At 39.1% G+C, this 57,671-nt stretch carries 55 protein-coding genes and 1 other RNA gene (2 of these 56 running past the window's edge); 25 read left to right on the forward strand and 31 right to left on the reverse strand.

Going from position 1 to position 57,671, the window contains the following annotated elements; all coding sequences use genetic code 11:
- The 9 genes from GQR47_RS04915 to GQR47_RS04955 all read right to left on the reverse strand — a co-directional run.
- Positions 1 to 154, reverse strand: the start of a protein-coding gene (locus GQR47_RS04915) for an Hsp20 family protein (protein ID WP_024595972.1). The gene continues 293 nt to the left of window position 1, outside the view; only the first 154 of its 447 coding nucleotides appear in the window; the start codon lies at positions 152 to 154; its stop codon lies off the left edge, out of view.
- 235 nt (positions 155 to 389) lie between these two features.
- Entirely contained in the window at positions 390 to 920 is a 531-nt protein-coding gene (locus GQR47_RS04920) for a peroxiredoxin-like family protein (RefSeq protein WP_024595973.1), read from the reverse strand.
- Between the two features lie 113 nt (positions 921 to 1,033).
- Complete coding sequence (locus GQR47_RS04925; protein WP_084324654.1) at positions 1,034 to 2,431, reverse strand: sigma-54 dependent transcriptional regulator; 1,398 nt, start codon at positions 2,429 to 2,431, stop codon at positions 1,034 to 1,036.
- 9 nt (positions 2,432 to 2,440) lie between these two features.
- On the reverse strand, positions 2,441 to 2,815 hold the full coding sequence (locus GQR47_RS04930) for an Hpt domain-containing protein (RefSeq protein ID WP_024595975.1): 375 nt from the start codon (positions 2,813 to 2,815) through the stop codon (positions 2,441 to 2,443).
- 108 nt (positions 2,816 to 2,923) lie between these two features.
- Entirely contained in the window at positions 2,924 to 3,664 is a 741-nt protein-coding gene (locus GQR47_RS04935; protein WP_024595976.1) for an EAL domain-containing protein, read from the reverse strand.
- A gap of 500 nt (positions 3,665 to 4,164) precedes the next feature.
- Positions 4,165 to 4,455: a hypothetical protein gene (locus GQR47_RS04940; RefSeq protein WP_024595977.1), complete on the reverse strand. Its 291-nt coding sequence runs from the start codon at positions 4,453 to 4,455 to the stop codon at positions 4,165 to 4,167.
- Positions 4,456 to 5,142: 687 nt separating this feature from the next.
- Positions 5,143 to 7,953: a PAS domain-containing hybrid sensor histidine kinase/response regulator gene (locus GQR47_RS04945; protein ID WP_024595978.1), complete on the reverse strand. Its 2,811-nt coding sequence runs from the start codon at positions 7,951 to 7,953 to the stop codon at positions 5,143 to 5,145.
- A complete protein-coding gene (locus tag GQR47_RS04950) occupies positions 7,946 to 8,560 on the reverse strand; it encodes an isochorismatase family cysteine hydrolase (protein WP_240915863.1) in 615 nt (204 codons plus the stop codon). Before GQR47_RS04950 ends, GQR47_RS04945 begins: the two co-directional genes overlap by 8 nt.
- A 19-nt stretch (positions 8,561 to 8,579) precedes the next feature.
- Complete coding sequence (locus GQR47_RS04955) at positions 8,580 to 9,617, reverse strand: response regulator (RefSeq protein ID WP_024595980.1); 1,038 nt, start codon at positions 9,615 to 9,617, stop codon at positions 8,580 to 8,582.
- Between the two features lie 258 nt (positions 9,618 to 9,875).
- On the opposite strand from GQR47_RS04955, the gene GQR47_RS04960 reads away from it, so the two are divergent.
- From GQR47_RS04960 to GQR47_RS20455, 3 genes are all read left to right on the forward strand, one after another.
- On the forward strand, positions 9,876 to 10,139 hold the full coding sequence (locus tag GQR47_RS04960; RefSeq protein ID WP_024595981.1) for a GrxA family glutaredoxin: 264 nt from the start codon (positions 9,876 to 9,878) through the stop codon (positions 10,137 to 10,139).
- A gap of 160 nt (positions 10,140 to 10,299) precedes the next feature.
- Positions 10,300 to 12,144, forward strand: coding sequence for a DEAD/DEAH box helicase (locus tag GQR47_RS04965; RefSeq protein ID WP_024606656.1), 1,845 nt, complete (start codon positions 10,300 to 10,302; stop codon positions 12,142 to 12,144).
- A gap of 511 nt (positions 12,145 to 12,655) precedes the next feature.
- Complete coding sequence (locus GQR47_RS20455) at positions 12,656 to 12,970, forward strand: hypothetical protein (RefSeq protein ID WP_240915864.1); 315 nt, start codon at positions 12,656 to 12,658, stop codon at positions 12,968 to 12,970.
- Between the two features lie 76 nt (positions 12,971 to 13,046).
- Here GQR47_RS20455 and GQR47_RS04975 read toward each other — a convergent pair whose 3' ends face one another.
- From GQR47_RS04975 to prmB, 9 genes are all read right to left on the reverse strand, one after another.
- Positions 13,047 to 14,600: an AbgT family transporter gene (locus tag GQR47_RS04975; protein WP_024596510.1), complete on the reverse strand. Its 1,554-nt coding sequence runs from the start codon at positions 14,598 to 14,600 to the stop codon at positions 13,047 to 13,049.
- Between the two features lie 142 nt (positions 14,601 to 14,742).
- The gene (locus GQR47_RS04980) at positions 14,743 to 15,018 is read right to left on the reverse strand and encodes a YfcL family protein (protein WP_024596509.1); all 276 of its coding nucleotides are present in this window, start codon (positions 15,016 to 15,018) and stop codon (positions 14,743 to 14,745) included.
- Complete coding sequence (locus GQR47_RS04985) at positions 15,015 to 16,178, reverse strand: ATP-NAD kinase family protein (protein ID WP_154903375.1); 1,164 nt, start codon at positions 16,176 to 16,178, stop codon at positions 15,015 to 15,017. The genes GQR47_RS04980 and GQR47_RS04985 overlap by 4 nt, the downstream gene beginning before the upstream one ends.
- Positions 16,168 to 16,722, reverse strand: a complete 555-nt coding sequence (locus GQR47_RS04990) for an elongation factor P hydroxylase (RefSeq protein WP_024596732.1) — start codon at positions 16,720 to 16,722, stop codon at positions 16,168 to 16,170. Before GQR47_RS04990 ends, GQR47_RS04985 begins: the two co-directional genes overlap by 11 nt.
- Positions 16,723 to 16,840: 118 nt before the next feature.
- Entirely contained in the window at positions 16,841 to 17,302 is a 462-nt protein-coding gene (locus GQR47_RS04995; protein ID WP_029753288.1) for a zinc-ribbon domain containing protein, read from the reverse strand.
- Positions 17,303 to 17,363: 61 nt separating this feature from the next.
- Positions 17,364 to 18,011 (reverse strand): glutathione S-transferase family protein, encoded by a 648-nt coding sequence (locus GQR47_RS05000; RefSeq protein WP_024596733.1) that lies wholly within the window; start codon positions 18,009 to 18,011, stop codon positions 17,364 to 17,366.
- A gap of 106 nt (positions 18,012 to 18,117) precedes the next feature.
- Positions 18,118 to 18,495, reverse strand: a complete 378-nt coding sequence (locus GQR47_RS05005) for a DUF4112 domain-containing protein (protein WP_024591638.1) — start codon at positions 18,493 to 18,495, stop codon at positions 18,118 to 18,120.
- A gap of 118 nt (positions 18,496 to 18,613) precedes the next feature.
- A complete protein-coding gene (gene aroC / locus GQR47_RS05010) occupies positions 18,614 to 19,711 on the reverse strand; it encodes a chorismate synthase (protein ID WP_007377744.1) in 1,098 nt (365 codons plus the stop codon).
- 64 nt (positions 19,712 to 19,775) lie between these two features.
- A complete protein-coding gene (prmB, locus tag GQR47_RS05015) occupies positions 19,776 to 20,711 on the reverse strand; it encodes a 50S ribosomal protein L3 N(5)-glutamine methyltransferase (RefSeq protein ID WP_007377743.1) in 936 nt (311 codons plus the stop codon).
- A 152-nt stretch (positions 20,712 to 20,863) separates the two neighbouring features.
- Here prmB and smrB point away from each other — a divergent pair, with 152 nt between their 5' ends.
- Positions 20,864 to 21,421, forward strand: coding sequence for an endonuclease SmrB (smrB, locus tag GQR47_RS05020; RefSeq protein ID WP_024604478.1), 558 nt, complete (start codon positions 20,864 to 20,866; stop codon positions 21,419 to 21,421).
- 27 nt (positions 21,422 to 21,448) lie between these two features.
- Positions 21,449 to 22,390 (forward strand): AEC family transporter, encoded by a 942-nt coding sequence (locus GQR47_RS05025; RefSeq protein ID WP_024604477.1) that lies wholly within the window; start codon positions 21,449 to 21,451, stop codon positions 22,388 to 22,390.
- Positions 22,391 to 22,442: 52 nt separating this feature from the next.
- On the opposite strand, the gene GQR47_RS05030 is transcribed toward GQR47_RS05025, so the two are convergent.
- Positions 22,443 to 22,793, reverse strand: a complete 351-nt coding sequence (locus GQR47_RS05030) for a RidA family protein (protein ID WP_024604476.1) — start codon at positions 22,791 to 22,793, stop codon at positions 22,443 to 22,445.
- Positions 22,794 to 22,816: 23 nt separating this feature from the next.
- Positions 22,817 to 23,287 carry a phosphohistidine phosphatase SixA gene (gene sixA, locus GQR47_RS05035; protein WP_024593905.1) on the reverse strand — a complete coding sequence of 157 codons (471 nt, stop codon included), beginning with the start codon at positions 23,285 to 23,287 and terminating at the stop codon, positions 22,817 to 22,819.
- A gap of 191 nt (positions 23,288 to 23,478) precedes the next feature.
- Between sixA and GQR47_RS05040 the strand changes: the two genes are divergently transcribed.
- Both GQR47_RS05040 and GQR47_RS05045 read left to right on the forward strand, forming a co-directional pair.
- A complete protein-coding gene (locus GQR47_RS05040; protein WP_165723593.1) occupies positions 23,479 to 26,199 on the forward strand; it encodes an insulinase family protein in 2,721 nt (906 codons plus the stop codon).
- 54 nt (positions 26,200 to 26,253) lie between these two features.
- Entirely contained in the window at positions 26,254 to 28,506 is a 2,253-nt protein-coding gene (locus tag GQR47_RS05045; protein WP_165723594.1) for an EAL domain-containing protein, read from the forward strand.
- Here the strand turns inward: GQR47_RS05045 and GQR47_RS05050 are convergent.
- A complete protein-coding gene (locus tag GQR47_RS05050) occupies positions 28,503 to 28,697 on the reverse strand; it encodes a hypothetical protein (RefSeq protein WP_165723585.1) in 195 nt (64 codons plus the stop codon). The two genes, GQR47_RS05045 and GQR47_RS05050, sit on opposite strands and share 4 nt — an antisense overlap.
- A gap of 140 nt (positions 28,698 to 28,837) precedes the next feature.
- A complete protein-coding gene (yeiP, locus tag GQR47_RS05055) occupies positions 28,838 to 29,410 on the reverse strand; it encodes an elongation factor P-like protein YeiP (protein WP_002962153.1) in 573 nt (190 codons plus the stop codon).
- A 194-nt stretch (positions 29,411 to 29,604) separates the two neighbouring features.
- Here yeiP and GQR47_RS05060 point away from each other — a divergent pair, with 194 nt between their 5' ends.
- Positions 29,605 to 29,991, forward strand: a complete 387-nt coding sequence (locus tag GQR47_RS05060) for an MmcQ/YjbR family DNA-binding protein (RefSeq protein ID WP_024596739.1) — start codon at positions 29,605 to 29,607, stop codon at positions 29,989 to 29,991.
- 35 nt (positions 29,992 to 30,026) lie between these two features.
- Here GQR47_RS05060 and GQR47_RS05065 read toward each other — a convergent pair whose 3' ends face one another.
- From GQR47_RS05065 to fadI, 3 genes are all read right to left on the reverse strand, one after another.
- Positions 30,027 to 30,536 (reverse strand): GNAT family N-acetyltransferase, encoded by a 510-nt coding sequence (locus GQR47_RS05065; protein WP_165723595.1) that lies wholly within the window; start codon positions 30,534 to 30,536, stop codon positions 30,027 to 30,029.
- Between the two features lie 74 nt (positions 30,537 to 30,610).
- Positions 30,611 to 32,818, reverse strand: coding sequence for a fatty acid oxidation complex subunit alpha FadJ (gene fadJ / locus GQR47_RS05070; protein WP_165723596.1), 2,208 nt, complete (start codon positions 32,816 to 32,818; stop codon positions 30,611 to 30,613).
- On the reverse strand, positions 32,818 to 34,128 hold the full coding sequence (fadI, locus tag GQR47_RS05075; RefSeq protein WP_004335629.1) for an acetyl-CoA C-acyltransferase FadI: 1,311 nt from the start codon (positions 34,126 to 34,128) through the stop codon (positions 32,818 to 32,820). Before fadI ends, fadJ begins: the two co-directional genes overlap by 1 nt.
- A gap of 306 nt (positions 34,129 to 34,434) precedes the next feature.
- Between fadI and GQR47_RS05080 the strand changes: the two genes are divergently transcribed.
- From GQR47_RS05080 to GQR47_RS05120, 9 genes are all read left to right on the forward strand, one after another.
- Positions 34,435 to 35,391, forward strand: coding sequence for a MoxR family ATPase (locus tag GQR47_RS05080; protein ID WP_007377762.1), 957 nt, complete (start codon positions 34,435 to 34,437; stop codon positions 35,389 to 35,391).
- Between the two features lie 3 nt (positions 35,392 to 35,394).
- Positions 35,395 to 36,339, forward strand: a complete 945-nt coding sequence (locus tag GQR47_RS05085; protein ID WP_165723597.1) for a DUF58 domain-containing protein — start codon at positions 35,395 to 35,397, stop codon at positions 36,337 to 36,339.
- Between the two features lie 2 nt (positions 36,340 to 36,341).
- Positions 36,342 to 36,776, forward strand: a complete 435-nt coding sequence (locus tag GQR47_RS05090; protein ID WP_165723598.1) for a DUF4381 domain-containing protein — start codon at positions 36,342 to 36,344, stop codon at positions 36,774 to 36,776.
- Complete coding sequence (locus GQR47_RS05095; RefSeq protein ID WP_165723599.1) at positions 36,769 to 37,755, forward strand: VWA domain-containing protein; 987 nt, start codon at positions 36,769 to 36,771, stop codon at positions 37,753 to 37,755. Before GQR47_RS05090 ends, GQR47_RS05095 begins: the two co-directional genes overlap by 8 nt.
- Entirely contained in the window at positions 37,755 to 39,686 is a 1,932-nt protein-coding gene (locus GQR47_RS05100; RefSeq protein ID WP_165723600.1) for a VWA domain-containing protein, read from the forward strand. Before GQR47_RS05095 ends, GQR47_RS05100 begins: the two co-directional genes overlap by 1 nt.
- Entirely contained in the window at positions 39,680 to 41,338 is a 1,659-nt protein-coding gene (locus GQR47_RS05105) for a BatD family protein (RefSeq protein WP_165723601.1), read from the forward strand. Before GQR47_RS05100 ends, GQR47_RS05105 begins: the two co-directional genes overlap by 7 nt.
- A 61-nt stretch (positions 41,339 to 41,399) precedes the next feature.
- Positions 41,400 to 41,957, forward strand: coding sequence for a sigma-70 family RNA polymerase sigma factor (locus GQR47_RS05110; protein WP_033011540.1), 558 nt, complete (start codon positions 41,400 to 41,402; stop codon positions 41,955 to 41,957).
- Entirely contained in the window at positions 41,957 to 42,709 is a 753-nt protein-coding gene (locus GQR47_RS05115; protein ID WP_165723602.1) for a DUF3379 family protein, read from the forward strand. The genes GQR47_RS05110 and GQR47_RS05115 overlap by 1 nt, the downstream gene beginning before the upstream one ends.
- Positions 42,710 to 42,873: 164 nt before the next feature.
- Positions 42,874 to 43,740, forward strand: coding sequence for a Tim44-like domain-containing protein (locus GQR47_RS05120; protein WP_165723603.1), 867 nt, complete (start codon positions 42,874 to 42,876; stop codon positions 43,738 to 43,740).
- A gap of 48 nt (positions 43,741 to 43,788) precedes the next feature.
- On the opposite strand, the gene ggt is transcribed toward GQR47_RS05120, so the two are convergent.
- Both ggt and GQR47_RS05130 read right to left on the reverse strand, forming a co-directional pair.
- Positions 43,789 to 45,462 (reverse strand): gamma-glutamyltransferase, encoded by a 1,674-nt coding sequence (gene ggt / locus GQR47_RS05125; protein ID WP_165723604.1) that lies wholly within the window; start codon positions 45,460 to 45,462, stop codon positions 43,789 to 43,791.
- Positions 45,463 to 45,560: 98 nt separating this feature from the next.
- Positions 45,561 to 46,103: a GNAT family N-acetyltransferase gene (locus GQR47_RS05130; RefSeq protein WP_024596749.1), complete on the reverse strand. Its 543-nt coding sequence runs from the start codon at positions 46,101 to 46,103 to the stop codon at positions 45,561 to 45,563.
- 51 nt (positions 46,104 to 46,154) lie between these two features.
- Here GQR47_RS05130 and GQR47_RS05135 point away from each other — a divergent pair, with 51 nt between their 5' ends.
- Complete coding sequence (locus tag GQR47_RS05135; protein WP_024596750.1) at positions 46,155 to 46,520, forward strand: hypothetical protein; 366 nt, start codon at positions 46,155 to 46,157, stop codon at positions 46,518 to 46,520.
- 101 nt (positions 46,521 to 46,621) lie between these two features.
- Here GQR47_RS05135 and fabB read toward each other — a convergent pair whose 3' ends face one another.
- Positions 46,622 to 47,833 carry a beta-ketoacyl-ACP synthase I gene (fabB, locus tag GQR47_RS05140; protein WP_004335606.1) on the reverse strand — a complete coding sequence of 404 codons (1,212 nt, stop codon included), beginning with the start codon at positions 47,831 to 47,833 and terminating at the stop codon, positions 46,622 to 46,624.
- A gap of 179 nt (positions 47,834 to 48,012) precedes the next feature.
- On the opposite strand from fabB, the gene mnmC reads away from it, so the two are divergent.
- The 3 genes from mnmC (at position 48,013) to GQR47_RS05155 (ending at position 51,231) form a co-directional block, all read left to right on the forward strand.
- The gene (gene mnmC / locus GQR47_RS05145) at positions 48,013 to 50,022 is read left to right on the forward strand and encodes a bifunctional tRNA (5-methylaminomethyl-2-thiouridine)(34)-methyltransferase MnmD/FAD-dependent 5-carboxymethylaminomethyl-2-thiouridine(34) oxidoreductase MnmC (RefSeq protein WP_165723605.1); all 2,010 of its coding nucleotides are present in this window, start codon (positions 48,013 to 48,015) and stop codon (positions 50,020 to 50,022) included.
- Positions 50,023 to 50,089: 67 nt separating this feature from the next.
- On the forward strand, positions 50,090 to 50,413 hold the full coding sequence (locus tag GQR47_RS05150; RefSeq protein WP_004335602.1) for a hypothetical protein: 324 nt from the start codon (positions 50,090 to 50,092) through the stop codon (positions 50,411 to 50,413).
- Positions 50,414 to 50,595: 182 nt separating this feature from the next.
- A complete protein-coding gene (locus GQR47_RS05155) occupies positions 50,596 to 51,231 on the forward strand; it encodes an NAD(P)-binding oxidoreductase (protein WP_138489435.1) in 636 nt (211 codons plus the stop codon).
- 176 nt (positions 51,232 to 51,407) lie between these two features.
- Here the strand turns inward: GQR47_RS05155 and GQR47_RS05160 are convergent, their stop codons facing one another.
- Positions 51,408 to 52,166, reverse strand: a complete 759-nt coding sequence (locus tag GQR47_RS05160; protein ID WP_165723606.1) for a sulfite exporter TauE/SafE family protein — start codon at positions 52,164 to 52,166, stop codon at positions 51,408 to 51,410.
- Between the two features lie 186 nt (positions 52,167 to 52,352).
- Between GQR47_RS05160 and GQR47_RS05165 the strand changes: the two genes are divergently transcribed.
- The 3 genes from GQR47_RS05165 to GQR47_RS05175 all read left to right on the forward strand — a co-directional run bounded on the left by GQR47_RS05165 (position 52,353) and on the right by GQR47_RS05175 (position 54,958).
- The gene (locus GQR47_RS05165) at positions 52,353 to 53,357 is read left to right on the forward strand and encodes a YHYH protein (protein ID WP_165723607.1); all 1,005 of its coding nucleotides are present in this window, start codon (positions 52,353 to 52,355) and stop codon (positions 53,355 to 53,357) included.
- Positions 53,358 to 53,392: 35 nt separating this feature from the next.
- Complete coding sequence (locus tag GQR47_RS05170; protein WP_165723608.1) at positions 53,393 to 53,689, forward strand: hypothetical protein; 297 nt, start codon at positions 53,393 to 53,395, stop codon at positions 53,687 to 53,689.
- A gap of 162 nt (positions 53,690 to 53,851) precedes the next feature.
- On the forward strand, positions 53,852 to 54,958 hold the full coding sequence (locus GQR47_RS05175; RefSeq protein WP_279167425.1) for a hypothetical protein: 1,107 nt from the start codon (positions 53,852 to 53,854) through the stop codon (positions 54,956 to 54,958).
- A 98-nt stretch (positions 54,959 to 55,056) separates the two neighbouring features.
- Here the strand turns inward: GQR47_RS05175 and ssrA are convergent.
- Positions 55,057 to 55,413: a transfer-messenger RNA gene (ssrA, locus tag GQR47_RS05180) on the reverse strand.
- A 263-nt stretch (positions 55,414 to 55,676) separates the two neighbouring features.
- Between ssrA and GQR47_RS05185 the strand changes: the two genes are divergently transcribed.
- Positions 55,677 to 57,302: a FapA family protein gene (locus GQR47_RS05185; RefSeq protein WP_165723610.1), complete on the forward strand. Its 1,626-nt coding sequence runs from the start codon at positions 55,677 to 55,679 to the stop codon at positions 57,300 to 57,302.
- Here the strand turns inward: GQR47_RS05185 and rnt are convergent.
- Positions 57,286 to 57,671, reverse strand: the 3' portion of a protein-coding gene (gene rnt, locus GQR47_RS05190) for a ribonuclease T (RefSeq protein ID WP_024595664.1). It continues 319 nt past the right edge of the window; the window shows 386 of its 705 coding nt (coding positions 320–705); its start codon lies off the right edge, out of view; its stop codon occupies positions 57,286 to 57,288. The genes GQR47_RS05185 and rnt overlap by 17 nt on opposite strands.

Genomic DNA, 57,671 nt, shown 5'->3' on the forward strand with positions numbered 1-57,671 from the left:
TAGTGATTCTGTATTTGTCTTTATCGAGTGCTTCTATGTTGTAAGGAGGAAAACTTGGCTGCTTATCTGTATTAGCTGCCGCATCCATAAGTGATGCTAAATGTTCGAAGCCGATAAATGAACGATAAAGTGGTGATAAGTCTACTGTACGCATAATAATATCCTCATATTTAAGCGATATTTTGCATGTGCTCTTCTATTGAACAAGCTCAAGCAAAGTTTAATTAATAGTATAAATTTCAATTGTTTAAGTTTAATTAAGGACCCATCAGGCGTCCTACTTAACTATATATGGACGGTAAAATTGTTTTCAAGAGATTAATTTAAAAAAATTAAAAATAAATAAAAAAAGCACTAAAAAGTGCCTTTTGAAACCATGAAAATGAATGTTATTTAATAAATGTGCCTCGGATTGGATAGTCGTTTTCTCTAGAAAACTTAATTCCACCTAGCAGTTGCTCTAAATCAGGACGAACAAATGGGCTGTTTGATATATCGACCATTTGAAGCTGATTTTTTTCATTAAGTACAAAAATGCCTGGCTCAGCAAATGGATGATCAGTTTCTGCATCACTGCGAGGCTCGCTAATATGTAGCCCTAAATCGGTCATTTGTTCGATTGTTAAACCATAGTAAATTGGGAAGTTAATATCTATTTTTTCAAGATGTTTATTAAGCTGCTCATGGCTATCACCACTTACTGCAACCACTTCAACACCAGCATCTTTAAAGTCTTTATGAACTTTAGCAAGCTCGTTAAGTTGCGCAGTACATTTAGGGCAGTGCTGGCCTCGATAAACAACAATCATTTTCCAGGGAGAGTCACTTACTCTATCAACTAAATCTACCTTATTCTCATCAACATCTCTCACTACTAGTGATGGCATAATATCCGCAGGTTTTAAACTAGTGTTACTCATTGCGATCTCCTTTTACTGTTTCAGATTAAAAATTAATTTGCTCTTACCCATAGAGCTTAGGGTAACTTTTATTAATTCAACCTGAAAAGTGTAATTAAAAATCGATTATAACTTTAAGACCATCCCTTTATTTTTCTATAAATAGTAGATGCACTAACCCCTAGATAAGCAGCAGCAAGAGGAATATTGTCTTCACAACTTTTAATTGCATTTTCAATCGCCCTTTTTTCAACTTGCCACAAAGGTTCTATATCGTGAACAGACATAGGCGATAATTGAACACTCTGCTCGTTTGTATTGTGAACTGACTTAGCGGATATCGAGTGCTTCACAGCCCCTAATCCAAATGAGCTTGGTAGCATGTCTTTTTCAATTACATCGCCATCATTAATAACAACGGTGTTTTCAATTACATTTTGTAGTTCGCGAATATTTCCTGGCCAATCGTAATTACAAAAAAGCGCCTTAACTTCATCAGAAAAACCAGTAAAATGCTTTGCATTATTATCGCTTTTTTGTTTCAAAATATACTCAGCAAGCAGTAATATATCGCCTCCGCGTTCTCTTAAAGGGGGGAGCTTTACGGGGATAACATTTAAACGGTAATATAAATCTTCTCTAAAACGCCCTTCTGCAACCTCTATGATAGGGTTTCTGTTTGTTGCACAGACTAAACGAACATCGCTGTGTAATACTTCACTACTACCCACCTTACTAAAAATGCCTGTTTGTAAAAAGCGTAATAACTTTGCTTGTAAGTTAAGTTCCATTTCACATAATTCATCTAAAAATAAGGTACCGCCGTTGGCCACTTCAACAGCCCCTTTTCGATCGCTTAATGCCCCACTAAACGCACCTTTAACATGACCAAAAAATTCTGATTCAAATAGCTCAGCAGGGATAGCTGCACAGTTTATGGCAATAAATGGTCCTGTATTTCTCGGGCTTGTATCATGAAGGGTTTGTGCGCAAACTTCTTTACCGGTTCCACTTTCACCTGTGATAAATACACACGCTTTACTTCTAGCTGCACTATCAAGTAATCTAAAAACGGTTTTCATTGCCAGTGATTCACCAACAAAATCTTGATTTTTATCTCTGTTTTTAACCAATGGTTGAACTTTAACTTGCTCTTTTGGCGTCAAGGCACTTTCTACTGAACTAATGAGTCGTTGACTTGTGAAAGGTTTTTCTAAAAAATCAAAACCGCCTAAACGCATTGCTTCCACTGCAATATCAATAGAGCTGTTTGAGGTGATCATGACTACATTAGCAGGATTTTTCTGCTTATTTACAAATTGTAATACCTCAAGCCCACTTATATCTGGCAAGCATACGTCTTGTACTATGACCGCTGGCATTTTTTCTTTAATACCTACTAAAGCAGAGTACCCATCTGTAAAGTGTTTGCATTGGAAACCAGCCTGTTCAAGCTGACTTGCATATAAAGCACCACTGGCAATGCTATCTTCAACTATATAAACAAGACCTTTATCGATTATATCTGACACGGCTTTCTCCTAGATAGCTATACTATTACTCATTATTTGATACGCATCTCGGGTTTTATCCAAGTTGTGTTTAATAACAAGCGCTGCGTGCAAGTTTTCTTGTGTAGTTGACGGTGGCGAATCGTGTAATTGTGTTGCTAACGCAGCTAAAGCAGATGCACCATATAAAGCTGCTGAATTTTTTAAGACATGCATTACTTCTTTAATTTTTATAGTATCTTCACTACTAATTGCCGTATCTAATTGGTTAGCCATAGTAACTAATTCATCAATAAATAATTTAATTAAACGAGCTAACACAGTTGTCCAAACATCCTTTTCGAGTTGAGTTAATACATTTAGCTCGGTAATACTTTTATCGACAAACTGCTCTGATATGGGCATAGATAACCTTTGTGTAAGTTAAAACTTCGTACACTAATAATATGTAAGAGTTGTAGTTTAAGAGTAATTTGTTTTTTGCATTTTGCAAATCAAAATGAATATAAACATTTACAAAGCCCAAGTATCAATACTTTTAGTTAACGTTTGCGGCTTATCTAGCAGGTACCCCTGAGCTATATCGCAACCAAGTTGTTCTAATATTTGTAATTGCTCATTCTCTTCAATACCTTCTGCTACCGTTTGTAAACCCAATCGTTGAGCCATCGCAATAATTGCGCTACATAACGTAAAGTCTTCATTATTAGTTGCAATACCACTTACAAAACTGCGATCAATTTTTAAACCATCAATATCAAATTGACGAAGTAAACCTAAAGAGGCATACCCAGTGCCAAAATCATCAATCCACACCTTTACGCCTTCTTTATGGAAGTTTTCAAACGCCTTAGCTATTTTATCAGGACTATGAATGAGCGCTGTTTCCGTTAATTCGACTTTAATAGCCTGTGGTGGTATTTGGTGCTTTTCTAGCAAAGACATTACTTTTGCAAACACATCACCATCTAAGATTTGTACCGGTGAAATATTTAATGAAACAGCAATATCTGTCATACCAAACTGCCGCATATGTTTTAAATCAGACAAACATTGCTCAAAAATCCAGTCACCTAATTCTAAAATCATTCCCGATTGCTCTACATGAGGGATAAACTCATCAGGGCCAACAATGCCAAAGCGCGGTGATTGGCACCTTACTAGCGACTCAAAGCCGACCAGCTTTCCAGATCCCAATGATACAAGCGGTTGATAAACCATTTTAAAATAATTATTTTGCATTGAATCAGACATGATCCTCTCTAACTCATGCCATCTTGCTAGATTGACTGGTTTTTCCGATTCTAGGTATTTAAACGCACTCATGATTTTGCTCCGGTTTCACTCTTAGTGACTTATTATATTAAAGAGCAATTTACAGGCCATTTTAAATACAAAAAAACAGAAATAAAAACCAATATATTCAGGTAGTTAAATTAGAATATTAAATGGATTTACTTCTCCCATTTCATTCGCATTTTGCAATTCAGTTTGCAATGCAGCTACATTGGCAATGTGAGCGCTTAATCGAGCTTATAAAACACAGATAAGCCAGTTAATAGATATTGACCAAAGCTAATATTAGCAATTGTATATGAGAAAAGAGAAAGCTTTGATAAAACCCTGTTTAGGTTAAGCACCATCTAAATTTAAGAGAAAATAAATAATTTTATGGGGAGGGATAAAAAATTAAATTGGTGGTAGGAACATAAAAAAACGCAGGCAACTATAAATAGTTACCTGCGCAAAAGTCTCTAGTTTGAAAGAATGTCGTTATTTTCGTTTTTAGAAGAAGTTACATGTTGTGCATAGTTGGTATTTTGCGAGTCAAACGTATTACTCATCAACTGAGCGTTTTCAACATCAGCTTGTGTAAAAGTAATTGGCTGAATATCTGCCAGCGGTTCAATCGAATCGCTACCTCGTAAAACTGTTATACCTATTACTAAAGTGGCAACAAGCAAAATTGACAAAACCATAATTTCAGGTGTTAGTACCCAATTGTTACCTTTAGGCTTTTGTTTGGCTTTTGTGTTTGTTTGCATATTGCACCCCTTAAAAATTTAACTAAATTCGTCTTGATTTGATATTTAATATATTGCGAAAGTCGTGCCAACCAGATAACAACTTTACAAAAAAGTAAAAACCTTACAAAATCATGTCGTTAAAATAAATTAAAGGTATGATTGAGTATTTAAATAAAGTTCATAACATTTTATTTTTATTTTGAATTGCAATTTGCGAATCAAATTAAAAAAAACACACTAAAAACACTCATTAATTACTAAAAAATAAATTTAACTTACCCCTAAAATACTAGGTTAATTTCTCCGTTTATCAAGTTTTATGCAACACAAACCCACTTTTTATATTGTCTGTTGATCTTTGCGGATTAAAATTCGTTCAAACTACAGGCGGTTTAATCGCGGCGCGAGGTCTATAACCTAGCGGGATCGGTAACTGCTCCTGCGTTACCCTACTGACTTACATCGATGTAAGACCGAGCAAAGCTTCCGCGTTCTGCTCACGCCCCTTACCTACATCCATGTTGGCAACAAAGAGTAAATAGCCCTTAGGAAGAAACCTTTGGGCAGCGCCTGTTTGGCATTAATGCTACGTTATCGCCCATTTATGGAAAATAACCACACTGCATAGGCTCAACTTTGCCTATATACCAAACACACTGCTACAAACTTAACCCTAAACGTTTAACAAACCCTAGCCTTCATTGCTCAACTCAGCTTTTCCCACACTTGCGCTAAACGAGAGAGCTTTAAATGTTTAGATTCAATAACCTGCTCTGGGGCATATTTATCAAGTAATAAATAAAGTGTCTCACTTACAATTGGCTTAGCTAAATAGTCATTCATCCCCGCGTCTATAAATCGCTCTTTATCACCATGAATCGCATTTGCAGTGAGTGCTATTATGGGGGTGGTTATACCTAACTTTCTGATTGCTTTAGTTGCAGAAATCCCATCGAGTATTGGCATTTGGATATCCATAAAAATAATATCAATTTCATCGTTTTGCGCCTTTATTATTGCCTCTTGACCATCACTAACAATATGTACACGGCAACCTTTTTGTTCTAAAAACTGCCGAATTACAATTTGATTATTCGTATTATCTTCAGCAACTAATACCTTGGTTCCGCTTAACTGAGTTAACCCTAAGGGGCTTTCTAAAGTTTCTTTTTGCTCACGATTGGTAAATATAATATCCAAATGAAACAACTGCTCTTCTAATAAACTAATTGCCCGTAGTACATGGGATACTTTATAAGGGCCATTTAACCTAAGCTCTCTGTCGTTAATATTTTGCGGTAATAAGCTTTTACCTAGCAAATCTAGGATGAGTAAACACGGTGAATTAAGGGAGTTGTATGTATTTATACGCTCGCGTGTTTGGGCTAACATTTGAGGATCAGTTAGTACAATTGCATCAGGAAAACTATCGTACTTGGGTATATCTGGGCATACTTCGTAGTGTTCAAAAGTGATAGAAAACCGAGTGAGCGTATGCTCCAAGGCTGTTTTTAGAATTTCGTGACTTCCTACTATCCATACTTTTGGCTTTTTACTTCGTGCTGCAAACCCTTCTCTTAAAATTGAGTCAGTTGTGTCTATTTGCAGCGGGTAATTAACTATAAACTCGCTTCCTTTATTAAACTCAGAACTAACCGAAATATCTCCACCTACCACATCACAAATTTGCCTACATATCGCAAGCCCTAAGCCACTGCCACCATGCTTTCGAGTAATTGAATTATCGGATTGAATAAAAGGCATAAACATACTGTCAATTTTATTTTTTGCAATTCCCATACCCGTGTCTTTTACAGATATATAAAGGTTTAAATTATTACCTTCAATATGAGTGCACTTAACAGTAACCGTTATTACACCATGTTGAGTGAACTTAATCGCATTGGCTAATAAATTTATGACTATTTGTCTTATACGGGCATGATCACCAATTACTTGAGCTGGTACATCAGGATAAAAATCAAAAATAACCTCAAGCCCTTTTTGTAAAGCACTTTGGGAAATTATATCTATTGCTTCTTCAATACACGTATCAATACTAAATGGCTGATTATTGAGTGTTATGGCTTGTGCTTCAAAACGTGAGTACGTTAATACATCGTCCAATACACTTAATAGCGCGTCAGAACTTGTTTTAATCATTTGTGTATAGCGCATTTGTTCAGAAGTTAAACCGGTATGATGCAAAATATCTGCAGATCCAATCACAGCATTTAATGGCGTGCGAATTTCATGGCTAATATTTGCCATGAATCGGCTTTTTGACTCCGCTAGGGTTTCTGCCTGATGTTTAGCTTCAAGTAATATTTGCTCGCTTTCAATACGCTCTTGTATATCCACAAGTGTCGCAGCAATTGATGATAAATCACTTTCGTAGCCACCAACAATTGGAGTAAGTGTAATTTCGACCCAGTTATTTATACCTTGTGCATTAATTAAACGTATATCAAAGCGACGAATGTCACGCTTACCTTGTTTATAATCAAGTAAAGTGCTACTAATTTTTTCTACATCTTCTTTTGCTATAAACTTAATTATAGGTAAGCCAAGGCTCTCATCTACCTTGCTGTGTAGAACTCGCTGCCATGCTTGATTTATAAATAATAGATTGCCAAATGTATCAAGGCGTAAAACAATATCAGGGATATTATCAACGACAGAGTGATAATTATATTCTATCTCTGCCATTGCTTGTTCGGCTTTAACTCGCTGCGTAATATTAGTTTCTATAGCGATAAAGTGCTTTACTTGGCCTTCATCATCTCGCACTGGGTTTGCATCAATAGCAACCCAATAAATATTACCGTTTTTATCGTAATTTGTAGTTTCAACTTGAAAAGGAAGTCCATTTTTTACGGCATGAGACATGACCTTACGGCTTTTTTCACATGTTTTTGGCCCTTGCAGTAAATGACCAGGACTGGTGCCTATAACCTCATCACAGGTGTAACCTGTAAGTACTTCAAAACTATTGTTAACCCACTCAATTACGCCAAATTTATCTGTAATTATCACTAAGTTATTTGTATGGCTCGCAACAAGCGATAAGCGTTTTACATATTTTTGCTGTTGTGTAAGCAAAAGTTGTGAGTCTTTATGACGTTGAATGTCATAGAGTGAACCTATAAAACCGCTTTTTTCATCATAAACTAGCCTCAACTCAAACCAGTTTAAGAGTCCGTGACTATTTTTTATTTGTATTTCTACACTAGGAGTCTGCTTTCCTTCAAGCAAACAACAACTGTATGCAACAAAATGCATAATATCATCGCAATTCATTAACTTAGTAATATTAGAACCAATTAATGAATCGCTTGAGTAACCTAGTTTCTTCTCCCATGCTTCGTTAATATAGGTAAGATTTAAATGTTTATCACACTCAAAAATACATTCATCTAAAATAGCTAATAGCTTTGCTTGACGTCGATTACTATTGGAGAGCTTTTCGACCAATGCATATTGGATTTGCACTTGTAGTTCATCGTTGTTATCCATGCTCTCTCCAATGCTTAATAAAAGTTTTACTATCACAAACTCGCGCATAAAGAGGAAAAACCTCTTCACAGTAAAAAGTTTGTTCAAAAGGAGTGCGACTCGATGTACAGTCACTTAAAATAGTGACGTTAAAACCAAGTTCAACAGCCGTTCGCGCAGTTGAGTCAATACAAATAGAAGTCACCGTACCGGCTAAAATTACATTAGTGACACCATGTTCTTTGAGCTTTTGCGCTAGAGCAGTATGTGTAAAAGCATTTAAACCTCTTTTCCCAGGCACCACTTCTATAACATTGCTAAAAAAATCTAGCTGCTCAATGGTTTGAGCGCCGTACGAACCTGCTTTAAATGCGCCCACATCTGCAATAGCTTTTAATATGCCAATCGGATTTTTAAGCTCACTGTAGTTTTGTGTAAAATGAATGGGTGTATTAACAACTAGCGCAAAATGCTCTGCACAGGCGGTCAATAAAGAGAGTGTATTTTCTACCACGCCAGTAATTCTTGACGACTCTTCAACTACGTCATACAAAATACCTTTTGGTGAAAAGTAATCATTTTGAAAACCAATCAAAATAAGCGCTGTTTTAGAAAAGTCATGCATCATTGCCACCTTATTAACCAATTTAAGACGCTAATTGCCAAGGTTTAATAAACTTTTCAAGCACTGCTTTGGTCACTGGTTTTTGTAAATAGTGCGTAATACCTTTTTCAAATAACTCAGCTATCTGCTCATCCCCTGTTAGCCCAGTTAAAATAACTTTGGGTGTATCATTATTAGGGGTATTTTGACGCACCAATTGCTGTGCTACGTCACTGCCAAACATTCCTGGCATGCGCTCATCTAAGAGCAGTAAATCAAATGGTTCATTTTGAGCAAGCGTTAAGGCACTAGCGCCATTTTCTGCACATGTTACTAAGCAGCCCAGCATTTCGAGCATCACTTTTGTTGCAATTTGACTTGGTAAGCTATCATCCGCCACTAATACAGATAAACGTGTTTGCGTATGAAATGTTGTTAAAATGGTAATTAGGTCAGTATCAAAAAATGGCCAACCTAATATTTTTTTAGATAGTTTGTTCTCTTGGCTCAACTCACTAATGTCGCTAATAGTGCATAACTTTATGTGTCTATTTATGCTGTCACCATTTAGTTTATCAGTTAGCGCATCACCACTAAGGTGACGTAAATCCTCAATCTGTACCGTTTCCTTAAAAGTGCTATTGAATAATTTAAAATTTAAGCCAAAGCGCTCATGGGTATTATCCGATGTTATTAAACAACTTTTAAATAACGCCTCACAATCAGTTAGAACGTCTATATTTTGGCTAATATCAAGTGCCAAACTAACAGACTCTTTTGTTGCTAAAAGCCCATGAAAATCCAGCGTGCTTACTTGCTCAGAATCATCAATCTGGTAATGAAGGCTAACCCCTTGTATATTTGCTTCTAGGTTAAGTAAAAAGCTCTGCTTTACAGATGCTAGCGCTGGAATCAGAAATTCCTCGCATTGCGCAATCATTTGCTCAAGAGGGATTTGCAAACAAACGTAGTTACATTGCAACTTGTTAATTAAAGTAACTGAAAAATTTCGATTTTGGGTTTTACAATATTTACCGATTACCCCTTGGATAATTTCTAAAACGTGACTATTAATATTCATAAAGTATTCTCGTTAACCCAATGTATACCTCTTAATCATCAAGTTATGTGCCACAAATTAGTTCTTGTAAACACACTTGCATTCATATACTTAAGTATTAGACAGACAGCGCTTTAGTTTCTCATTCGCATTTTGCAAATCATATTGATATGCAATATATGATTTATAGTTTTTATTAGAATGGTGTAATCGATTTTTTTTGCTTTAAATAATTTTTCAATCATTTAAACTGATTTTAATCAAATTGAGGAGAAAGCTATGTTAACTGTAATTTTTGGCCGTGAAGGTTGTCCATATTGTGTTCGTGCAAAAGATGTTGCGGAGCAACTATCAAATGAACGTGATGACTTTAAATTTCGCTACATCGATATAATTAAAGAAGGCATTAGTAAAGCCGACCTTGAAAAGTCAGCTGGTAAACCTTGCCCTACCGTTCCACAAATTTTTGTGGATCAAAATCACATCGGTGGATTTACAGAATTTGAAGCTTACGCAAAAGAAAACCTAGGCTTGTACAAATAAGCGTTGTATTAAATATGTTAACCAGTTTAATAAACCCCAAATCAAACTGGTTAAATTTCGACCAACATCAAACACATAGAAATTAGTTTCAATTTATACAAGCATTTGCCTCGCGAATCCTATATAATGCGCGCCTCTTTAAATTCGTTGAGGCGTATTAATGTCAGAACCAGTCACGTTTGAATCTCTAAATCTTTCTCCTGCAATTTTGAAGGCAGTTGAAGAGTTGGGTTACAAGACACCATCTGAAATCCAAGCTCAATGTATACCGTTATTGCTAGAAAGAAAGGACGTACTGGGACTAGCTCAAACGGGTACAGGTAAAACCGCAGCATTTGCACTGCCATTACTAAATAATATTGACCCGTCTGTGAAACAGCCACAGATCCTTGTACTCACACCAACACGTGAGCTTGCGATCCAAGTTGCTGAGGCATTCGAACAATATGCTAAACATGTTCGTGGTATTGAAGTATTGGCACTCTATGGTGGCCAAAGCTACAGTATCCAATTAAGCGCACTTCGTCGTGGCGCTCAGGTTATTGTTGCAACTCCAGGTCGTTTAATCGATCACATTAACCGTGGCACTATCAAGTTTGATGCTCTACAAGCACTTGTACTTGATGAAGCCGATGAAATGTTACGTATGGGCTTTATCGATGATGTAGAAAGCATCATGGAAAAAACACCGCGCGAAAAGCAAACATGTCTTTTCTCTGCGACTATGCCTAAGCAAATTCAAAACATCAGCAGCAAGTATATGAATAACCCTGAACAGGTTCATATTTCTGCGCGTAACTCTACAGTATCATCTGTTGAGCAAGTGTTTTGGAATGCAAGCGTACATAAAAATAAAGCAATTGTTCGCTTCTTAGAAGCTGAGCAATATGAAGGTGCTATTGTTTTCGTACGTACGCGTAACGATACAGTACAACTTGCTGAGTTATTAGAGCGCGAAGGTTTCTCTGCTGCTCCACTTAACGGTGACATGAACCAGCAAGCACGTGAACGCACTGTAGATCGCTTAAAAAGTGGCATGCTAAACATTGTTATTGCAACAGATGTAGCGGCACGTGGTCTTGATGTTGACCGTTTAAGCTTAGTTATCAACTACGATATCCCACAAGATTCTGAAGCCTACGTTCACCGTATCGGCCGTACAGGTCGTGCTGGTCGTACTGGTAAAGCAATCTTATTCGTAAAACATAACGAACGTTATTTACTTAAAAATATCATTCGTCATACGAAGTCTGAAATTGCTCAAGTTGAATTACCTACAGCAAAAATTGTTGAAGAAAAACGTATCGAAGCGTTACAAGCAAAATTAACTATTGCGCTTGAAAACAAAGACATCACGTTCTTCAATGAAGTAGCTACTAACATGGCTGAAAAACTTGATCTTCCTCTTGAAAGCTTAGCGGGTGCGTTACTGTGTTTAGCACAGCAACAATCGCCAATTAAAGTTGAAGAAGTTAAGATTCAACCTCGTGAACGTAACGAGCGTAACGACCGCAATTCACGCAACGATCGTGGTGACCGTGGACGTCGTAACGAACGTGGCGGCGAACGTGGTGGTGAACGCGCTGAGCGTAAACCTCGCGAACGTAACAGCCGTGATGCAGGTCCTATGGATACGTACCGTATCGAAGTAGGTCGTGAACATGGTGTTCAGGTTAAAAATATTGTTGGCGCTATCGCTAACGAAGCTGACATCTCAAGCAAGTTTATTGGTGATATTCGTCTACACGACAATCACAGCACGGTTCAATTACCGCAAAACATGCCTAAAGATGTACTTGATCACTTCCAAAAAGTGTTTATTTGTAAACGCCCTATGGGCTTAACAATTACAACTGATCAAGGTCCTGCTGAACCACGTGGCGAACGCTCTGAGCGTCCAGCTGGTGATAAGAAACGCAGCTTTAATAAAGATGACGGCGCACGCGGTGATAAGCGCAGCGGTCCTCGTAAAGAACGTCGCCCTGTAAGCTTCACAGCTAAATAAGCAACGACTCTTTAATAAAAAAACCTTGCCACGAAAGTGACAAGGTTTTTTGTTTTTAGGCTGCTGCTACAGTGAAAACAAAGTAAACTTTCGCGTCAATTCAATAGCGGCTTGAGATAGTTTTTTTAGCCTGAGTTCGGGTTGCTTAATGCCTATAAATACATTTCTCTGATTTTTAAAATAACAAAAATTCTGTAAACTAGACAAAGGCTATAGTTCACGGACGAATTAAAAATTGAAAAAGATTTACGACAACTTGCTCTTTGTAGCAATAGTACTCCCCATTTTATTATGCATCACTATACCTATTTTAATGGACTTTACAGATCCACCATTCATCTCAAATGAACTATACGACGCTGTTTTCTTTATAACCCTCCCTATTATCTGTTGTGCACTATTTATCTATTTAAATATACTTATATTCAATAAATATAAACGCTGCAGTAAATATAGAGAATCACTTAAATACAATTTCTCAGATACTAAAATAAAATTAGCATCCATTTTCATGTACCCATTATCCCCTTTATTAATCTTTGGAATACTCTATGTTTTTATCTCTGATCCTATTAAATTATGGGCTTACTACACACAAGGCGACTATTGGTATAAAGAATACATCCTGACCGATGTACAAGAGTGTGGCACTGAGTATGAAGATAGCTGTACTCGTTTATACTTCAAAGACCCTAAAACGAATAAGATTCATGATTTTAGGTGGTATGACGATAAGTCTACAATAATGAACAACAAAAATGATTATGTGTATATTGTTGGAGAGGCCAGCTTATTTGGCTATATAGTGAGAGATTTAGAAAGATAACTTAGACTTACTTTTACATTACAGGACTTTTATTTAAAAACCTCACTCAAGTGAGTGAGGTTCATAAAGGTTTAGGCTAAGGCAATGCTGGATAAATGTAGCTTGCATCTAAACCTAAAGGAATACCAAGTGCCCAATAACCTAATAAAAAGATACTCCAGCCAATCATAAAGGCAATTGAGTACGGCAGCATAATAGCAATTAAAGTGCCTATACCGGTGCCTTTGACATACTTTTGACAGTACACCACCACTAATGGGAAGTATGGCATTAACGGTGTAATAATATTAGAGCTTGAGTCACCTACACGATAAGCGGCTTGAGTTAAGTCTGGCGAAATGCCAAGTTGCATTAACATCGGTACAAAAATGGGGCCAAGTAACGCCCATTTTGCTGAACTTGAACCTACAAACAAGTTAACAAAGCCAGTTAAAAAGATAATGCCTACAACCGTTACTGCACTTGGCAATTCCATCGCCTTTAATAACTGCGCACCTTCAATTGCGAGCAGTGCACCTAAATTTGATTTACTAAATGCAGCAATAAATAGCGAACAGAAAAACGCCATGACGATATAATATGCCATGCCGCTCATCGCTTTACTCATAGCATCAATCATATCTTTTGAAGTATTAAAGGTACCTACCGTAAAACCATATACAGTGCCTGGGATCCAAAAAAGTAAAAATATTAGTGGTACAATTGATTGCATTAAAGGAGAGCTAAAATTAGTAAGGGATCCGTCACTACTGCGCATTGCAGAATCGTCTGGAGCAGAGACAAATGCTAATAACGCAAGTCCAGCAATCATCACGGTACTGGCTATATAAAAGGCACGTTTTTCATCACTACGTGCATCTTCAAATACAGGTAAATCCTCTTTAGCACCATCAACTGCTGTTTTTTGTAAACGTGGTTCAATAATTTTATCGGTAATGTACCAGCCTAATGCCACAATAAATAAGCTAGATGCTGAAGCAAATGCCCAGTTATTTAACGGGTTAATTGTTATTGCAGGATTAATTATTTGCGCCGCACTTTGGGTAAAGCTTTGTAGCAATGGGTCGATACCCGATGGAATAAAGTTAGCCCCAAAACCACCACTGACTCCTGCAAATGCAGCTGCAATACCCGCAAGCGGATGGCGTCCTGCTGCATAAAATATAACACCGGCAAGTGGAATAACTAATACATAACCTGCATCAGTAGCGGTATGGCTCACAATGGCCACTAAAATGATTGAAGGCGTTAATAGCTTTTTAGGAGTAACTTTAAGCATTAACTTAAGGCCGGTATTAATAAATCCCGAATGCTCTGCAACACCGACACCTAACATAGCTACTAAAACGACACCTAAGGGAGCAAAGCCAGTAAAGGTTTTTACCATAGAGGATAAAAAAGTAGCGAGCGAATCACTTGCCAGCATATTATTAATAATAATCGCTTCACCGGTACGTGGGTCTATTGCATCAAAGCTCACGCCTGAAAACCACCACGACAAAAACCAAATTAATAACATTGCAAATAGAAATATTACGGCTGGATCTGGAAGCTTATTTCCTACTAGCTCAACAAAATTTAAAAAACGCGCTACAACCCCTGAAGGTAAAGCGTCTTGATTATTATTCATTTTTATTGTTCCTAAAATTTATTTTAGTAACAATATCGCATAAAAACAAAACAGTAAATTAACATGGGAATGTGCTTTAAAAGTTTTGGGCACAAAAAAACACGATAGTGATAAACAAATCGTGTTTTTTTGCCACTTAGGGTTAAGCGAGGGCTTTAACTTCATCCCACAAGCGTGCAACTAATGCCTTGTCTTCTTCGTTAAGCTCGCCGTTGCGATATGCTTTAACTAAGCTTTGCTCTACAGTTTCATTTAGCTCATCTATACTGATTGTCAGCTTTTCTACTTCGGCATAACCAACTGCAAGATCAAAATGACCTCGTAAATAGCCGCCAGCAAATAACTCATCGTCAGTTGCTTTTATTACTAAATCATCGAAGTACTGCTGGGCTGCATCGATATAGTTCACTAAACTCATTTATTAATCTCCTGGTTTTGCAAAGCACCTGTATTTTCAAGGTTTTGGTGCCCTACTGCATACATAATATGGTCGTTAAATCCGGTGGTTACTTTAATATAACCGGTTAATTCATCATCTAATTCGCCATCGCCTGTATCACAAATAAGGGGGCGACCATTAAGCGCTAGTAGTTTTGTTTTTGTTGCTACTACAATAATATTTTCTTTGCCAATTGCGCGTATAAGCAAAGGACTCAATTGCTGGTTACCACGGCCAAATATATGCCCTTGCCCGCCAATGAGCGTAATGACTAACTTAGTACTTTGATCATGTGTAAGCTCAAGCAATTGCTTAGCCGTTAAATCTTGGGCAACTAAGGTTTGATCTTTTATTAAATCAACACCAAGTAACGTATTTTCAAGCCCCATTTCTTCCATTATGGCTTCAACCGTTGAGCCGCTACCCATAATATAAAATGTATCTTCATCCATTTGCGATACAACATGCGCTGCAATGTCGGCAAGTACGAGTTCGTCGGTTTCTTTACCGCCATTTTTAACCGCTTGCATATAGCGTACTTCGCTAGGTGTTTGCATTTCGCCGTAGCGTTTGGCTTTTACTGTGCCTTGCCTGAAAGCATCTTCATCTATATCCATTACATCTGCATCGGCTAAGGTAACTAACTCCCCCTTAACCAGCATTTCGACTACGCGCCCTGCAGCCTTTGGCGTGATAGCGTAAACACCAGAATGAATTTTACAACCTGCGGGAATACCAAGTACGGGAATGGTATCCTCTATTGCATGGCAAATGTTACGTGCTGTACCGTCGCCTCCGGCAAATAAGACTAAATCAACACCAGAGTTTTTAAGTATTTTTGCGGCTTGTTCTGTGTCATCTGGGGTTGTTATTGCAGAAGTGTTATATACAACCTCTACATTAAAGCCCAAAGCTTTTGCTGTTTGCTCACCCATGTCACCGTTAACAGTGTAAATGGTTAAGCGTTCTTTATAAGGTAATAGCACCTCAAGCGCTGCTTTTGTTCGGCTATTTGCTTTTGGCTCTGCGCCTAACTCTATTGCTTTTGCCGCTGTGTGCGCGCCATCACTGCCTTTTAAAGCGACTGTGCCACCTAAACCTGCTACAGGGTTTACAATTAAGCCTAATTTAAACGCCATTACAAAGCTCCTTTGGATGTTGCCTCTTAAATTGCTGCGCTGTTAAGGGCCACGGTGTATTGTAAAAATCACACACTGCTTTTAAAAGTGACTCTGTACGAGAGTTAAAGCCATTTTCGATTAGCGATAATACCCGTGCATATACTCGCTGCTGAAAATCAAACCGACACGTTTGCTCGCCGTTTAAATTATCCACCGACACATTAAAATTAAACCCTGCTGCGGTGCTTAATAACCACTCTATAGCTTGGGGCTTTATTTCTACCTTTTCAAACTCAGCTTGTTTTTGTTTGTCGCGCCCATCAGGGCAGTACCAATAGCCGTAGTCTTCTAATAACCGACGTGCATCACCGGCCACCAGCCAGTGTGCTATTTCATGTAATGCACTGGCATAAAAACCATGCGCAAATACAACCTGGTGATATGGCACCTGCTCTGTTGCTGGTAAATACACAGGCTCACAATCGCCTTTTATCAGTCGTGTATTGTGACTTTGATAAAAAGTGCGCTCAAAAATTGAAATTAGATCAGCTATTTGATGCATAAAAATTGATTAATTCGTCTCGGTTACAGCGCCATATTAGCGCACTAAAAACGAGACGAATTGTACGGGCTTTTACAACTAAAGTAAAAATAAGGCGTGATAGTAAAATATAAGCGGATTAATCTTTCACTTTATTGATATTTTTAATAATACCTAAACAGTAAAGCGTATTGGCAAGTTCTTTACGCTGTGTTTTTTCACTTGAGGTTTTATTGGCTAAGCTAGTTAACATATCGTACCGTTTACGTAGAGTTAGTATATATCTGGCATGCTTACGGCATTCAAAACAACGTGTACAGTGTGAATCGACCCAAAAATCAAGTACCTCAAACCAATATTGCTGCTCTTGAGCAAAAAAAATAAATGCCTTAGAGCAACTTTCGCACTTCTCTTCAATATCAACATAAAGTGCCCGAGGGTCAATGGCATAGTTTTGCTTTTTTATATCTGCCAATATTACCGTATTAGGGAAGTATTTAAGCCTCGAGTAACGCCAGTGCGCATTCTCTATCGCCTCTATTGTCACTGAGGTATTGGTAGTTATCGGTTTATTGCCATACCTTGGGTGATTTAGATACATGAGCAGCCTAGTTTAAACTTATGATTTTAAGGCATAGAACATGCCATATGAAAAACAATAATTATAAAGGCGTTCCTGCTTCATCACACTCTACAATATCGGTTTCGGTTAATGCCTGAGTGATCCATACTTGTAATACTGGGCAACGCATAACAAAGTCACAATATTGTTGCGCCTCTGGCGATAACGTAATTTGATACGTTTTTAAACGCAATACAATAGGTACGTACATAGCATCAGCAATACTAAAGTCACCAAAAAACCACTCGTTTGGAAACACATCTTGTTGCTGTGCAAATATCTCGTCTATACGGGCTATGTCTTTTAATGCTTCGCTCGATAGGTCTACTTTACGGGTAGCTCTTATATTCATTGGCACTTCGCTGCGCAGCGCCATAAAGCCTGAATGCATTTCAGCGCTTAGCGCACGCGCTTTAGCTCTTTGGGTAATATATTTTGGCCATGCAGCGCCTGATAAGTAAGCATCGTTAATATATTCACAAATTGCTAGTGAATCCCAAACCTGTAAATCGCCATCAATTAACGCTGGAACTTTTTGCACAGCAAAGGTCTTTTTTAGTTCACTGTAAAAATCAGGGGTGTCGAGTACCAGCTGGGTTTCACTAAACTCAACATCAAATTTACTCATTAAATACCATGCGCGTAATGACCAGCTGGAGTAGTTTTTATTACCGATAAATAATTGCATATTGTAAATACCAAAGTGAATAGACGCTCCTACCTTACTAGGTGATTAAACAACCAACAACATTTTGTTTAAAGTCTCTTTGCTAACGGTTACTTAAAGCTATTAATTACTCACTTAACTGCTTGTTTAAATGTTTTTTTAATAGTTGTGTATTACGCGTATTAGCTTTAAAAAACGCATCAAATATATCGCCAAAAAACGGCACTAAGCCGCCCACAAAGTCAATGAGCATATTGATAATCATCTTAGTCTTTATACGTTTACTCACACCTAAACGCTGCGCTTCTATAAGCACATAGCTTGATAAAATTAGCCCTGCGGCATCACCTATAACGGGAATTAAACCAATCACAGCCTCTAGGCCTATATTAAATTTAGTAAAAGGAATACCAATGCTGCTATCCGTTAACTTACTGAAACGTTCTAAGCGGGCTATTGCAGCCTGGGCTTTTATTTGTGAGTGTTCATTAATATTATCGTTCATGATTACTACCCTCCTTCTTGCAGTATATAGGACCTACTTGAACAACTCCTGAAAGGCTCTTAACTAAATTACAGACATAAAAAAACGCGGTAATCCGCGTTTTTATAATTATAAACACTTACACTGAGCCGTTAATTGGCCCGTGTTCGTGGTTTACATGTGGGTTTTGTCCGCGTTGACGCAGTAAGTGGTCCATTAAGGTAATAGCCATCATTGCCTCAGCAATCGGGATTGCACGAATGCCAACACACGGATCGTGACGACCTTTAGTGATCATCTCTACCGCTTCGTTGCTTGTATTAATACTCTTACCCGGAATAGTAATGCTCGACGTTGGTTTTAGCGCAATAGAAGCAATAATATCTTGCCCTGTCGAAATCCCCGCAAGTACGCCACCAGCATGATTTGATGTAAAACCTTCAGGGGTTAGCTCGTCGCGATGCTCAGAGCCTTTTTGCTCAACTACGTCAAAGCCATCACCAATTTCAACGCCTTTAACTGCGTTAATACTCATTAATGAGTGTGCAAGTTCGGCGTCAAGACGGTCAAATACTGGCTCACCAAGGCCAACTGGTACATTGCTTGCCACTACTTTTACTTTAGCGCCAACTGAGTCACCTTGCTTTTTAAGGTCACGCATATATTCGTCAAGTGCTTCAAGCTTACTTGCATCAGGGAAAAAGAATAAGTTGTTTTCCACTTCATCCCAGTCAAACGTTTCCGCCTTGATAGGACCAAGCTGACTTAAGCATGCTTTAACTTCAATACCATGAAATTGCTTTAAGTATTTTTTAGCAATAGCACCTGCCGCTACGCGTATCGCGGTTTCGCGTGCAGACGAACGGCCACCACCGCGATAATCGCGCAAGCCGTACTTATGCCAATACGTGTAATCGCCATGACCTGGGCGAAATACATCTTTAATTTTGCCGTAATCTTGCGAGCGTTGATCGGTGTTTTCAATCAATAAACCAATGCTAGTACCTGTGGTTTTACCTTCAAAAACGCCTGCTAATATTTTTATTTGATCGCTTTCACGGCGCTGCGTTGTATAACGGCTTTGGCCTGGTTTTCGGCGATCTAAATCAATTTGTAAGTCGGCCTCTGTGATTTCGAGACCTGCGGGAGTACCATCAACAACGCCGCCTAATGCAACGCCGTGGCTCTCACCAAAGGTGGACACTTTAAATAACTGCCCAATGCTATTACCTGCCATTAACTTTCCTCATTCCTAATGACTACCAATAGCCAAGCACAGGGCTTGGCTATTCATTTTTTACTTATTTTGCAAAATACTCATCTAGCTGCTTTTTACTAATTACAAATACACCTAAGCCGCCTTGTTCAAATTCAATCCATTCAAACGGCGCGCCCGGATACAGTGCATCCATATGTACCATAGAGTTACCAACTTCTACAAATAACAAACCGTTATCAGTTAGATGTTCACTCGCTTCGCTCAATATAGTACGGGTTACATCTAAACCATCGTGGCCTGATGCAAGCCCAAGCTCTGGCTCATGATGAAATTCGCGTGGTAAGTCAGCCATATCTTCTGCATCAACATACGGTGGGTTTGCTACTATAAGGTCGTATTTTTGACCTGGTACACCGCTAAATACATCAGACTGAATCGGTAACACGCGATCACTCAACATGTAATCGTTAATGTTAATGTCTGTGACTTCAAGCGCTTCATACGATATATCTACCGCATCAACTTGTGCCTGCTCAAAAGCTTGCGCAAGTGCAATTGCGATACAACCCGAACCCGTACATAAATCTAATATACGGTTTACCGATTGTGGCTCTTCAAGCCACGGCGTAAAGCGGTTACTAATAAGCTCGGCAAATGGTGAGCGAGGTATAAGTACACGTTCATCAACATAAAACGGCATACCCGCAAACCATGCAATGTTTGTTAAGTAAGGTACTGGTGTGCAGTCGTTAATACGTTCTGCAATAAGACCCGCAAGTCGGTTTTTTTCTGTGCTTGTTAAACGCGCGTGCATTAATTCTTTTGGCGCATCAACAGGCAAGCTAAGCGCAGGCAGTAATAAGCTTACAGCTTCATCCCATGCGTTATCTGTACCGTGTCCAAAAAATATACTACTACTTGCAAATTGGCTTGTAGTCCAACGTAACCAGTCATGTAAAGTTGACAGTTCTGCAACGGCTTCTTCGAGTGTTGCTTCTTCTATTTGTAAATCGCTCATATATTTTTACCTGTATTAGCTTACTGACTGTTTTGAGTCTTTAAGACGATTGCATTGCCTATCTGCGCTGGGCAAATTACAATTGCCCCTCATTTAAGTATTGTACCGCCTTTTGCGCTGCGTTTTTACGTTTTTTTGTTTAGGTAATAGTTATGAAAAAAGACACTCCATCACATTCGTCCCTAAGCAATGACGACATAAGCTTATTTCGTCAAACGATCACAGGCGCCAAAGTATTTAAACAAGATACTCATCGTTTTGATACAAAGCCTAAGGTGTCACAAGCTAAGCAATTTGCCCAGCAAAAAAAGCAGGCTCAATCTGAATTTTTCTTCTCAGACGTTTATATTCCCGATATAGACACCCACGGCACGGTTAAATATGTAAAACCTGGCCAAAATACTTTCCTAGCTAAACAGCTTCGCCGTGGTGACTTTGCACCCGATTTGACGCTAGATTTACATGGCTTAAATAAAGAACTTGCTAAAGACGAACTCGCTGGACTCATTCACGAATGTAAAAAGCAGCATTATTATTGTGCATGTGTAGTGCACGGTATTGGTGGCGGCGTACTAAAGCACAAAGTGCCTCAGTACTTAGTACAGCACCCTGACGTAATAGCGATGCACCAAGCCCCTCTCGAATATGGTGGAAGAGGCGCTGTACTTATTTTAATTAATTTACCGCAAAGTGATGAATTTAGACGCTAACTTTAGCCATTACTAGGATGTAACTACGTGCATATTTTTTCAATTATTTTTCCGCTCATTTTTATTGTGGCACTGGGTTATGGATGTTGTAAGTTAAAGTTTTTTAACGAACAACACATTGCGGGTCTAAGTAAATTTACTTTTTATGTGAGTTTACCGGCCTTTTTAGTACTAAATATGTCGCAAATAAACTTACAGCAAAGTATTAGCCTTTTTGCATTTTTGAGCTTTTACATACCTGTTTTGAGTGTGTTTGGATTAGGCATTTTAATTGACCGCTTTTACTTAAATAAGCCATGTCTCAATAATAAAGCAATAAATTATCAACAACACAGCGTATTTGGTTTGGCAGGAAGTTATTCAAATATGGTGTTGGTAGGTATCCCAATTGTTATAGCGTCACTGGGTAAAGAGATGATTGCTATTGCATTTATGATCATCACCTTTCATAGCACATTGCTATTTGCCCTGACCTTTTTAATTGGGGCAAAAGGAAGTGCTGAAAACTTCTCATGGTATAACTTTAGCAAGAGTATGGTGCTAAACCCTATCGTACTGAGTATTGGTTGCGGGTTGATCATTAATGTATCTGGGCTTAGCTTATATGACAATTTAGTAAGCAGTATAGATTTACTCGCCAAACCCGCTATTCCGTGTGCTTTATTTGTACTAGGCGCAAACTTAGTATTTTATAAAATAGCCTCAAACTGGCAGCCCGCGCTTATATCTTCATTATTAAAAATTATTATATTACCGGCTGGGGTATTTGTTGCAGCAACTTATGTGTTTGAGTTAGATGAGCAAATAAGAAATGTGCTAGTTCTATTGAGTGCATCACCTGTAGGGGTAAATGCTTACTTAATTGCGTGTCAGTTAAAACAGCATCAAGCAACGCTTGCAGGGACGGTGGTACTTTCTACTATATTGTGTATGTTGAGTTTTAGCTTTTGGTTGGCTATTTTGCTTTAAACAACTATATAACTAACAAAACTGCCATGAGCTATATAATTGTTTGATCAAATTACTTTAAGGCCGCTACAACAGATATTTCTACGAGTAGTGCATCACGTGCCATTTTAGCTTCCACACAGGCACGTGCTGGTGCATAACCCTCGGGTACCCATGCATCCCATACTGCATTCATATCAGCAAAGTATTCCATGCTCTTTACATAAATAGTCGCGCTAAGCATATGTTCTTTTGAACTCCCTGCTTCATCAAGCAGCGCCTCTACTTTATCAAGCATAGTTTGAGTTTGCTCTTTAATACCTTTTTGCGCGTCGGCGCATACCTGCCCACATAAATAAACAGTGCCGTTGTGTTTTACTATGCGGCTCATGCGCGCACCTGTTTGTAAGCGTTCTATCGTCATATTACTTTTCTCAATTATTTATATTAAAGGTTTTCTGGGGCATTTATACTTATATAACTACTACGCTGGGTTTGCTCATCATAACTAATAACAGCAACAGCACCTGTATTAAAAATTGGCATATTACCAGGGCTTAATTGGTCCACTAAATAACTTACAATAGGCATGTGTGCCACTATAAGCCATGTGTTGCATTGGGGATGAGTAGCAATAAGCGTTTCAAGATAGTCAGCAGCAATTTGAGGTTTGCCTTCGGGGATAATATCGGATGTGGTTTCGCTAAATTTAAATACGTTATTTTTAGCCACACCTGCAGCTGTTTGCTGTGCACGAATGTAAGGACTAACTAACAGTGCATCAGGGCAATGTGCTTTACTGAGCCAAAGGCCCATTTTTTCAGCTTCATCGTGCCCTGCTTGGGTTAAATTTCTACCTGCATCATCAGCCTGCATGGGTGTTGCTTCGCCGTGGCGCATTATTAGGATTGTTTTCATAAAAAATCAACCGATTAAAGAATATAAAACAGTAGCCAGTTTGCCCATTTGTCAGCTATATTAACAACATAAATCTATTTATTTCTAAATAATTCTTTCATGAGATTCAGGTAAATCTTTAAGCTGTATTTCGCTTTCCTGAAGCCATCATCTGTTGTTAACAAGTAAACGTTTAGTTTCAGGAGCATCATTTGAATATCAGCCGCAATGATAACAGAGCATACCGCGCCTTTACACTGGACAATGGTCTAAAAGTACTATTAGTGCAAGATAAAGATTCTACAAAAGCGGCAGCATCAATGGCAGTTAACGCCGGGCATTTTGACGATCCTCTTGATAGGCAAGGCCTAGCACACTTTTTAGAGCACATGCTTTTTTTAGGCACAGACCAATACCCAGATTCAGGCAGTTTTAATAATTTTGTTTCGCAAGCTGGCGGGAACACTAATGCGTGGACTGGCACTGAGCATACCTGTTACTTTTTTGATATTAATAACCAAGAATTTGAACAGGCGCTTACCCAATTTAGCCGTTTTTTTATTGCGCCACTTTTAAATTCAGCCGAAACAGAAAAAGAACGCAACGCAATTGAAGCCGAGTTTAAACTAAAAATAAAAGACGATGGTCGCCGTATTTATCAAGCCCACAAAGAAACGGTAAATCCAGCTCATCCATTTGCTAAATTTTCTGTAGGAAACCTACAAACCTTAGCTGACAGAGAGCGCTGTATTAGTGATGAGCTTCGCGACTTTTTTAATAGTCAGTACCAAGCTCAGTGGATGACTTTAGTTATTTGCGCAAACGAAACATTAAACACACTACAAAGCTGGGCACAAACTTACTTTGGCGCAATTAAGGGTAATAAAAACCTCAAAAAGCCAGAGATCAGTGAGCCACTCTATCGCAAACAAGACATAGGAAAAATACTTCATATTGAGCCGCATAAGCATATGCAAAAACTTATCATAAGTTTTGCTATGCCTAATATTGACGACTTTTATCGCCACAAAACAGTGAGTTTTATTGCCCATTTACTTGGCTATGAAGGCGCGGGTTCTCTTTATTCTATTTTAAAAGAGCAAGGCTGGATAAACGCGCTTTCTGCTGGCGGTGGTATTAATGGCAGCAACTTTAAAGACTTTAATATTAGTTTAGCGCTTACCGATGAAGGTATTGAATACTTCGAAGACATTATTGAAATGGTGTTTGAATACATTTGCTTAATTAACGATAACACCGAAAAATTGCCGCGCTTATACCAAGATAAAAAAAATCTATTACAAATAGCATTCGATAACCAAGAAAAGTCACGCTTGATTGATTGGGTCAGTAATTTAAGCATTAATATGCAGCATTACGACGAAGCAAATTACGTGCAAGGCGACTATTTAATGGAAGGCTTTAAAAAAGCGACCCACGAAATGGCCATGCAGTGGTTAACGCCACATAATATGCGCATCGTACTTATACATCCAGATGTAGAGCCTGAACATAAAACCGCATGGTACAACACACCATATAAAGTAGAACATATTTCACCTAATTGGCTTGATGCACTTAGCGAGATAAATAAACCGCTGAGCGAAATGCTGCTGCCTACCGCTAATCCTTATTTGACAAAAGAAGTGGTGTTATTTGATGTCATAAAACCACAAACGAAACCCGAGTTATTAGTAAAAGAACCCGGTTTTGACTTTTGGTTTAAACAAGACAACACATTTCGTGTTGCTAAAGGTCATTTTTATTTGGCCATGGATTCTGATTTTGCCGTAAAAGATGTAAAGCATATGGCACTCACCCGCTTATTTACAGATTTATTTATGGATAGCGTAGGCGAGCAATTTTATCCTGCAGAACTTGCAGGACTTAGCTACCACTTAACCTCGCATCAAGGTGGATTAACTCTACATACCGCTGGGCTTTCATCCAGTCAGTTAGAGCTTGTTGATCAATTAATAGATGCTTTATTTAATGTAGAAATTTGTGCAAAACGCTTTGCTGAATATAAAAAACAACTTGTAAGGCATTGGCGCAATAGCAACCAAAACAAACCAGTCAGTGAGTTATTTAGTATTTTAGGCGCAAAAATAATGCCTTGGAACCCTCAACCTGGGGAGCTTGCATCGGCATTAAAAAACACCTGTTTTCAGCAATTTAATGAGTTCAGAACAGACTTTTTTAAAGCACTACATGTTGAATCATTTTTACATGGTAACTGGCAGCAAAGTGATGCATTAGCCTTTCAAAAAAAGGTCGCCGAACACCTAAAAAACGCAGCCATAATTGAAGATTTAAGACGCCCCCTTTTTGAAATTAAAAAAGTAACTCGCTACGAGTTAGAACTTCCTTGTAGCGACCATGCCATGGTAGTTTACTATCAGGCGCAAACGGATTGCGTGGCCGAAAAAGTAAAAATGATGGCGTTAAATCATTTAATTAATCAAGATTACTTTAACGAGTTACGAACAACACAACAGCTAGGTTATTTAGTGGGCGCAGGTTATGCACCTTTTAATACTCGTGCTGGAATAGCATTTTATGTGCAGTCACCTAAGTTTGATGCAAAAACATTATTGCATCGTCATAACAGCTTTATTAAAAAATACCTTGATAACATTGATGCACTTGATGAAAACGATTGGCAACAGCAAAAACATGGCCTTAGTACTCATATTGCAGAAAAAGATAAAAACTTGCGCCTGCGCTCACAACGGTTATGGCTTGCTATTGGTAACAGAGATCATGAATTTCATATGCAGCAGCGACTTTTAGATGCCCTAAACGCACTAACACTAAGAGAAGTAAAAGTTTATGCACTAAGCCTATTTGATGATAGACCAAGATATGAGCTTTTAAGCTCGGCGAAAGTCAGTAAATCTCAAAATATGCCCGTTTACTCTCAATCTCTTTGACTCTAGGTTTAGCTTGTTTTAAATTATCATTTGTAAATTAGAAGTAATCAAAAAATGATAAAAACAATAATAAAACTAAGCATGCTTGTAGTACTTGCTTACTCATTTGAGCTTTTTGCCTTTGAGTCATCACTTAATTACAACTCAGACAATATACTTATACTAGCAAGCGCCATTATATCGCTTGCTTTGCCGTACCTGTTATTTGTAATCCACAAACTTAGACGTTCACGCCGCCAACTTCGACTTTCGGAAAAACGCCTTAAAAGTACCGTAGAAGGTAGCGGCGATACACTTTGGGACTGGAACATAAAAACAGGCGAAGTTATTCGCATTAACGATAAGTATTTAATGGACTCAACTACGTTAATGGGGTTTCCACCAAATAAAGGCCTTATCCATCCTCACGATATTAATAACGTTGAGCACTTGCTAAAAGTGCACTTTGCAGAGCAGTCTGCTTTTTTTGAAGCCACCTACCGAATCAAAGATACTTTTGGTCGTTGGCACTGGGTGCTCGATCGCGGAAAAATAATTGAAAAAGACGCCAACTTATCCCCCCTTAGAATGACAGGTACCGTTCGCGATATATCACAGTTAAAATCAACTGAAGAGCGCTTAAACCTTTTTGCAAAATGTGTTGAGTCGCTCACTGACGCCTTAGCAATTTATGATAAAAACTTTAAACTGGTTGATATAAACCCCAGCTTTTTAACCTTATTTGGTGGCGTACGCGAACAATACTTAGGAAAAGATTTTAGCCTATCTGGTTATGAGCCAAGCTACACAAACAGAATTATTGAAATAGTAAAAGAGCGCGAACATATTCAACAAGAAGTGAAGCTTCGTAATAGTGAGCGCATTTTATTGCCGATAGAAATATCGATAGATGAAATTAAAAACGATCAAAATCAAATAACTAATTATGTCGTTGTATATTCAGATTTAACAGAGCGTAAAAAAGCAGAATCGCAATTACATAACTTATCGAATCGAGATCGCACAACCAGTCTGCCTAACCGAAATTTATTTTTTACTGATTTGCAAAAGCTAGTAAAGCTCAATTCGCATCACGCCTTACTTGTGTTCGATTTAGATAACTTTAAAAAAATAAATGACTCGTTAGGACATCAGCTAGGTGACAGCTTATTAGCTAAACTAGCAATGCGCTTAAATAAACTAACCCGTGAAAATGATGTATTTTATCGTTTAGGCGGCGATGAGTTTGCTCTGGTAATGTCTGACACTAACGACATACATGTAATTACACGCATGGCTAAACAGTTTTTAGCAGCCATTGCTACACCATTTAAAATGGCAGGCCACGAACTGGCAATCACCTCAAGTGTAGGTATTGTATTATTCCCTGAAGACGGTAATACACCTGAACTGCTTTTAAAAAATGCAGATACCGCGATGTATCATGCTAAAAAGAAAGGTAATAGCTACCTATTTTTTAACGACACGATGAACCGTCAAGCCGTTAAACGACTGCAAATTGAAAACCTCATGCGCTTTGGTTTAAAAGAAGACCATTTTGAAGTGTACTACCAACCAAAAATGAATATTCGCACAGGCAAGCTAACCGGAATGGAAGCATTAGTGCGCTTTATTACACCCAAAAAAGGCATTATTAGTCCGGGAGTTTTTATACCTATAGCCGAGGAAACGGGCCAAATAATTGAAATTGGTGAGGTGGTATTAAACAAAGCCTGCAGAGACGTAAAAGAATGGCTAGATAGCGGTTTATTTAGCGGCCGAGTAGCTGTCAACTTATCAGCAAAGCAATTTAGCCTCCCCGATTTAACCTCTCGTATTGACGTTATTTTGAAAAAAAATGAATTACCTTCTTACTTTTTAGAGCTTGAAATAACAGAAGGTACTGTAATGGATGACCCTAAAGAAGCCATTGCAATTATGCGTTCGTTAAGTGCCCGAGGTATTCATTTAGCAATGGATGATTTTGGTACTGGTTATTCATCATTAGCGTATTTAAAGCAATTTCCGCTTAATACACTTAAAGTAGATAAAGCATTTATAGATGACATGACCAACGAACGTGGCCGTAATATGGTCGACTCAATAGTCACTATTGCACATAACCTTGATTTACATGTAGTGGCTGAAGGTGTAGAACAAGCTCATCAAATTGATATACTCAAAAAGCTTAATTGCGAAACAGTACAAGGTTATTACTATTCTAAGCCTCTATCAAAAAGTGAATTTACTGAATTTTTAAAGCAACAACAAACTAAAGCAGCCCCAAGCTTAATTAGAAAAAATAAAAATGTGGCGTCAATAAATTAAGGGCGCCATATACACGCATTTATTCCTACATTTCTTACTAAAGCACGACGATAATGTAGATTAAACAAGCACCAGGCTACAGGTCCAAGTAAACCGCCTAAAATCAGCCATCGCCTAATTGGCATGCCTTTTTTAATGGTTTCTAAATACATTAAAGCTATAAATGCACTGCTTAGTAAAACTATAAACAAAGCTACCCCTTAAAATTGCTCAAAAATACGGCGTTTATTCTAACGCTAACGTGATTAAATTTAAAGCAACAAATCCCCGCGCACAAAAAAATCCGAACCTGTTAAACACAGATTCGGCTTTTAAAATTATAATTTACAAGTTACTTTTCAGCACGACCCATAAATTTGTGTTCAACAGTATTAATACGGATACGGTCACCTGTTGAAATATGCTCTGGCACAGAAATATTTAAGCCAGTAGACATACGTGCAGGTTTTGAACGAGCACTTGCAGATGCACCTTTAATAGATGGGTCTGTTTCTTCAACAACAAGTTCAACACTTGATGGTAAATCAAGTCCTACTGGCGCGCCATCGATAACAATGACGTGTACGCCTTGCGTTTCTTCATTAACAAACAAAATTTCTTCGCTAATAGCATCTTTGTTTAAGTTGTAAGGCGTGTAATCTTCATTATCCATGAACACATACTCGTCGCCATCAATGTACGATAGCATTACTTCACGGCGTGTTAAATCAGCCAGCGTTAGCATGTCACTGTCTTTGAATGTTTCGTCAACTTTACCACCGGTTACCACATCGTATAAACGCATACGGTATAAACTACCACCAGCACGACCTTGCGGCACAGAGCGCACAATATCTTTTACAACTAAAACGCGGCCATTGAAGTCAATAGCAGTACCTTTTTTAACATCACTCGCCTTTGGCATGTGTGAATTCCTATTATTTTTTTGATTGGCAGAAACATACCACGAACTGGATTTTGTTCAACTAAAATTACGTTGGTTTTACGCTACATGTTGTATTAGCTTGTAAAATTTTAATTTATACTAAAATACATATAATCAAATGTGAAAAAAACTGCTATGGTAGCTTTACCGAGTATGACTTCAAGGAATGGATCATGGACCAGAAAAAAGTACATGAGTATTTAGTTAAAAAACCACTTGTTCAGGTTACAAAACCATTTGCGCAAGAGGTTGATGTATATAAAGTGAATCATAAAATGTTTGCGACTCTTGCTATTGGCAATGACGGTCAAACTAATGATGATGGTGAGGTTATTTGGTGGCTTAACTTAAAATGCGATCCTGATGAAGCAATATCATTGCGTGATACTTTCCCGGCAGTGATCCCTGGTTACCATATGAATAAACGCTTATGGAACACAGTAATTTTAGACGGCACAATTGCACAAAGTGAAATTGAGAGAATGATTGATAACTCATTTAATTTAGTCGTAGAAAACATGCCAGAAAAAGACAGAAAAGCTATCGCACTTCACTTGTAGCACTTTTTGGGCTAGGCTACTAGCCCATTAAAACCTTACACCTTAAGCGTATAAATTAAATCGTCGTATAACTTTTCGCCTATTGTATGCACTTTAAAAAGTGTATCGGTATGGGTTAAGCCGCACTTACTAAGCACCTTTACAGAACCAATATTGCCACGCGTTACGACTGCTTTAAACTGCCTAATACCACATTCTTTCCAAGCCCAATCAATCACAGCTCTTAACGACTCTGTCGCGTAGCCTTTATTAAAATACTCTGGCAATAATAAATAACCAAGCTCTGCGGTTTCTCCGTCATAGGCAAAGCCTGTAACACCCACTGGTTGTTTTGTTTTATTATTAATAATGAGTAAGCACAGTGGATGGCGTGATTTAGTATTCCACTTAGGTAAGCGTATCTCAAAGCGGTTTCTTACCAGTGACTCCATTGGCATATCAAAACAATACTTAAGGACTTGAGGATCGCGATGAAGCGCTAGAAAAAAAGGCCAATCAGACTCTTCTATTTGATACATGCTCAATCTTTGTGTAAATAATGTCATTAAGCTCCTCATTTAAATATTAAAAATCATAAAAAAACCGCATCTAAATGCGGTTTTTATAAACAGTAGAAACTTTATTCTTTTGTTTCAATCTCTTTAGTAACTTCAGGCTCAGTGACACTTTGCTCTTGTGGTTCAGTGCTTTGTACTTCAGGAGCTACAACCTCAACAGTTGCTGCATTATAAAAAGTAGTACCAGAGCTTGCCATTGTTACCAGTGACTCACAAGGATCAAAATTAGCATCGCCGTTAGCCAATGTAGACATATCAGAGCTTATTTTACTTGCGCCTAATTTATCCATATAGCTAAACGGGCCACCTAAAAATGGTGGGAAACCAATACCAAATATTGCACCAATGTCGCCATCACGAGGGCTTGCAATAATACCATCATCTAAACAGCGTACTGCTTCGTTAAGCATTTTCGATACACATCGCTTAGCAATTTCGCTTTTGTTTAAACGTGGAGCTGGGGTAACACCCAATAGTTCGTAAACTGACTCATCAACCTTTTTGCCTTTTTTGTCGTATTCATAAAAACCACGACCGGACTTACGGCCAAGGCGTTTTGAATCAATCATACGCATAAATGCATCAGGGCCTTTAAAACGCTCACCTAATTCTTTTTCAAGAATTGGAGCAATTTTAGAGCCAATATCAATCCCTACTTCATCAAGTAGAGCCAGCGGTCCTACCGGAAAGCCAAACTCAACTAGGGCTGCATCAATCTTTTCAATTGGCTCACCCGCAAGCATTAAATTAGCAGCTTCGTTTAAGTAAGGCGCTAAAATACGGTTTACGTAAAAACCGGCCATGTCTTTTACAACAATTGGCGTTTTGCCTTGCTTACGTGCAAAGTTAACAACGCGAGCAATAGTCTCTTTAGATGTACCTTCGTGTGGAATAATTTCCACTAATGGCATTTTTTCTACTGGTGAAAAGTAATGTAAGCCAATTACATTTTCAGGACGTGCTGCCTGCGCTGCAATTTGCGAAATTGGTAATGATGACGTGTTACTAGCAAAAATTGTATTTTCTTGGCATTGCTGCTCTACGTCGGCAACCATACCTTGCTTAAGCGCAAGATCTTCAAACACAGCTTCTATTACTAAATCAATGTGTTTAAAGCCGCTGTAGTCTGTTGTACCTGTAATACGGTTCATTGTTAACTGCATATCAGCTTTAGACATAATACGGCGCTTAAGGCGCTTGTCTAAAATTTTGTAGGTGTAGCTCATTGCATTACTAATGCCCTGCTCTGCTACATCTTTAATACGTACCGGTACTTTAGCTTTAACAGCACTTACGTGCGCAATACCTGCGCCCATTAGTCCACCACCTAAAACAGCAGTCTTGCTAATTGCGGGTGCGTCATCATTGCGCCACTCTTTTTTCATTTCAGTGGTTGCAAAGAAAATACCGCGAAGCGCTTTCGATTCGTCACTCATTACAAGTGTTGCAAAGCTTTCAGCTTCTGTTTTATACGCTTTTAGCTCATCAAGCTCTACACTAGCACGCACAGCTTTAATAATAGCGAGTGGTGCTGGGTAGTGCCCGCCCGTTTTTTTAAGTACGTTTTCTTTAGCTTTTTTAAAGATAAAGTTACGGCCAAACGGGTTTGACTCTAGTAATTTACTAATATTGTCGAGCTTTGGCTCTTTTGCTTGTGGCTTTTTCTTAGTCGCAAATTCTTTTGCAACTTTTAGCAGCACACTGTGTGGTACACAGTCATCAAGCACGCCTGCTTTTTTAGCTTGCTTAGGGCGAATTTGTTTACCTGTTAGCATCCACTCAAGTGCTTTTTGAATACCAACAATTTTAGTTAAGCGCTGCGTACCGCCGCCACCTGGTAGTAAACCAAGTTGCACTTCTGGTAAGCCAATTTTTGTTAAATCGCTGTCGGTACCAACACGGTAGTCACACGCTAAAGCAAACTCTAAACCACCACCTAATGCAGCGCCATGAATCGCACTTACTGTTGTGTATGGCAGTTTTGTCATATCAAAAAATGCCTGATGGCATAGTTCGCTAATAGCTAAAGCATCATCACGCTTTTGAACGCTATCAAGCATTTTTACATCGGCGCCCGCGATAAAGTTATCGGTTTTTCCGCTTATAAATACCATGCCTTTTACATTTTGCGACTTAGCGTCTTCTAATAATGCTTTTAAGTCATCGGCAAAACTACTGCGCAGGGTATTCATTTTCTCCCCTGGCACATCAATCGTTACTACGGCAATTTTGTTTTCATCTACCGCTAAATTAAATACTGAATCAGTCATTACGCGCTCTCCAATACAAAGGCTGCACCTAAACCACCAGCAGCACACGCTGTTGTTAATGCCAAACCGCCACCACGACGTTTAAGCTCGTGTAAGCTTTGCGTAATTAAGCGTGCACCTGTTGCTGCAAATGGGTGACCATATGCTAAAGAGCCGCCGTTAACGTTAAACTTATCCATGTTAATTTCGCCAATTGCTTTGCTGCGACCTAAATGCTCTTGTGCAAATTTGTCTGAGGCAAACATTTTCATATTGGCAAGTGTTTGCGATGCAAACGCTTCGTGCATTTCAATTAAATCTAAATCAGCAAGCGTAATACCCGCTCTATCTAGTGCAATAGGCGTTGAATGAGCTGGGCCCATTAACATGTCTTTTTCTACGCCAATTGCCGAAAATGCAAAGCTACGTACGTAACCTAGTATTTCATAGCCAAGTGCTTTTGCTTTGCTTTCGCTCATCATAAGTACGGCCGCTGCACCATCAGTTAATGGTGTTGCATTTGCAGCGGTAACAGTACCGTGCTGACGGTCAAAAACAGGTTTAAGCTTGGCGTAGCCTTCAACCGTTGAGTTTTTACGAATGTTGTTGTCTTCTGAAATAAAGCTTTTATATGGCGGTAAATGCGCCGTCATTACTTCATCTTTTAACTTACCATCAGCCCATGCTTGCGTTGCAAGTGAGTGAGAACGATGCGCTAACGCATCTTGATCTTCACGGCTAATGTTGTGTGTTTTAGCCATTTGCTCAGCAGTTTGCCCCATTGAAAGGCCTGTTGAGTACTCTGCAACTGCAGGAGGCACTGGTAATAAGTCTTTTAAACGCAGTTTTGAAAATATTTTTAAACGTTGACCAAGCGTACGCGCTTTATTTAAATCAACTAAGCTGCCTGCTAGCTTTTTACTTACACCAATTGGCAATACTGATGACGAATCTGCGCCACCTGCAATACCTACACTTACAGATCCCGCCATAATAGACTCAGCTACATTAGCAATAGCCTGAAAGCTGGTAGCACATGCGCGCGATACAGAATATGCATCAACCGATACAGGCATACCTGTGCCCAATACAATTTCACGTGCAATATTTGGCGCTTCTGGCATTTGTACTACTTGACCAAATACAAGTTGATCAATTTCTGACTTATTGAAATTTAATCGTTCAAGCATTTCGTTAACCACCAATTTCCCCATATCAAGTGCAGGTACATGGTGAAACGCTGTTGCTTGTTTTGCAAAAGGTGTACGTAAGCCGCTAACGATGGCAATACGGTCGCCCTTTGGTGTTTTTAGTATGTTTTGCTCAGACATTTATGCTCTCCCGCTGACAGGTCTGACCTGTTTGTTTTCCTCGATTCTAAACAACCCGTGCCCTAAAGCCAATAGATAAACACAAATTTATATAAACAGTGTTTAATTACGACTATCACAATAGGCTTTTTTAGACGCATTTACAAAGTTTTGTGGTACGCTAAAATTCGTTAAAAAATAACGAACTATTTTAAAAAATACAGTCTAACTCTTGAGTTACCCAATTATAAACCTTATAAATAGGTCAGTATTTATCACCTAACACTATTAGGTACAAACCCAGCTGACGAGGACAGTCCACTTATTATGGCAGCTAACGCATTTTCACAATTAAAAACGTACTTAGATACACAAATCATTGGCCAGCCAGAGCTTACTCAAGCGCTACTTATTGCTATTTTAGCTGATGGTCACTTATTAGTAGAAGGCCCTCCTGGGCTTGCAAAAACACGTGCAGTTAATGCACTTGCTAAAGGCATTGAAGGCTCATTTCAGCGCGTACAGTTTACGCCAGATTTATTACCAGCTGATGTAACAGGTACCGATATTTACCGCCAACAAACTAGCGAGTTTGTATTTGAAAAAGGCCCTCTTTTTCACAACCTAATTTTAGCTGACGAAATTAATCGTGCACCAGCCAAAGTACAATCAGCACTATTAGAAGCCATGGCAGAGCGACAAGTTACCGTGGGTAAAAATACCTATCCGCTTAGCGAACTGTTTTTAGTTATGGCAACGCAAAACCCGCTAGAGCAAGAAGGGACTTACCCGTTACCAGAAGCCCAGCTGGATCGCTTTTTACTGCACCTAAGTATTGACTACCCTGGCGCAGAGCATGAGCTTGATATACTACGTTTAACACGCGGCGAAGCGCTTAACGAGCAACAACCAGTAATGCAAAAAATTAGTCAAAGCGATTTATTTGCAGCTCGTAAAGAAATATTAGGCCTTTATTTAGCAGAGCCACTTGAGCAATATTTAGTACAACTTATTATTGCCACTCGTGAAGGCGCTAAATTAGACGCGCAACTAGGTAGCTGGATTGAGTTTGGTGCAAGTCCGCGTGCAACAATAGCACTTGATAAATGTGCTCGTGCTCATGCATGGCTTCAAGGCCGTGACTTTGTAGCACCTGATGATATTCAAGCTGTTGTGCATAACGTACTGCGTCATCGCATTATTTTAAGTTACGAAGCCCAAGCCGATGGCATTACTAAAGATCAAGTAATAAGCCGTATAGTTGAACTTGTAGCCGTACCATAAGTTATGCAAAAACAATTAGAAACCCAAGCATGGCTCAAACAGAGCCATAGCCACGGTGTTAATTTAGCACTCAAAGAGCTGATGTATTACAAAGCCAAAGCGCAATTGCTTGAACTTGCCCCTAAGGTAAAAATAAAAAACACCTTAACAGGGCAATACCTTGCACCGCACAAAGGCCGAGGAATGGAATTTGCCGAAGTGCGACATTATCAGCAAGGTGACGATATTCGCTCTATTGATTGGCGAGTTACTGCGCGTACCGGCGAGACTCACACAAAGCTCTTTCAAGAAGAAAAAGAGCGCCCTGTGTTTGTGTTCACTGATTTTTCAAACTCAATGCTGTTTGGCTCAAAGTTACTGTTAAAGTCGGTGCAAGCTGCGCATATAAGCGCTCTTGTTGCATGGTCGGCGTGTCAGCGCGGCGATAGAATTGGCGGTATTGTGTTTAATCAGCACTCGCATTTAGAGCTAAAACCCAGCGCCCGTGAAAAAGCCGTGCTTAAGCTTTGTCATAATTTATGCGACAACCACCAGCAAGCGCTCAACAATATTGATAAAACAGCCACTAACAACTTTAGCGATAACCTAAAGCGCCTTAATCATTTAGCAAAACCAGGCAGCTTAGTGTATTTGGTGTCTGATTTTAATGCTCTGGATGATGCCAGCTTTAAGCAACTCGAAATATTAAGCCGTCACTGCGAGCTGATTGGTTGCCACATAAGCGATCCGTTTGAGCATCAGTTACCTGCGTTTAAGCAAGCTGTCACCGTTAATGCAAATGGTCAAGACTTTGCCCTACCACTAATGGATAACAACTTTAGAGAACGCTTTGCTAAAAATGCTGAGCAAGCATTTAGTACGCGCTTTAATCGCTTAACTAAATCGGGTCTTAATTTAATATCATTCAATGCAGCAACACCGCTTGAGCTGCAATTAGTGAGAAAATAACCATGCAAACCAATCCACTCGATGGCCTGCACGATATAATAGCGCCAAGCCAAGTTAATTGGTGGCCACTCGCCCCTGCTTGGTGGGTTATTATTGCACTGCTGTTTTTAGCACTGTGCGCAGCTATTTATATATTTTATAAAAAACATAAATTTAAAAAGCCTAAACGCTACGCAATACAATTGAGCCAAAGTGAGCAAAACCCTCAGCAACTGCATATTATTTTAAAGCGTTTAGTGATTGAATATTACGACAAGCGACTTGCTGCGCAATCTACCTCTAAATGGTGCACAACACTTAATATGCTTACCGGTTTAAGCTTTACAGAACAAGAAATACTAAGCTTGTATAACCCCAGCCAAAAAGATACAACACTGTGCGAAAAATTTCGCCAAGGTATTAAACAATTTAAAATAAAGGAGTCAGTAAATGTTTGAATTTAGCTGGCCATGGTTATTTTTATTACTACTCTTGCCTTTATTACTTTTACTATTAAAACCCGCAGCAAGTAATGCCAGTACGCGTTTACGTATACCCAGTTTTGCAAAGCACAATTTAACCAGCCAAAGCATTGAGCCACACGCACGACGTTTAAACTCTTTCGAGTGGATAATTTGGTTATTACTTGTTACTGCCGCTGCCAATCCAACATGGTTAGATGAGCCAATCTCATTACCAAATGAAGGGCGCGATATAATGTTAGCGGTCGATTTATCAGGCTCGATGACCGAACAAGACATGGCTTACAATGGCCAATATGTTGACCGCCTCACCATGGTAAAAGCCGTACTCAGTGATTTTATAGAGCAACGTCAAGGCGACAGGCTTGGACTGATATTATTTGGCGACACCGCGTTTTTACAAACCCCCCTCACCCGCGACGTTAAAACAGTAAGTAAAATGCTCAGCGAAGCGCAAATTGGTTTAGTAGGGCGCGCAACAGCAATTGGTGATGCATTGGGTCTTTCGGTAAAACGCTTTGCCAATAAAGATGAAAGTAACCGAATTGTGGTGCTATTAACCGACGGACAAAACACCGCTGGTAATTTAAACCCAGAAGATGCCCTACTGCTAGCTCGCGAAGAAGGTATTAAAGTGTACACCATTGGTGTTGGCTCAGATAATCCGCGCGGCTTTAGTCTCTTTAATGTGGGTGGCTCTAGTGGCAGTAATTTAGATGAAAGCTTACTTAAAAAGATTGCCGAGCAAACTGGCGGATTATACTTTAGAGCTAAAGATGTAGCTGGCCTTCAACAAATTTACGCAGAGCTTGATAAGCTTGAACCTATTAGCGCTGATGAACAAACATTTCGCCCACAAAGCTCATTATTTTACTACCCGTTACTTATCGCTATTTTACTTATTAGCTTAAAAGTAATGCTTAGTACACTGCGTGCATTAAAGGAGCCAAACTAATGGATTTTGAATTTATTCGCCCCGCTCTTTTATGGTTACTCATACCTGCTGTGGCATTATTTTTTGTTGCCTTAATTAAGCATAAAAAAACGACTAGTGAGCAGCTAATTGCACCTCATTTAGCACAATTTATAATGAGCGAAGCAAACACTAAAGCCAGCCAGCCACTTTGGTTAGTTGCTTTGTTTTGCAGCCTTGGCATTTTATTTAGTGCTGGGCCTAGTTTTGAGAAAAAACAAGTTCCTGTATTTCAAAGTAAAAGTGCCCGTGTAATTGTTATGGATATGTCGTATTCAATGTACAGCACCGATATTTTACCAAATCGTTTAATGCAATCACGCTTTAAAGCGCTTGATATGATTGAGCTATTTAAAGAAGGTGATACCGCGCTTGTAGCTTACGCAGGCACGGCCTATGTAATTTCACCACTAACAAACGATGCCACAACACTCAGTAATTTAATTCCAAGCTTAAGCCCTGAAATAATGCCAGACAAAGGCTCAAACGTTTTAGCGGGTCTTGATATGGCCAAAGAGCTATTAACACAAGCGGGTTATATTGATGGCGACATTATTTTAGTGACCGACGGTATTGACCAACAAGAACAAAGCGACGTGAGTAGCTTTACCAGTAACACCCAATATAGATTAAATATATATGGTGTAGGTACCGCTCAAGGCGCACCAATTAAGTTACCTGAAGGCGGCTTTTTGAAAGACAGATACGGCCAAATCGTAGTACCTACAATTAATGCCTCTCAGCTTAAAAATTTAGCATCAAGCAGCGGTGGTAAATTTGCTAGTTACCAACCTAGCAATAACGACATAAATACGTTTGCCCCAAATGCGCAGAGTGAATTATTGAAAGACGAAAAACAAAGCCATGCGCTTTGGCGAATAGATGCAGGTATTTACGGACTCTTGTTATTACTGCCATTTGGTTTGTATTTATTTAGACGCGCTGCCTTGCTAGGCGCATTTTTAGCTTTTGGTTTTTTACCGCAGCAAAATGCGTATGCCGTAGAGCTCCCTACTCTTTTGAAAAATGCAGATCAACGTGCATTAGAGGCTTACAATAATAAAGAATACGATGCAGCAACACAGGCGCAATCGAGTGAGTTGAAAGGCGCGGCGCTTTACCAGCAAGGTAATTTTGATGCTGCACTTAATGAGTTTAGTAATGATAAGTCGGCTACCGGATTATACAACTACGGTAATGCCCTTGCCAAAGCTGGCAAACTTGAGGACGCAATTGAGGCGTACAAACAGGCCCAAACCTTACAAGATGACTTTACACAAGCAGCTGATAACCAAGCCTTAGTTGAGCAATTACTAAATCAACAAGAGCAACAAAACCAGCAAGATCAGCAAAGCGACGGCGACGACCCTCAAGACCAAGATGATAGTCAGAAAAAAGATGAGCAAAACCAAGGGCAAAATTCTGAACAGTCAAAACAGGATCAGCAACAAAATGGTGATAAAAGCGATTCTGAAAAAGGCGAAAACGAAAGTCAAAGCTCAAGCGATGAAAAATCAGATAAAGAGTCTGAACAACCCAAAGATCAACAAGGTGAGCCTGGCGAGCAATCAGATAAGCAAAATGAACCTGATATGCAAGCCCAGCCACAAAGCGAACAAGGGCAAAATAAAGACGCTGATCAGCCTAAAGAGGATGAGCAGCAACAAAGTAAGCCACAAGCAATAAGTGAGCAACCTGCCACTGATGAGCAAAAACAAAATGCTCAGCAACAAGCGATGCAAGCCCAAGCAAGTGAGCTCACTAATGAAGAAAAAGAAAAAGCACAACAGCTTAATCAACTACTTAGAAAAGTCCCGGACGATCCGGCTATTTTATTACGGAATAAAATGCAATTAGAAGCCCAAAAAAGACAATACAAACGTCCCCCTACAGGAGTCGAAAAATCATGGTAATGCGATTATTTTGCTGTTTATTGCTATTAAGTGCGATGCCTTCGTGGGCTGCCACCAAATTAGAAGCCAGCGTAGATAAAAACCCTGTATTAGCGGGTGAATTTTTTATGCTTAATATATCGGTAGACGATACAGTTAAAGGCGAGCAACCAGACACCTCATCGCTGTTAAAAGACTTTGTTGTAGGCCCGACGAGCTTAAGCTCTCGTACCAACATTATTAATGGCAGCATTAATAAACAAACTACGTGGTCAGTTAAACTAATGACCCGTACAGAGGGTGATTACACGATACCGGCATTTAGCGTTGCAGGGTTAACCTCACAACCTATTAAATTAAAAGTGGCAAAACGCTCAGTTGATGCAGATAAAAATAACGAAATATTTTTAAAAACGTCGCTCTCAAGTAATTCATTATTTGTGCAAGAAGCCGGTGTTTACACTGTTAAGCTCTACCTTGCCAAAGAACTGCTTGATGGCAGCTTAAGCACACCAAGTATGGAAGATGCTCAGCTAACCCAACTAGGTAAACAAACTGAGAGTTATGAGCTGGTTGATGGCAAACGCTACCTTGTTATTACCCGTGAGTATTTGATTCAGCCACAAAAAAGTGGTGCCTACACGATTGCAGGCCCTGCGTTTCAAGGGCGAGTACAGCAAAATTACCGCCAACTGGAGGTATCTGCTCTTGGCGATGATCAGCAAGTAGAAATAAAACCAATCCCGAGTGACTATAAAGGTGCATGGTTACCAAGCGAATTGGTTAACCTTGATGAAGAATGGCAACCTAACGACAACACAGTAGAAGTAGGTACGCCTATAACTCGTACTATTACACTTACCGCGCTTGGAGTTACAAAAGAGCAATTACCTGAAATCTCTATGCCTACTATTGATGGCATACGCAGCTACCCTGATAAAAAAGAAAATAACAATGCAGTGCGAGACGGACGCGTTGTGTCGCAGCAAACGGCATCATATGCCTTACTGCCGCAAAAACCAGGTACTTATACTTTGCCTGAAATAAAGCTGCCTTGGTTTAATACCAAAATGAACCGTATTAGCTTAGCCACATTACCAAAGCGTACTATTACAGTAACGCCAAGTACTACCGCGCCTAATACAGCCATAGCAAACCCACAACCCAGCACAAATAATTCACCTACTCTTGAAAATATTTCGAATCAAGCAACTGGCACACAACCTATTGAAACTAAAAGTGATACTCCTCTTTGGTTAATAGTTGTTGCCGCTTTAGGGTATATTTTATGGATTGGTACTGTAATTTTTTACTTAATAAGCCGTTCTACTAAAAATACGACTGAAAAATTACAGCTAAACACCCGTGGTACTTCTCAGCCAAGCTTAAATGAGCTTAAAGCATTAGCCAAAACACACGATGTGAAAGCCTTTTACACCGCATTAAATAACTTTTCTATAAAGGTGACTCATAAAAATGTTGGCGCGATTGATGAGCTCTGCATCCACGTAAACAGCAGCGAGCTTAATGGTCTCATTAGCCAATTGCAGGCACAACTTTATAGTAATAAAGGCGCAAACACGGATCTTAATGCTATTATTAAAATTCTTGAGATCTATCAAACTCAGGCATCAAAGTCGCAACAAGCTGTATTAAAAGACCTTTATGATTAATAACTACGAACCTTAGGTCTTTTTTTGCAATAACTAATAATTTTTAATTAAAAAAGTGCTTATGCTTGGAAAGAAAAAATCAAACAATCAGGTCTTAATCGATATGGCAGAGAAACAAAAGCGTTATGAAGCCTTGGTCCACGTTTACAATAAAGAGCTTTATCGCTTTGCTTATTGGTTATGCCGTGATCCGCACATAGCAGATGATTTAGTACAGGAAACGTTTTTACGCGCATGGCGTTCACTCGACTCTTTACTTGATCAAAAGGCAGCTAAACCTTGGCTGCTTACTATATTACGAAGAGAAAACGCACGCCGATTTGAACGTAAACAGTTTGATTGCAGCGACGTAGAAAACGATACGCTTGTTGATGAAACCAGCCATTCATTAGACGATGAAATGGAACAAACGGTAATTCAACGCCAGATTGCACTGCTATCTGATGAATACCGAGAGCCATTATTACTGCAAGTTGTAATGGGCTGCTCTGGTGAAGAAATTGCAGGCATACTTAATTTAAATAAAAACACGGTAATGACTCGTTTATACCGTGCCAGAAATCAACTTAAAGAGGCTTTAAGCCGTGATGATGAACAACTTAAAGGGGCATCAAAATAATGGATGAACTTGAGTTTCGTCGCCGCACTATTGCGCAGCCAAACGACATTGACAAGGAGCTTATGGAGTTTGCTGACAATAACCCAGAGCGACAAAGTTTTATTAACGATATGAAAGGTTTTGATAAATTCATTCGAGATTCTTTAGATATACCTGTGCCTGAAAATCTTGCAGACCGCATTCTTTTAAACACATCGTTAAAAGAAAAAGCACTCCAAGAAGAACAAGCAACTGGTAAAAACGTGGTTGATGCTCGATCGCGTTTTAAGTTTGATCGTGTACATCTTGCGTTAGCAGCGTCTTTTGTAGTGGCGATTAGTGCCTTCTTTTTTAGTACAGAGCAAAATATTGCACACGAAGCAGGTGAGCATGCGCTTGCCCATGTGTACTACGAAATTAATGCGCTTGATAAAAAAGAGCCCATTAGCCTACAAAGCGTTAACGACAAGCTTGCAGTATTAGGTGGTCACCTTGATGAGCTTCCTGGCGCTGTAACTTATGCCATGTTTTGTGATTTTAAAGGCGAAAAAGGACTGCATTTAATATTTGAGTCTGATTTTGGTCCAATGACGGTATTTATAGTGCCTTCTGAAAATAAATCATTCGGTTTTGGGGATGACAACTTCCGCGATGAGCGCTTTGAAGGTCACATTAATCGTGGCTCACAAGCTGATACTATTTTAGTGGCAAGTCTTGGGGCACCTCTAGATACATACAATGAACGCGTTACTGGCGCAATTCGTTGGCTTTAAAATAGACAAATTTACCGCTTAGTTTCTACTGAGCGGTTTTTTGATTATATACTCACCAACAAAGCGTTTCTTCACTCCCCAAAACCTCTGATTTTTAAAGTAATTAATTAAATTTCTAAAGAAAGTAAATTATAATCGCGGCTCGATTTTAATTAGGGAATTTCATGAAGAACATCATCGTTATTTTTTCATTATTGGCATTATTATGTACTGCCAGTTTTGATGCACACGCACGTAAAAAATTTGGCAGTAGTAAACGCGGACAGACACCTGCAACACAACAAACAGCGCAAAAACAACAAACAGATACAACAACACCTAACGCTACACCTAAAGCCACACCTAAAGCCACATCAAATAAAAAAGGCATTATGGCAGGCGTTTTTGGAGGGCTTTTAGCGGGTGGCTTAATTGCAGCAATGTTAGGCGACGATTTTGAAGGTTTTCAGCTATTAGAAATTATTTTATTAGCTGGCGGACTCTTTATTTTATTTAAGCTAGTAACGGGCTTTTTACGTACTAATCGTGCCCCACAACTTGCCAGTGCAAGTACAAGTGCTCAGCAAAATGCTTTTAAACAAGCACCTATCGAGCAACCAACAAGTACAGGCTTTGCAAGCAGCGCCCCACAAGGTGAAAGTGTGCCTTTTAATTTACCACCTAACTTTGACGTTAATGGCTTTTTGCAAGGCGCCCGTAGTCATTACCACACACTACAAACTGCATGGAACAATGCCGATTACTCCACAATGGCTGAATACTTAAGCCCTGCACTTGTTGCCGAGTTTAAAGCTGAACGTGAAGCTATACAAAGCGTAGAAACAGAAGTGATGTTTATTGATGCCGAACTTGTGCGCGCAGATACAAACGCGCAATCGTGGCAGGTTAGTGTTCGCTTTAAAGGTAAGTACCGTGATTTAGGCGATAAAAAAGAAGAGCCTATTTTAGAAATTTGGCACTTAGAGCGTCTAATTTCAGACGATGCTCCATGGCTAATAGTGGGTGTTGAAGATTTAATTGATACTCAATAATTTTATATTGTTTAAAACACCGCGCTCTTAACGCGGTGTTTTTTTTATTTAAAAAACAATTGATTTACCACGTCCTGATGCTTCAGAAGCGGCATCTAATTGGCCCTCTTTATTAATAATAACGTGTAAGTCACCAAAGTGATTCTCATCTATGGTGTAGCCCATTTTTGTAAGTTCTGCTTTTACGCTATCGGTTAAACCTATGTGTGTTCTAATTATATTTTTAGGCCACAGTTGATGATGAAAACGAGGGCTATTTACAACCTGCTCTGCAGTCATATCAAACTCTACCGCATTTAAGATAGATTCGTACACAGAGCTAATAATCGTTGTGCCACCAGGCGAGCCTGTCACCATTTTAACGGTGTTGTCTTTAAGGAGTATTGTAGGCGTCATAGAGCTAAGCATACGCTTGTGCGGCTGTATTTCATTAGCTTTACCGCCTATTGCACCAAACGCATTCATAACGCCAGGTTTGGCACTAAAGTCGTCCATTTCATCATTTAAAATAAACCCTGCACCTTCAACAACTACACCGCTACCAAACCCTAAGTTTATTGTGGTGGTATTTGCGACAGCGTTACCCATTTTATCAACGATTGAAAAGTGTGTAGTTTGCTCACTTTCTTTAAGGCCCGGTTTAATATTTTCGGTAGTCGAGATAGCGGTTAACGAAATGCCATTACTGCGCTCTTTGAGGTAGTTAATATTAGTTAATGCGTTGACTGGTACATCAAAAAAATCAGGATCGCCCAAATACTCCGCCCTATCTGCAAATACACGTTTACCTATTTCAGAAAGTAAGTGTACATACTGAGTAGAGTTATGCGCTAAGCCCGCATCTGGTTTTTGTAACTCATACATTTTAAGCCACTGTAAAATAGCAATACCACCTGAACTCGGCGGTGGAGAAGTAAGTACTTCATAACCATTCCAACTCGCTTTAATAGGTGTACGTGATTTAGCGGTGTAACCTTTTAAATCATCTTGATTAATTATACCGCCATGTTGGTGCATAAATTTAGCAATAATATTTGCAGTTTCGCCTTTATAAAACCCATCTTGGCCGTTATCACGGATACGCTTTAGCGTCGCCGCTAACTCGGGTTGCTTAAATACTTTATTAGCTTTTACATCAGCAAAGTATTTTTCGAAGTTTACATTTATTTTTTGCTCTTTTAGGTGGGCTATATAATTGCTCACACCTTTTGCTAACTTAGGCGGAACTACAAACCCTTGCTCAGCCAACGTTACCGCTGGTTGTACTAATTCTTCCCACTTTAAAGTGCCATGTTTTTGATGAGCAAGCCACATGCCCGCTACACTGCCAGGTACACCGCTTGCGTGAATGCCATATATTGATTTGTTTGCAATAACATTACCTTGCTCATCTAAATACATATCACGATGAGCCGCTGTTGGCGCTGTTTCGCGATAATCTATAAAATCGCCCTTGCCATCTTTTTGAATAAGCATAAATCCCCCGCCGCCAATATTGCCGGCTTCAGGAAGCGTTACTGCAAGTACAAATTGTGCCGTAATAGCCGCATCAACAGCATTACCGCCTTGCTCTAATATACTTTTAGCAGCATAGGCACTGAACGAGTCAGGCATTGCTACCGCGCTTTGCGATAAAGGCTGCGCTAAAACACTAAAAGCAGCGAACTGTAAAACCAGCACACTTTTGACAATTAATTTATTTGGTGAAAAAAGCAATCCCATACAACATCCTTAATTTATTATTTTTTAGTTACGCATTCTTATTAATGCACGTCACTTAAGGACAGGTCAATCTTTATACTGTTGATATTTAATCATCTTTAAACACTTTTTGAATAAAGCACCGCAGGTAAGTCGCCTTGCTCGTCTGTATGTGTATAATTTTTTATAAATTGCAGACCTAGCTTTTTCATTATATTTATAGAGGCCGTATTATCTTTTAGTGCCGTTGCACTTATCGCCTTAACGTCATCTTGCTTTATAAGTTCATCACATAATGCTAAAGCCGCCTCGGTTGCATAACCATGCCCCCAACTTGCTTGCTTAAAGCGCCAGCCTATTTCAATATCACTGTAGTTTGGTGCATCAGTAAAAAAGCACATAGGCCTTATTAATACCCAGCCTATAAATGTATTGGTTTGCTTTATAGTGATACTCCACAGCCCCCAGCCTTTAAGCTCATTTCGATATGCGAGCATACGAGGCACTCCCTCATTTTTTATTTGCTCTAAAGAGGTAGGTTCACCTCGTGTTAAATACTGCATTACAGCTGGGTCTTGGTCGAGTTCAAATAATTGAGGCCAATCATGCTCATTCATTAATTTAAAATTTAATCGTTTTGTTACGGGGGCGTTCATTTTCATTGTTGTATAGTCTGCCTCGAATTAATTATCAGTCTCTAAAGGAGATAGCACATGAATAAATTAGCAGGTTTAGCTTTATTAGGCACTTTAATTACATTAACTGGTTGTGAAGATGCCAACGAAGTAAAAGAAGATGCAAAAGATAAAAGCGCACAAATGCAAGAAAAGCTTGGTGATGCATGGAACGACGTTAAAGAGACAACTAACGATCTTAAAAATGACGAGTCTTTAAACGAGCTATTAGAGCAAAGTAAAGCAATGGGCTTAGACATGTACGACGACGGCAAAGAGATTGCAGTTGACGCATGGATTAAAAGCAAAGAAGCTGCTGGCGAGTTAACTGAAAAAACTAAGCAAAAAGCGCAAGAAATTGCAGACGAAATTGAGCAAGCGCGTCAAGAACATAACGAAGGTTAATTAAACTTTCGATAATAAAAAAGGAAAGCCTCGGCTTTCCTTTTTTGTTTTGGGCTATTTAGCCCAGTTATGCGTTTGCATATAGGGCTTATAAGCTCAAATTAACCTTTGTACTTACTCATCACTAAAGTCGCGTTTGTGCCACCAAAGCCAAAGCTATTAGACATTACAGTATTTAACTCAACATCACGACGCTCAGTAATAATATCTAAACCTGTCGCTTGCTCATCTAGCTCATCAATATTAATTGAAGGTGCTACAAAGCTGTGCTCTAGCATTAATAATGAGAAGATAGCTTCGTGAACACCTGCAGCACCTAGGGCATGACCCGTCATTGCTTTAGTTGCGCTGATCATTGGTGATTTACCACCAAATACTTCTTGTATCGCACCTAGCTCTTTAACGTCACCTACTGGTGTAGATGTACCATGCGTGTTTAGGTAATCAATACTATCTACATCTTGCATAGCTTGGCGCATACAACGTGCTGCACCTTCGCCAGATGGAGCAACCATGTCGTAGCCATCTGATGTTGCACCATAGCCAACAATTTCAGCGTAAATGTGCGCGCCACGTGCAAGTGCATGTTCAAGTTCTTCAACTACAACAATACCGCCGCCGCCAGAAATAACAAAACCATCGCGATTTGCATCATATGTACGAGATGCTTTTTCAGGGGTTTCATTGTATTTAGTAGAAAGTGCGCCCATAGCGTCAAATTCCATTGCCAATGTCCAGTGCAGCTCTTCACCACCACCAGCAAACACAACGTCTTGCTTGCCAAGCTGAATTTGCTCTACGGCATTACCAATACAATGCGCAGATGTTGCACATGCAGAGCTAATTGAATAGTTAACACCTTTAATTTTAAATGGTGTTGCTAAGCAAGCAGATGTAGTGCTCGCCATAGTGCGTGGCACCATATAAGGCCCTACACGTTTTACGCCTTTTTCACGTAAAATATCAGCAGCTTCTACTTGCCATTTAGACGAACCACCGCCAGAGCCAACAATAATACCCGTGCGCTCATTTGATACTTGGTCGTCAGACAAACCTGAGTCTTCAATTGCTTGCGTCATTGAAATATAAGAGTAAGCAGCAGCATCTCCCATAAAGCGCATTGCTTTGCGGTCAACGTGTGCTTTAACGTCAATATCAATTTTACCCGATACGTTACTACGTAACTTATAATCGGCAAATTCTTGATTAAAAGCGATGCCGCTTTTGCCCGTTTTTAACGATTCTAATACTTCTTCTTTGTTGTTACCTATACTTGATACAACACCGATACCTGTAATTACAGCTCTTCTCATGGGTAATTCCCTTAGCTTAATACTTAATTGCATTCTATTTTACGCGAATTTAATCACCTAAGTGGTCAGCTTTCTAGCGTACACTTGTACTCTGAACTGCTAGCTTATAAATAACGCCAGACTATTTCAAAGAAAACCCGTAAAATAATTAAAAAATATATCTATAAAATTAAAAAATCATGATCAAAAATGCACATATACACTTTAATAATTTAGGTACACCTTTCGCTAATGACTTCGGTGATATTTATTTTTCTAATGACGATGGCTTAGCTGAATCGCATTATGTGTATTATGAGCAAAATAATATAGATGCACGATTACAAAATCATGACCAGCCACATTTTGTTATTGCTGAAACCGGCTTTGGTACAGGTTTAAACTTTTTAAATACATGGCAACGCTTTACTGACCACCTTGCACGTCAACAAGTTCAAAATCAATTAGATAATGGTGTTAAACGCTTACACTTTATTTCATTTGAAAAATATCCACTGCACATAGACGATTTAAACAAAGCACTACAGGCATGGCCATCATTAAGCGCCTTTAGTAACAAATTATCTAAACAATACCCAATTAATTTAGAAGGATGCCACAGACTCGAATTTGACAATGGGCTTGTTGTTCTCGATTTATACTTTGGAGATGCACTTGAATCAATACAAGCAATGAGCTATCCGCAAACAGGAATTGTTGACGCTTGGTATTTAGATGGTTTTGCGCCAAGTAAAAACCCCGAAATGTGGCAGCAAAGTTTATTTAATTCTATGGCCAATATATCAAGGGCAAGTGCAACCTTATCAACATTTACTTCAGCAGGTTTTGTTCGCCGTGGATTAATTGATGCAGGCTTTAATACTAAAAAAGCCAAAGGCTTTGGCCAAAAAAGAGATATGCTTGTTGGCCAACTAGAGTGCGTAAATGATGCTCAATCAGCTCCTGCATATTTTCATCAAGATATCAGCGCTTTAAAAAATGTAGCGGTCATTGGCGGCGGTATAGCCAGTAGCTGCATTTTATATAGTTTGGCTAAACGAGGCATAGTAAGCCAATTATTCTGCCAAGATGAAAAACCAGCTATGGGGGCATCGCACAATGTGCAAGGCGCTATCTACCCTCACCTACAAGCTAAAAATTCACCGCACAGCGAATTGTTTGCACATAGCTTTTTATACGCAAAGCGCCTATATAACAACTTACTTAGCAGTGGTTTTAATTTTGATTACGATTGGTGCGGCGTATTACAACACGCAGTAAAAAAACCTCTGGCCGATAAACATGAAAACTTAGCACAAAAACAACTGTGGCCAACCCAGCTAATGCACAACGTAACCGCAGAGCAAGGCGACGAAATAGCCGGCGTAGAAACAGGTTATTCGGGCGTGTTTTTTGAACAAGGCGGCTGGGTTAACCCTCCGCAATTAGTAAACGCCATGTTAAGCGCTGCAAATAGCATAAACCCATTTAAAAGCGTATTTAACTGCAATATAAAACAGCTTAAAAAAACTGACAGCGGTTGGTTTTTATTAACGAATGATGAGCAGTTAGGTCCTTTTAGTGATGTAATTATTTGTGCGGGCGAGCACAGCGATGCATTTGAGCAAACAAAAGCGCTACCAATAGTAGGCGTACGCGGGCAAGTTTCACATATTGAGGCAAGTGAGCAATCACGCAAACTTAAAACAGTGCTGTGCCATAAAGGGTATTTTACCCCAGCCTATTTAGATCATCACTGTATGGGTGCCACGTTTGAAAAAAATACCAAAAGCCGTCAAGTTACAGCGCTCGACAACCAATTAAACCAAGAGCAACTACTTAGCTTTTATCAGCAAAGTGAATTTGCCTCAACCCTTGGCAATATTACCTCGGCAAAAGCGGCTGTTCGCTGCACATTTATAGATCACCTACCAATGGCAGGGCAATGGTGCGAACAAAGTGATTATACAATGGCCTTTGCTAACTTACGCTTAGGTAAACGCTATCAGTACGAGCAACTTAATAAGCCACAACAAGGCCTACATATTTTTACCGGCTTTGGCGCCCGCGCTTTATGTAGCGCACCGCTAAGTGCAGAACATCTCGTAAGTTGTTTAAATAACGAGCCTCGCCCATTAAGCGAACGTGTAAGCCAAGCTATTCACCCTGCTCGGTTTATAGTACGAGATTTAATTCGTAATAAAATTTAAATGACAAAGGTGCTTATTGAGGTAAAATGAGTATCAATAAATGGAATTTATTATTTAAAGGACTTTAATGAAAACTTTAGCATTTTTAATAATACTACTATGTACTCTATCGTTTAATGTACTTAGCCAAAACGTCACTGAAATCCCACTTCCTGAAGAGTTTGTTACAACAATGGATGTAGCCGGCGAATACCCAATGGTTCGCACTGGTTATTTAACAGATTCAATTTCTGATATCGCTCGCTTTTATCAGCAAAAATTAGGTGAGCCGTTAAAAACAAACGGCAATAATACATATCGCACTTTGTTTTATAATTACCAAGAACATAAGGTTCGTATTAGTCTATATCGCCGTAGTTATGTGACCGAAGTGAGTATAATGGTTGAATAAAAAGTTCTAAAAAACACACCAAAAGCCGCTAATTTTAATACTCAGTTAAGCATCGCACTTTAATTAAAGTATTTTTTGAAATTAGCTCATTTAAACTCTTTTTTACCCTTTAAAAATAATCCCCTACCCCAAGGTCTGTTTGTAAGCACATTACTTTTACTATTTATTGGAAGGAGTTAATTATGAGTAAGACCCTAATTATTGGCGCAAGCGGACAAATAGGTAAAATGGCAACTGAGCTACTTTTAGAAAATGAGCAAAATGTTGTGGCATTAGTGCGCGACAAAAATAAGTTAAGCGATTTAAACAGCTCTTTTTTAACTATTGTTGAGCAAGATCTTGAAGGCGATTTTGGTGATGCAATGAAAGGCTGTGACCAAGTGATTTTTGCTGCAGGTTCTGGCGGAAGTACAGGCGATGATAAAACTGTACTTATTGATTTATGGGCTGCAACTAAAGCAGCTACCTTTGCAAAAGAGCATGGCGTTAAACACTTTATTATGGTCAGCTCAATCGGTGCAGACGACCCAGATTCGATTCAAGGTGATTTAAAACCTTACTTAGTTGCCAAGCACATGGCTGACGAGCACTTAATAAATAGTGGTTTAAATTATACCATTGTTCGCCCTGGTACACTGACTGATGATAGTGCTTCAATGCAAGTAACAACGCAGCGACCAAGTGATCGTTCTGAGGCTAAAATTAGCCGCGAAAACGTAGCCAATGCATTATTACATATTGCGACTAACTCATTTATTAGTAACCGCATTTTTGAGTTATTTGATGGCGACAAACCAATTAAAGCCGCTGTTAAATAAGCTTTAATACCAATTTATTTAAACGTATAAACAATTATTGCAGATTAGTATAGTTCATCGATAAGCCCAAAAATTACAGTGTAGTCGCTCTGCACCGGTAGTTTTTAGGCAATGAATTGTTTAATTCGCTTAAGTGATTTATGTTTAATAAAATTAAATTTACTCCACTAAGTAAATTAGTGGAGTAATATTTTAATACCTTGCCAACCGAGTTGTAGCGTTAATAACGTTAAAACGACTCTAAAAATACGCTCAAATTTATCCCCAGACATACTTTTAAGTAATTTAATTCCAAACCAAGTACCTACAGCACCACTTATTATCATAGCAATTACAAGCGGCATCCATTGCCAAAAACTAAAGCCAACAGCACCATAAATTACCGCTTTTAATAAATGCTGCACACTCATAATGCTCGAAAACGTTGCCGTAAATTTTAACTTTTCGTAATTATTTATATATAAACAGCTACCAACTAATGGCCCGCTCGCTCCCACAAACATAGAAATAAAAGTCGTTATGCCACCGGCGACCATACGCCATAACTTAGAGGTTAATTTTACTGGCGGTGTTTTACCCCACAGTAAATAAATAACAAAAATAGCGACCACTAACTTCATAGCATCAAGCGATATATCATCAATTACAAAACTTGATAACCCCGCCCCTACTAAGCCGCCTAACGCAAAATATACAAACATGCTTTTATCTATATGTTTAAAGCTGAGTAAAAACCTATTTGCATTAGAGCCAAGCTGTACTAAACCATGCACAGGCACAACAACTGCCATTGGCATAAACGACGCCATAACAACAAGCAGCATTAACCCGCCACCAGCACCAAATGCAGCAGATACAAAAGAAGTAAAGCCAGCGGTGATTATTAACAATAAAAACAAAAATAAAGACATGCTGTCGGGAAATAAAAAATCCATAAAACTCCATTGCCTATTTAAATACTTTTAAGTCGCAGTATTTAAATAATAAAAAAGGTACTACACACATTTATAGCCACTTTATCAGCCTCTATCTCAGGCTATGTACTATGTTGCGTTGTTTTTGCACTTTGTTTGCACATTTAACAAATATTATACATTCAACTTCATTACCGGATATTTTTGATGAAAAGATTTAACACACCAATTTTAACACCACTTGCAGTGTGTATACTCACACTGAGTTTAGCCGCCTGTAACGGTAGCGGTGCTGAAAGTACAGTTGTAACTGAAACAACCACCGATGAGGGAACTACAACAGATACTTCAACTGATTTTGTTGTAGAAGTCGACCCTTTTAACTTTGAAAGCGATGCGCTCATTTCATCAATTACCACTCAAACATGTACGCTAAGTAACGGCGATGAAGCGTCATGCTATAAAATTGATATAGCAGGTGCGCCTTCAAATTACGAGATTGGTGTATTTTGCCCTAGCAATATCACATCAACAGCAGACGAAGCCGGTATTTGGTTTGATGGCACCGGTGAGGTTTACGATATAACTGGCGACTTTATTTTAAATCTACCAACATTGTATAACGATAGCCATTGGAAGCTATACGACGAAGGTACAGGCCTTGTAAATGTAACAGACACACAAGAATCGTGTGATGGTGCTGCACGTCCAAACGTAGAGGAGCAATACCAAAATCACTGCGTAGAATGCTCTATTGATTATGTTGATGGCGGTATATCAGAATCATTTTTAATACCAATAACGCCTGTTGCAACCACTCAAAATAGCAGTATTGGTAACACTAATGTAGGTGTTGCTCTAAATGGTGTTGTACTTGCTGCACCCGCCCCTGTTGAGGCTATTTTAGGCGCATACACTATTGCAGCCTTTGATGATTGCGCCGGGCATATTAACTTAGTAGCAGGTTATCACTACCACGGTGAAGCAGGCTGTAGCCAAACACAAATCCAATCAGACGGTCATGCCGCCATGATGGGTTATGCACTCGATGGATTTGGTATATTTGGCATGCTTAACGAAGATGGATTAGAACCCACTGATTTAGACGAATGTAGAGGTCACACCGACGATACACGCGGATACCACTACCATGCAGCCGATGTATCTGAAAACATGTTTATTGGTTGTTTTAAAGGTGCTACCGCAAGATAACTCGCATTCTGGCCAAATAATTAACTGAGATACTAATGAAAATATTTAACGTAATAAAAGCATTAACCACTGGCTTTTTACTTGCTACCTCTTGCTCAGCGCTAAGTCATGCAGGCCACGGCTCAAACGCGCCTTGGGAAGCATGTGAAGAAAAAGCCATTAATGAAGGTTGTAGCTACACAAGCCATGATAAAAAAGCGACAGGCACATGCCAAGCAATAAACAAAGTACTTATGTGCGTTCGAAATAAACCACTTGAAACATTAATAGACAAAGCAACCCAATCTGCCAGTGATCAAAAGCAATCTGTAAAATCACTCGCAAAACGATAAAGTAAAGTAACAGCTACACGCCAAAGTCTTAACGCTGTTTGTTAAGGCTTTTTTTAATCACAAATCATTAGAAAGCATACCCTTTATCTGTTAAATTAGCTTTGTGTATCAAATAATAAAAATAAAATTCCAAAAATGGAATTACACAAGCAAGGTACTAACGTGAGCGCTACATTTAAAATTGTTTTTAATGGTCAGTTATATCAAAATACTGACCTTACCTCTGCCCAAGAAAAACTTAGCCAACTTCTAAATATTCCTCATAATATTGTTGTTCAGTTATTTGATGGAAAAGCTTACGCTTTAAAAAAAGACTTATCGAGTATTGATGCTGTTAAAACAGAATCCTCACTAAAAAAGCTAGGATTAATTACTAAAGTAGAACCGCAACTCTCTACTTTAACCTCTCAATCTAAAAATAATCAAATAGCACTCACTGAGCACAACAAAAATACAGATAAACACATTAGTGAAAGTACTGACGGTAAAAGTATTTCAATACAAAACGAACGCCTAGATACGGGCAAAGCCCCAAATACAGCTGCAGCTATTAAGCAAAGTTATAATAAATATAAATTACTGCGTAACACTTTAAAAAGCGCATTGTACTTTTGCTATTGCGCACTTTGTATTATTACCATAATAGGCGTAGGGATCAGTGTTAATGCACTTAAAAACAATTTTGGCACTCTAAATAATGGAACCACAAATAACACAACTACAAACAGCTTAAGTTACCAAAACTATAAACAATATTTGATTGATCAAAACAGCCTAAATCAACCAACACAAAAAGTAACAAACGAGCAAGCAGCTAACCCTACACAGCAAAAAAGTAATGAGTACTTTAGTCGCTTTTCATCGCTAATAAATAGCTACGCGCAAAGTACAGGACAAGCTGATATAAAAACGATGGGGGGCGATAAATTACAACAGCACCTGCAAGAAATAGATGACCTAGGCCCTAAAAATGAATTTTGGCAGCAACTGGTACAACTTTCAAAAGGCTTAGATAACGATAAGCATGTAATAGGGATGCTAAACAATACTGATCCCGCCAAAGTACAATGGATAAACGCGGTAGATTGGATCAGCCAAAGCTATATTAGGCAACAGCAAAACTCGCAAACTACAAACAATTCTCCTGTCACTACCTACGAGGCAAGTAACCCTATACTTAACCTAACGTTGTTAATAAGTATGCTGTCGTTATTTAGCCTGCTTGTGATTGCAATAAAAATGAAGCTACGCGCAATAAGACATTCTTAAACTTTATTTTATAAATTCCATAAAAAAACCCGCAAATTTGAATTAACAAATTTGCGGGTTTCTTATGGTTTTCGAATAACGAGTTCAAAAACCTTTATTGGTGGAGCTGGGGGGATTTGAACCCCCGTCCGAAAAGCCTCGACCGTCGGTACTACATGTTTAGTATTGTCATTTAATTAACCTTTAAGTCCCGGACAAACACGGTAAATAAAGGCGAGGCCGCTTAGTTTTAACGCTTCAACCCCGGCCAGGGTTTCCGTCGCGATCAGGTGTTAGGGTGACACTCCAAAATCCAGTCCACAAGAATACATGGAAGGAGCGCTAGCCAGCCTAAGCTGCTAGAGAGTAGTTATCGTCGTTTGCGATTACTTTAGGTTGCGGCTGTTTAACGAGGCAAACCGCACCTCGACATGCACCTTGGGCTTCTTGAATTCCGTCGAATCCTAATCAGCCCCTGAATTAGTAACTCAATTCAGAGCGTGCAAACAGTATAACTGAGTAAAGTACTGATACTCAAGGCCTAGTAACGCTTTATTTTAATTGCGTGCACTAACCGAGCATTAAGTAACCAAAATTTAGTTTATGCAAGCCCATATAAACATTTGCTTAACAATGTGTTTAACCTGTGTTCAAATAAGGAGTTAAGGTTTTTGTCATTTCTAAACCTTTAGTTGTAAAAAACAAAAATAATAACAGGCATAGAGTAGGGAATTAATAAATGTCGGTTTTTTCATTTGATCAAAATACAGGGTTTGTCTCTTTAGTTAGTCACCCTATTGATAGTGGCTTTCCTGTTACGAGTACTCAGCTTACGCAAATGCTCGAACAATCTGAGTTTAGTGAGTACGAAGCTGTCATTGCCAATATTGGAAAGCTTTTTGCGCCAACTAAAAACTATCAGGAAGTATCACTTGTCGTTGCTAAAGCGGTAGATGCGTCGCTTGTCATTAATATTGATGAAAAAAACATGGTCGCAGAAGCAACATTAACTACCGCTAAAGGTGGTGCGCTTTTGTCTATGAAAGGTGCGCAAAAAGCGCTTGCTGATGCAGGTGTTAAAAAAGGAATAAGCCCACGCGCGCTTGATACCTTTTTAGGCCAGCAGTTTGAAAAACCAGCAGGAAGCTCTTATAGCGCCATAATTGCACATGGGCGTAATCCTAAAAAAGGCAGCGATGCTAAATTTGTGCGCTTATGCTCAACAGCCCAAGACCGTGTGCTTAGCCCACAAGCTAAGGAAGGTGGTAAGGTTGATATGAAAAATCTTGGCGCTATTATCACCGTAAAACCTGGTACTCCCTTAATGCAGCGTATTGCCGCTACTCCTGGAGAAGATGGCTATACGGTATTTGGCGATTCAATTAGTGCAAAACCAGGTACAGATCACCAACTCCAGCCTTTCGAAGGTACAAAAGTAGATCCTAATAATCCTAATATGCTTATTGCCGACTGCAAAGGTGTGCCCGTTGCCCTACCCCGAGGTATGCGTGTAGATGACGTTTTATGCTTTGATAACGTAGATGTAAGTACAGGCCACGTTGATTTTGATGGTAGCGTAATTATTACTGGCGATATTAAAGACGGCATGCGTGTAAAAGCCAATGGTGATATTACGGTACTGGGTTTTGTAGAATCAGGAGCTGTTGAAAGTAAAAGTGCGGTAACCATTATGCTTGGCGCAATTGGTAGAAAACGTGAAGGCGAGGAAGCATTTACATGCTCTATAACCGCTCAGCGAACTATTTCTATTGGTTATGCTCAGTACTGCAATATTAAATCCGAACAAGATTTATTTATTGAACGCCAAGCTCTACATTGTGATTTAAGTGCTAGGCGGTTAATACGTGTAGGCAAATCAAACGATCCGCGAGGTAAAATTATTGGCGGTAATATTTTAGATGCTATGCGCATTGAAACAGGTGAGCTAGGCGCGCCAGCCGGTACTAAAACGCGCGTATTTTTAGCGCAACTCTGGTTTGAGCTTCGCCAAAAGCAAACACAAATAACCGATTTTGAAAAAGTACTTGCGACTAAAGTAACCGCTTTACAACAGGCTCGTGAAAAAGCGAGTAAAATTGCGGGGGCTGCTCAGCGCCAGCAATTCATGAATAAGATAACTGAAAATGAAAAGCATATAAAAATACGCTCTGCACATATTCATCGTCAAAAACTACTTATTAAGCAAAAAATAGTGCAATTACTTGCCAGTAGTCGTTTAAAAGTAAATGAATTAATGCACCCTGGTGTGGAGCTTAAAATAGCGAAAGATTCTAAACAATTTTCGCGTATTTACCCGCCCCACCTAGTTAAGCTAACTGAGGGTAAAATTACTCAGACGTTTTAGTTTCTTCGTTATTTTGTGTATCAGTTTCAACTTTGTTATTAGCGTCGCAATCATCAGTTGGCGCTAATGGCCAACCACCTAATTGCTGCCAGCGATTTACTATTAAGCAATAAAGCTCAGCTGTACGTTCTGTGTCGTAAAGCGCTGAGTGTGCTTGGCTGTTATCAAACTCGATACCTGCCGCTCTACATGCTTTTGCTAATACAGTCTGCCCTAACGCTAAACCCGCTAAAGATGTTGTATCAAAGCTTACGAACGGATGAAATGGCGTACGCTTAATGTTATTACGCTCTATTGCTGCATTTAAAAAGCCATGATCGAATGCGGCATTATGCGCCACAATAACTGAGCGTTGGCACCCTGCGGCCT

Source organism: Pseudoalteromonas sp. Z1A2 (assembly GCF_011378755.1).
Lineage (GTDB): Bacteria > Pseudomonadota > Gammaproteobacteria > Enterobacterales > Alteromonadaceae > Pseudoalteromonas > Pseudoalteromonas distincta.

What these genes read in the sequence shown, in the direction of transcription:
- GQR47_RS05105 (WP_165723601.1), top strand. Translation starts at nt 39,680, where the DNA reads ATGGTAATGCGATTATTTTGCTGTTTATTGCTATTAAGTGCGATGCCT.
- fabB (WP_004335606.1), bottom strand. Translation starts at nt 47,833, where the DNA reads ATGAGAAGAGCTGTAATTACAGGTATCGGTGTTGTATCAAGTATAGGT.
- GQR47_RS04960 (WP_024595981.1), top strand. Translation starts at nt 9,876, where the DNA reads ATGTTAACTGTAATTTTTGGCCGTGAAGGTTGTCCATATTGTGTTCGT.
- GQR47_RS04935 (WP_024595976.1), bottom strand. Translation starts at nt 3,664, where the DNA reads ATGTCTGATTCAATGCAAAATAATTATTTTAAAATGGTTTATCAACCG.
- GQR47_RS05080 (WP_007377762.1), top strand. Translation starts at nt 34,435, where the DNA reads ATGGCAGCTAACGCATTTTCACAATTAAAAACGTACTTAGATACACAA.
- GQR47_RS20455 (WP_240915864.1), top strand. Translation starts at nt 12,656, where the DNA reads ATGTACCCATTATCCCCTTTATTAATCTTTGGAATACTCTATGTTTTT.
- GQR47_RS04930 (WP_024595975.1), bottom strand. Translation starts at nt 2,815, where the DNA reads ATGCCCATATCAGAGCAGTTTGTCGATAAAAGTATTACCGAGCTAAAT.
- GQR47_RS04945 (WP_024595978.1), bottom strand. Translation starts at nt 7,953, where the DNA reads ATGGATAACAACGATGAACTACAAGTGCAAATCCAATATGCATTGGTC.
- fadJ (WP_165723596.1), bottom strand. Translation starts at nt 32,818, where the DNA reads ATGACTGATTCAGTATTTAATTTAGCGGTAGATGAAAACAAAATTGCC.
- GQR47_RS05110 (WP_033011540.1), top strand. Translation starts at nt 41,400, where the DNA reads ATGCTTGGAAAGAAAAAATCAAACAATCAGGTCTTAATCGATATGGCA.
- GQR47_RS05065 (WP_165723595.1), bottom strand. Translation starts at nt 30,536, where the DNA reads ATGACATTATTTACACAAAGATTGAGCATGTATCAAATAGAAGAGTCT.
- GQR47_RS04965 (WP_024606656.1), top strand. Translation starts at nt 10,300, where the DNA reads ATGTCAGAACCAGTCACGTTTGAATCTCTAAATCTTTCTCCTGCAATT.
- GQR47_RS04950 (WP_240915863.1), bottom strand. Translation starts at nt 8,560, where the DNA reads ATGATGCATGACTTTTCTAAAACAGCGCTTATTTTGATTGGTTTTCAA.
- GQR47_RS05005 (WP_024591638.1), bottom strand. Translation starts at nt 18,495, where the DNA reads ATGAACGATAATATTAATGAACACTCACAAATAAAAGCCCAGGCTGCA.
- smrB (WP_024604478.1), top strand. Translation starts at nt 20,864, where the DNA reads ATGAAAAAAGACACTCCATCACATTCGTCCCTAAGCAATGACGACATA.
- GQR47_RS05045 (WP_165723594.1), top strand. Translation starts at nt 26,254, where the DNA reads ATGATAAAAACAATAATAAAACTAAGCATGCTTGTAGTACTTGCTTAC.
- GQR47_RS05160 (WP_165723606.1), bottom strand. Translation starts at nt 52,166, where the DNA reads ATGGATTTTTTATTTCCCGACAGCATGTCTTTATTTTTGTTTTTATTG.
- GQR47_RS05100 (WP_165723600.1), top strand. Translation starts at nt 37,755, where the DNA reads ATGGATTTTGAATTTATTCGCCCCGCTCTTTTATGGTTACTCATACCT.
- GQR47_RS05150 (WP_004335602.1), top strand. Translation starts at nt 50,090, where the DNA reads ATGAAAACTTTAGCATTTTTAATAATACTACTATGTACTCTATCGTTT.
- GQR47_RS04995 (WP_029753288.1), bottom strand. Translation starts at nt 17,302, where the DNA reads ATGTATCTAAATCACCCAAGGTATGGCAATAAACCGATAACTACCAAT.
- GQR47_RS04985 (WP_154903375.1), bottom strand. Translation starts at nt 16,178, where the DNA reads ATGGCGTTTAAATTAGGCTTAATTGTAAACCCTGTAGCAGGTTTAGGT.
- GQR47_RS05090 (WP_165723598.1), top strand. Translation starts at nt 36,342, where the DNA reads ATGCAAACCAATCCACTCGATGGCCTGCACGATATAATAGCGCCAAGC.
- GQR47_RS04980 (WP_024596509.1), bottom strand. Translation starts at nt 15,018, where the DNA reads ATGAGTTTAGTGAACTATATCGATGCAGCCCAGCAGTACTTCGATGAT.
- GQR47_RS05130 (WP_024596749.1), bottom strand. Translation starts at nt 46,103, where the DNA reads ATGAAAATGAACGCCCCCGTAACAAAACGATTAAATTTTAAATTAATG.
- GQR47_RS05115 (WP_165723602.1), top strand. Translation starts at nt 41,957, where the DNA reads ATGGATGAACTTGAGTTTCGTCGCCGCACTATTGCGCAGCCAAACGAC.
- GQR47_RS04955 (WP_024595980.1), bottom strand. Translation starts at nt 9,617, where the DNA reads ATGAATATTAATAGTCACGTTTTAGAAATTATCCAAGGGGTAATCGGT.
- GQR47_RS05095 (WP_165723599.1), top strand. Translation starts at nt 36,769, where the DNA reads ATGTTTGAATTTAGCTGGCCATGGTTATTTTTATTACTACTCTTGCCT.
- yeiP (WP_002962153.1), bottom strand. Translation starts at nt 29,410, where the DNA reads ATGCCAAAGGCGAGTGATGTTAAAAAAGGTACTGCTATTGACTTCAAT.
- GQR47_RS05135 (WP_024596750.1), top strand. Translation starts at nt 46,155, where the DNA reads ATGAATAAATTAGCAGGTTTAGCTTTATTAGGCACTTTAATTACATTA.
- GQR47_RS05170 (WP_165723608.1), top strand. Translation starts at nt 53,393, where the DNA reads ATGAAAATATTTAACGTAATAAAAGCATTAACCACTGGCTTTTTACTT.
- GQR47_RS05000 (WP_024596733.1), bottom strand. Translation starts at nt 18,011, where the DNA reads ATGCAATTATTTATCGGTAATAAAAACTACTCCAGCTGGTCATTACGC.
- prmB (WP_007377743.1), bottom strand. Translation starts at nt 20,711, where the DNA reads ATGAGCGATTTACAAATAGAAGAAGCAACACTCGAAGAAGCCGTTGCA.
- GQR47_RS04940 (WP_024595977.1), bottom strand. Translation starts at nt 4,455, where the DNA reads ATGCAAACAAACACAAAAGCCAAACAAAAGCCTAAAGGTAACAATTGG.
- GQR47_RS05155 (WP_138489435.1), top strand. Translation starts at nt 50,596, where the DNA reads ATGAGTAAGACCCTAATTATTGGCGCAAGCGGACAAATAGGTAAAATG.
- sixA (WP_024593905.1), bottom strand. Translation starts at nt 23,287, where the DNA reads ATGAAAACAATCCTAATAATGCGCCACGGCGAAGCAACACCCATGCAG.
- mnmC (WP_165723605.1), top strand. Translation starts at nt 48,013, where the DNA reads ATGATCAAAAATGCACATATACACTTTAATAATTTAGGTACACCTTTC.
- GQR47_RS05120 (WP_165723603.1), top strand. Translation starts at nt 42,874, where the DNA reads ATGAAGAACATCATCGTTATTTTTTCATTATTGGCATTATTATGTACT.
- fadI (WP_004335629.1), bottom strand. Translation starts at nt 34,128, where the DNA reads ATGTCTGAGCAAAACATACTAAAAACACCAAAGGGCGACCGTATTGCC.
- GQR47_RS05185 (WP_165723610.1), top strand. Translation starts at nt 55,677, where the DNA reads ATGTCGGTTTTTTCATTTGATCAAAATACAGGGTTTGTCTCTTTAGTT.
- GQR47_RS04975 (WP_024596510.1), bottom strand. Translation starts at nt 14,600, where the DNA reads ATGAATAATAATCAAGACGCTTTACCTTCAGGGGTTGTAGCGCGTTTT.
- GQR47_RS05060 (WP_024596739.1), top strand. Translation starts at nt 29,605, where the DNA reads ATGGACCAGAAAAAAGTACATGAGTATTTAGTTAAAAAACCACTTGTT.
- GQR47_RS05165 (WP_165723607.1), top strand. Translation starts at nt 52,353, where the DNA reads ATGAAAAGATTTAACACACCAATTTTAACACCACTTGCAGTGTGTATA.
- GQR47_RS05085 (WP_165723597.1), top strand. Translation starts at nt 35,395, where the DNA reads ATGCAAAAACAATTAGAAACCCAAGCATGGCTCAAACAGAGCCATAGC.
- GQR47_RS04920 (WP_024595973.1), bottom strand. Translation starts at nt 920, where the DNA reads ATGAGTAACACTAGTTTAAAACCTGCGGATATTATGCCATCACTAGTA.
- aroC (WP_007377744.1), bottom strand. Translation starts at nt 19,711, where the DNA reads ATGGCAGGTAATAGCATTGGGCAGTTATTTAAAGTGTCCACCTTTGGT.
- ggt (WP_165723604.1), bottom strand. Translation starts at nt 45,462, where the DNA reads ATGGGATTGCTTTTTTCACCAAATAAATTAATTGTCAAAAGTGTGCTG.
- GQR47_RS04990 (WP_024596732.1), bottom strand. Translation starts at nt 16,722, where the DNA reads ATGCATCAAATAGCTGATCTAATTTCAATTTTTGAGCGCACTTTTTAT.
- GQR47_RS05030 (WP_024604476.1), bottom strand. Translation starts at nt 22,793, where the DNA reads ATGACGATAGAACGCTTACAAACAGGTGCGCGCATGAGCCGCATAGTA.